Source organism: Cupriavidus sp., from assembly GCF_057315035.1.
In genome coordinates, this window is record NZ_DBHKYV010000001.1 from 511,587 (window position 1) to 568,185 (window position 56,599).

Below are 56,599 nucleotides of genomic sequence, written 5' to 3' on the forward strand. Positions count from 1 at the left end.
GACGATCCCCGAGGGCGTGCAGGGTGCGCATCCGCAGCCCAAGGCCGGATGGCAACTCGACGTGCAACGTGCGAAGCTGGCCAAACCCTATGCCTCGCACGGCAAGACTGTCGAGGACGATGTGCGCACGATCCGCTGGTACGGCGGTACGCTGGCCGACCAGCATTTCGATGAATTCCGCATGCTGATGAAACTGCCCGAGCAAGGCGGCAAGCTTTACTTCCCGGTGCTGCAGGAATGCGAGAACGGCAAGTCGGAATGGACGCAGATCCCGGCCGCGGGACAAAACCCGCGCGAGCTGAAGTCGCCCGCACCGGCGCTCGAGGTCATTCCGGCCGAAAGCTCGCACGCGGGACACGTCCACTAGGGTCCGGTCCGCCACGCGCGACACGCAGGCACAAAAAAAGCCGGACAGATGTCCGGCTTTTTGTTGGCCCCGCGGTGCGGTCCGTTACAGCACGTAGCGCGACAGGTCTTCGTTGCCAGCCAGGTCGCCAAGGCGTTCATCCACATAGGCGCCATCGATCGTCACGGTCTCGCCCGACGATTTCGTCGCGTGGAACGACAGGTCCTCGAGCAGCCGTTCCATCACCGTGTACAGGCGGCGCGCGCCGATGTTCTCGACCTTCTCGTTGACCGAGAACGCGATTTCGGCAAGGCGGCGAATCCCGTCGGGCGCGAACTGCAGTTCGACTTCTTCGGTCTTCAACAGCGCCTGGTACTGCTTGGTCAGGCTCGCATCGGTCTGGGTCAGGATGGCTTCGAAATCCTGCACCGACAGCGATTCCAGTTCCACGCGAATCGGGAAACGGCCCTGCAGTTCGGGGATCAGGTCGCTCGGCTTGGACAGGTGGAATGCGCCCGACGCAATGAACAGGATGTGGTCCGTCTTGATCATCCCGTACTTGGTATTGACCGTCGTGCCTTCCACCAGCGGCAACAGGTCACGCTGCACGCCCTGGCGCGATACCTCGCCACCACCCACGTCGCTGCGGCTGGCAATCTTGTCGATCTCGTCCAGGAACACGATACCGTTCTGTTCGACATTGGCAATGGCCTTGTGCTTGAGCTCTTCCTCGTTGAGCAGCTTGGCGGCCTCTTCGTCGATCAGCAGCTTGAACGCTTCCTTGACCTTCATCTTGCGGCGCGCCTTCTTGCCCTGGCCGAGCCCGGCGAACATCGTGCGGATCTGCTCGGTCATGTCCTCCATGCCCGGCGGCCCCATGATGTCCATGCTCGGCGCACCGGCAGCCACTTCGAGCTCGATTTCCTTGTCGTCGAGCTCACCTTCGCGCAGCTTCTTGCGGAACACCTGGCGCGTGTTCGAATCCTTGTCCTCGTGCTGCTGGAAACCGATATCGCGCGGCGGCGGCAGCAACACGTCGAGCAGGCGGTCCTCGGCCGCGTCTTCGGCCTTGGTGCGCACCTTCTTCATTTCCGATTCGCGCGTCTGCTTGACCGCCATCTCGGCCAGGTCGCGCACGATGGTGTCCACGTCGCGGCCGACGTAACCCACCTCGGTGAACTTGGTGGCTTCGATCTTGATGAACGGCGCATCGGCCAGCTTGGCCAGGCGGCGCGCGATCTCGGTCTTGCCCACGCCGGTGGGCCCGATCATCAAAATGTTCTTGGGCGTGATTTCCTGGCGCAGCGGATCGGCAACCTGCTGGCGGCGCCAGCGGTTGCGCAGCGCCACGGCCACGGCCTTCTTGGCCTTGTTCTGGCCGATGATGTGCTTGTCGAGTTCGGAAACGATTTCCGACGGGGTCATGGTTTGCGACATGGGGATCCGTTCAGCGCGTCAGTCGAGGGTTTCGATGACGAAGTTGGTATTCGTGTAGATGCAGAGCTCGCCGGCAATGGTCAACGCTTTCTCGACCACATCCTTCGGTGCCAGCTCCGTGTTCTCTATCAGCGCCTTGGCCGCCGACTGCGCATACGCGCCGCCCGAACCGATGGCCGCGATACCGCCTTCGGGGTCGAGCACGTCGCCGTTGCCGGTAATGACCAGCGTGGTGTCCTTGTCTGCCGTGATCAGCATCGCCTCCAGCCGACGCAGCGCGCGGTCCGAGCGCCAGTCCTTGGCCAGGTCCACCGCCGCGCGGGTCAGGTTGCCCTGGTACTTCTCAAGTTTCGCCTCGAAGCGGTCGAGCAGCGAGAATGCGTCGGCCGTGCTGCCGGCAAACCCGACCAGCACCTTGCCGTTGTAAATGCGCCGGACCTTGCGGGCCGTTCCCTTCATCACGATATTGCCGAGCGTGACCTGGCCGTCACCGCCCAGAGCGACCTGATTGCCGCGGCGGACGCTGACGATGGTGGTGCCGTGATACTGTTCCATGGTGCCTTTGCGTGAGAGGTGTCTGCCGCCTAGGTGGCGCCGCAGCGCGATCTTTCAAGAGGCTGCGATGCCGGCAACGATCTTCCAATATAGGAAACGGCTGATCCCACGGCACAAAAGCAAAAAGGCCACGCTGCTCGCGTGGCCTTTTCTGCATCTGCAGCAAATTCGATCAGTCGGCGTAGACACCCGCCTTCTTGATCACCGGCGTCCACTTGTTGATTTCCGCCGTCAGGAACGTGCGCAGCGAATCGGGCGTGGCGCGCTGCGCCGGCACCGCTTCGGCACCCAGTTCGGCCATCTTGGCGCGGAAGTTCGGATCCTGCACCGACTTCTGCAACGCGGCCGACAGCTTGTCGATCACCGGCTTGGGCGTGCCCTTGGGTGCGTACATGGCGTGCCAGATCTTGACTTCCACGCCCGGCATGCCCTGCTCGGCCGCGGTCGGAACGTCCTTGAACGCTTCCACGCGACGCGACTGCATCGCGGCGTAAGGCTTCAGCGCGCCGGCCTTGAGCTGGCCGGCAATATTGGTGGTCTGGTCGCACATCAGGTTCACCTGGCCGCCGAGGATGTCGGTCAGCGCCGGGGCGGTACCCTTGTACGGGACAGTGGTCAGTTCGGTCTGCAGCGCGCTCTGGAACAGCAGGCCGCACAGGTGCGAAGCCGAGCCGATACCGGCGTTGGCCAGCGACAGCTTGCTGGCGTTGGCCTTGATATACGGCACGAGGTCCTTGAACGTAGCGGGCGGCAGTTGCTTGTTGCCCACCAGGATCATCGGCACGTCGGCGATTTCACCGACCATCTCGAAGTCCTTCAGCGGATCGAAGCCCAGGTTGCGGTACAGCGCCGGGGCCGTGGACATGCCGATATGGTGAATCAGGATCGTATAGCCGTCGTTCTTGGCCTGCGCCACCTTCTTGGCCCCGATGGTGCCGCCGGCACCGCCCAGGTTCTCGATCACGATCGTCGCACCCAGGTGCTTCGACATGATCATCGTGAGTTCACGCGCCACCTTGTCGGTCGGGCCACCCGCCGCAAACGGCACCACCGCCTGCACCGGCTTGCTGCCAGGGAATTCCTGGGCCTGTGCCCCCGTGAAGGCACCCACGCCCGCAACCGCCAGCGCGGCTGCAATATGCAATGCAACTCGTTTCATGTACGTCTCTCCTGTTCCCTCTGGATTCCCGTTCCAACGCCGCGCGTGCCGCCGGAAGCGTCGCTCTTGCGCGCGCCCGATCGCGTTGATCCATATCGGAAAAACGCGGTGACCATCGGCACGATGTATGGGTGGTATGCAGCGTCAAGCCCCGCCGACAGGCGGAGCCGGAGGTGGATGTTAGCAATCGCGAACAACTGCGAGGTATAGGGGCTAACCCGCGAGAAAGCGGCCTATCCGAGGAAACCGAGCATCTCTTCAAGCAGCGCGTCGGGCGCCTCTTCGGGAAGGTAGTGGCCGCACGGCAGCGCGGCACCCGAGACGTCCTGGCCCACGTCCTGCCAGAGCTTCAGCGGCTCGAAACAGCGTGCCACCACGCCATGCTCGCCCCATAGCACGCGCACTGGCATGGCCAGCTTGCGGCCGGCCTCGCGATCGGCGCGATCATGATCGAGGTCGATCGTGGCGGCGGCACGATAGTCCTCGCACATCGCATGCACGCGTGCCGGCTCGCGCATCGCCGCCACATAGGCAGCCATGGCGTCGGGCACGAACGGGCTTGGTCCGGTACCCGCATGGCGCAGCCCCAGCAGCTTGTCGACCATGAAGTCGGGCTCCGCATTGATCAGTGTTTCCGGGAATGGCGCGGGCTGGATCAGGAAGAACCAGTGCCAGTACGCGGCGGCAAAGGCCATGTCGGTGGCCTCGTACATGTCCAGCGTGGGCGCGATATCGAGCAGCATCAGGCGGCTCACGGCCTCGGGGTGGTCAATACATAGCCGGTGTGCCACGCGGGCACCACGGTCATGCGCGCACAGCGCAAAACTGGCATGGCCGAGCTGGCGCATCACCTCGACCTGGTCCTGCGCCATCACGCGCTTGCTGTAGGTCTCGTGCCCCGCGCCAGCCGGCGGCGCGCTGCTGCTGCCATAGCCGCGCAAATCAGTGGCAATCACCGTGAAGCGGTCGGCCAGCGCGGGCGCCACCCTATGCCAGATCAGGTGGCTTTGCGGAAAGCCATGCAACAGCAGCAACGGCGGGCCCGAGCCGCCGCGCACGCCGCCGATCTCGACCTCGCCCACCTTCAGGCGAAACCATTCGAAGTTGGGAAACAGCAACGCGCTGGCGTCGTTCTGCATGGCATGGTCTCCGGGGTATTGTCTGCCTTTTGTCTGCCTTCCCTGCCGATCATAGGCGCTCCCGGCACGCCGCGCCCCGTGCAAAAACCCTGTTTGTGCAACTGAATTGCAACTCGCCGGGCCCTATGGTTAAATCGCTCGCATGACCCGCCCCACTACCGCTCCAGATACCGCGCAGGCCACGACCTTGCCGGGCGACGAGGCCCAGTCGCGCCTGCGCCAGCTTGGTGCGCGCGTGACGCAGCCGCGCGTGGCCATCCTCGCGTGCCTGATCGAAGCCAGGGAACCGTTGACGCACCAGGCCGTGATCGACCGGTTGCCGGCCGATGGCGACGTGGACCGCGTGACCGTGTACCGCGTGCTGGACTGGCTCGTGGACCAGGGCCTGGCGCAGAAGCGCGCCGGCAACGATCGCGTATTCCGCTTCACGCTGGTAGAGCATGAGGCGGCACGCGCCGAAGTCCATCGCCAGCACAGCCACTTTCACTGCACGCGCTGCGACCGCACGTTCTGCCTGGAAACGGCAGGCAAGTCGGTGGCGCCAAAGGTGCCCAGCGGATTCGCGGTGGAGCATGTGGAGCTGACCGTAAATGGCGTATGCGCGGAGTGCGGCAAGGCGCGCAGCGACGCAGAGCATTGAACACGCAGGCGATCTCTTTCCTCGGAGCAGAACAATATGTCCAAACTCATTCCGGTCACGATCCTGACCGGCTTCCTCGGCAGCGGCAAGACCACGCTGCTCAAGCGCATCCTCAATGAGCAGCACGGCATGAAGATCGCCGTGATCGAGAACGAATTCGGCGAAGAGAACATCGACAACGAGATCCTGGTGCAGGATGGCCGCGAGCAGATCGTGCAGATGAGCAACGGCTGCATCTGCTGCACGATCCGCGGCGACCTGGTGCAGGCGTTGTCGGACCTGATCACGCAACGCGACGAAGGCAAGCTCGATTTCGACCGCGTGGTGATCGAGACCACCGGCGTGGCCAATCCGGGCCCGGTGGCGCAGACGTTCTTCATGGACGAGGAAATTGCGTCGCGTTACCTGCTGGACGCCGTGATCACGCTGGTCGATGCCAAGCACGGCAACCTGCAGCTCGACAAGCAGGAAGAAGCGCAGCGCCAGGTGGGCTTTGCCGACGTGATCTTCATTACCAAGTCTGACCTGGTTGGCACGGCCGAGGTGGACGATCTGCGCCACCGGCTGCTGCACATGAATCCGCGTGCGCCGATCCACACCGCCAACTTCGGCGTGGCACCGATCGAAACGATCTTCGACCTGCGCGGCTTCAACCTCAACGAGAAGCTCGAGATCGATCCGGATTTCCTGCGCGCCGAGGAACATGAGCATGACCACGAGCACGATCATGAGCATGGCGAACATTGCGGCACCGATTGCGGGCACGACCATGACCATGATCACGGCCACGGCCATGCGCACGACCACCACCATCATCACCACCACACGGACCGCATCTCCTCGTTCGTCTTCCGCAGCGACAAGCCGTTCCACTATGGCAAGCTCGAGGAATTCCTGTCGGGCATCCTGTCGGTCTATGGGGAAAAGCTGCTGCGCTACAAGGGCGTGCTGTTCATGGACGGGGTGGACCGCAAGGTGGTATTCCAGGGCGTGCACCAGTTGATGGGCAGTGACGTCGGCGCCAAGTGGGGCGACGAAACCCCCGGCACCAAGATGGTATTCATTGGCGTGGACCTGCCGCGCGACGCCATTCTGAAAGGTCTGACCACCTGCCTGGCCTGATTTTCCTGCCAGGTGCGCCCGCCGCCGCTCCGGCGGCGGGTCCCCCCCTCCCCCTCCGACGCCGCGCTACCCTCCCCTTTGGGGGGGAATATCGGGAAAACTCCTGTCTCTTGTCCGGCTTTCTCCCATATCTCGGAAAAATTTGTTCAAGTACAATAGGCCGGATTTGATACGGGCTGCGCACCTCTGGGCGCTGTCCGTATCTGCAGGGCGGCGGGTCGTCGTCAGCATGAGGCGCAGGCCGCCAGCAGGCGCGGTCGCAGGGCTTTGTGCGGAGACCGCCCTCCGCCCGGGGTCCCCTCGAAAAGCGCCGGCACTCTTCGACGCGTTGAGAGAGGTGTCCCCATGACAGCCGCAACAAAGACCAAGGAAAGCCGCAGCAAGACAGGTAGCGCTGCGGCGGAGACGCTCAAGGCGCCGCCCGAAACGGCGACGCCAGCTCCCCGCGGCAGTACGGCGCACGCCGAAGCGGGCGAGGCCAAGGGAGGCACGCGAAGCAGCAAGACTGCAGCCAGCCAGAGTGAAACAGCCGCGCCGCGCAAGCGGACGGCGACTGCACCCGAGCGGACGAAGACACCGCCGGTCGCATCAACAAGAGAATCAGCAGGAACCATGAGCAGCAACAAAATTCTGACTGAAGCTGAAATCCTGAAGATGAGCGACAAGGATTACATGAACGAGGCGCAGCTCGCCTTCTTCAAGAATCGCCTTGAGCAGCTTCGCGACGAAATCCTCAAGAATGCGGACCAGACCACGGAACACCTGCGCGAGACGGTCATCGTGCCGGATCCGGCGGACCGCGCCACGATCGAGGAAGAACACGCGCTGGAACTGCGTACGCGTGATCGTGAGCGCAAACTGCTGAAGAAGGTGGAGCAGTCCCTGCAGCGCATCGAGTCCGGCGACTACGGCTGGTGCGAAGAGACTGGCGAACCGATCGGCGTTCCGCGTCTGCTGGCCCGTCCGACGGCCACGCTGTCGCTGGAAGCCCAGCAGCGCCGCGAACTGCGCCAGAAGCTGTTCGGGGACTGATCCGCGCGCAGTACCGATGCAGGCCAGACGGCCCGGCATTGCCGGGCCGTTTTTGCTTTTTTTTTGCGGGGTAGGCAACGGGTTGCGCCGAAGATGCCTTTGTAGCGTCACGGCTACGGCACTACCATTGCTCATGGAGACGGCCTGTCGCCGCCGCCCGCTTTCTGCTACAGTCGCAACTTTGTTGCAATAGACCACTTCCCTAACACCATGGCCGCTCGCCTGCCTGTCACCGTGCTGTCCGGATTCACCGGCGCCGGCAAGACCACCCTGCTGCACCAGCTGATGTCCCAGCCTGGCGTGCGCGTGGCCGTGATCGACAGTCGCGAGGACCTGCTTGCGGAAGTGGACCGCCTGGCCGATACCGGCCAGTACGACTTCGCCGTCATCGAGGCCGATCCGACCGACGAGCCGCTGGGTATCGCCGAAGGTTTTGCATTCGAGGACGAGCACGGCGAGCAGGCGCCAGGCGTGGCCCATCTGGACACACTGGTCACGGTGGTCGATGCCGGCCGCTTCCTGCAGGACTATCACGACGCCGATTTCCTGTCGGCGCGCGGCCTGGCGGCCCACGATGAAGACGACCGTACCGTGGTGGACGTGCTGATCGACCAGATCGAGGTCTGCGACGTCATCGTCGTCAACAAGATCGACCTCGTCGACGCCGGCCAGCTCGGTCGCCTGCATGTGATGCTGCGCGCGCTGAATCCGCGCGCCGCCATTATCGAAGCCAGCCACGGCAATGTACCTGCCGCGCGCGTGCTGGGCACGGGCCGCTTCGATATCGACGCCACGCCCAATGCGGCGGGCTGGCAAGCCGCCTTGCAAGGCGATGCCATTCCGGACGCTGCCGGCATAGCCACACTGGTCTACCGTCGTCGCCGACCGTTCCATCCGCAACGCTTCGCCGACCTGATCCATACCGAATGGATGCGCGAGCACGGCGACGTGCTGCGTTCGAAGGGCCTGTTCTGGCTGGCAAGCCGGATGGACATTGCCGGCGACTGGAGCCAGGCCGGTGGTGTCTGCCGACCCGGCGCCGCCGGAGCCTGGTGGGCCGCGATCGATGCCGACGAGTGGCCTGCCGAAGGCCTGGCACGTGCCGCGATCGAGGCCGACCTGCTCGAAGACGGACTGCCCGCCGAACATGGCGACCGGCGCCAGGAACTGGTGCTGATCGGCGCCGACCTCGACGTGCCCGCGCTGGAAGCGCAGCTCGACGCCTGCCTGCTGACCGACGAAGAAATGGCGGCCGGCCCCGACACATGGGCCAGCTACCCCGATCCGTTCCCGGATTGGAGCGACGCGTTCGACGAAGATCACGATCACGAACACGAGCACCATCGCCACGATCACAAGCATGATCATGGCGATGACCCGTGCGATTGCGGGCATGCGCACTGATTTCCCGCTCCTCTCACGCTGGCGCGCACGCGGCCTCGGCTTCTGGCCAGCGCTGTGGCTCGTGGCCTGCCTGCTGCTGGCGCAGCACGCGGGCCTGGTGCACCGCGTGGTGCACGGTGGCCTGCCGGGCGCGCCGACATCAGCGATCACGCTGGAGTCCGGCGACGCCACGCACAGCGAACCGTCCTTCCTGAAACTTGGCCTCCATTCGTGCGTGCTGTTCGATGGCGCGACGCTGGCCGACACGCACTTTGGCAGCTTCGCGTTGCCGAAGCTCGCCTTTGGCAAGCCGGTCAAACCGGCCAACCTGGCGTGGCGCTGGCCCGATTTGCCCGCGGCACGCCCGTTCCACTCCCGCGCCCCACCCGCCGCATTCGCATTCGCCTGATGGCCGGGTGCGTGGCGTCATGCCACGCGCTCGCGCCAGCCTGACCGGGCTCGTCGCTGCCAACGCCGCGCGCCCGCTTAACCGAATTCGAATCGCGAGCCATGTACTCGAACCCCATCCGTATTCCGGCGGTGCGCCGCACCCCGCTGGCGGCGCTTGCCGCATTGATCGCCGCAGGCCTCTCCTCACACGCCATGGCGCAGGACGCCGCCGCGCCGGCCGCACCGCCACCGTCACCGCAAACGCTCAAGGAAGTGGTGGTGACCGCCAACCCGCTGGGCAGCGATCTCAACGAAATGGTCGCGCCGGTCTCGACGCTCGGCGGCGATGCGCTGACCGTGCGCCAGGCCAGCACGATCGGCGAGACCCTCAATAGCCTGCCCGGTGTGTCGTCGTCGTACTTTGGCCCGAACTCTAGCCGTCCGATCATCCGCGGTCTCGACGGCGACCGCATCAAGATGCTGCAGAACGGCGGTTCGACGCTCGATGCATCGACGCTGTCCTACGACCACGCGGTACCAATCGACCCGCTCGTCGCCGAGAAGATCGAAGTGGTGCGTGGCCCGGCCGCGCTGATGTATGGCGGCAACGCGGTGGGTGGCGTGGTCAACGTGATCGACAACCGCATTCCACGCGACCCGATCACCGGCGTCAGCGGCGCGGCCGATGTCAGCGGCACGATCGGCGGCGACAAGGGCCGCAATGCCAGTGGCCTGCTGGAAGCCGGCAACGGCAAGTTTGCGGTGCACGCCGATGCCTTCGTTCGCCAGACCAGCGACCTGCGCATTCCCGGCTATGCACGCAGCGGCAACCTGCGCGCCACCCAACCGCTGCCCGAAGGCGAGAGCGAGGCGTACGGCAAGATTCCGAACACGAGCGCGCACCAGGAAGGCGGCTCGATGGGCGGCTCGTACACCTGGGCTGACGGCTTTGTCGGCGCCAACTACTCGACCTATCGCAACGACTACGGCACGCCGGCCGAGGAAGCTGCACGCATCAAGATGCGGCAGGACCGCTTTGCGCTGGAAGGCGAGGCACGCAACCTGGCCGGCACCACCAGCGGCATCATCGAGTCGGTCAAGGGCAAGTTCAGCTACACCGACTACGAGCACCGCGAGATCGAGGACGGCGTGACCGGCACCACCTTCAAGAACCATGGCTGGGATGCGCGGCTGGAAGCCACGCACGGCAAGATCGGCAACATGAGCGGGGTGATCGGCACGCAGTTCGGCCACACCGATTTCTCGGCGCTGGGCGAGGAAGCATTCGTGCCGAGCACCGCCACCGACAATGCCGCGTTCTTCGTCTTCGAGGAACTGCCGCTGATTGCCTCGGGCGACCTGAAGCTGAACCTCGGTGGCCGCCTCGACCACAGCAGCGTGAAAGCGAGCGCCAATGGCAACGACCGCTTCACCGATGCCAACCGCAGCTTCAACGCAGGCAGCGCCTCGGCCGGCTTGCTCTACAAGCTCAATCCGGTCTGGACGGTGACCTCGAACCTGTCCTACACCGAGCGCGCGCCCACCTTCTACGAGCTGTATGCCAACGGGCCGCACCTGGCCACCGGATCGTTCGAAGTCGGCGATCCAAACGCGAACAAGGAACGTGCCACGTCGATCGACCTCGGCATGCGCTTCAAGCAAGGCAACCATAGCGGCGGCGTGTCGGGCTACTACAGCCGCTTCCAGAATTACCTGGCGCTGATGAACACCGGCAGCTACCGCGACGCGGAAGGCAATGTGGTGACTGCCGGCAGCGCCGGCGCGCTGCCCGAACTGCAGTACATGGGCGTACCGGCCACGCTGTATGGCTTCGAGGCCGAAGGCAAGACACGCCTGCTGCAGAAGATGCTGACCACCAGCGATACGCTGGACTTCGAGGCACGCGCCGATTATGTCCACGGCGAGAACCGCAGCAACGGCGAACCGCTGCCGCGCCTGTCGCCGCTGCGGCTTGGTGGGTCGCTGGTCTATGGCGCGGGCCCATGGGGCGCGCGCATCAACGTGGACTGGAACGCGCGCCAGAGCCGCGTGCCATCGGGCGATACGCCGACCGATGCCTACACGATGCTGGGTGTGTCACTGACCTACAAGATGAAGCTGGCCGGCACGCAGACGCTGTTCTATGTGCGCGGCGACAACCTGACCAACACCGAGGCACGCAGCGCCACCTCGATCCTGCGCGACATCGCACCGCTGCCAGGCCGCAGTGTGAGAGTGGGGATGCGCACGCAGTTTTAACGAAGTCAGGTCTTGCTCCCCTCTCCCGCGCGCGGGAGAGGGGTTGGGGGAGAGGGCAAAGCGGTTCTGCTTGCCAATCTGTCGCAATTTGGACCGCTGGCCCTCTCCCCCGCCCCTCTCCCGCCATGCGGGAGAGGGGAGCAAACCGAGGGCATAACAACGGTCAGCGCAATGTCGAAAATGACTCGGGCACGAGCGAATACACGGCGGCCGCCACGGGCCGCCCGCGCAGGATCAAACGGTTCCGGGCGATGCATTCGAATTCGGCACCGATCTTCTCGGCGACGGCGCGGCTTGCGAGGTTGGTCTCGACTGCCACGATCTCCAGCCGCGTAAGCCCCAGTGCATGAAAGCCGTGACACGCCATCATTACCGCCGCCCCCGTAGCCAGCCCGCGATGCTGCTGGCTCTGGCGAATCCAGTAGCCGAGGTTGCCGAGATTGTCCTCGCGCCGGATCTGGTTGATGGCCACGCCGCCATAGAGCTCGCGGCCGTCGGGTGAAAACACGCCGATATCGTATGCAGTGCCCTCTTCCATCGTGGCCGCGCAACGGTCGAACCACTCCCGTGCGTCGTACACGCCGTAGTCCGCGCGGGCCCACGGCATCCACAAGCCAACGGTCGGAATCGATTCGCGCACGGCCATCACGAACTGCGCTTCGTCACTGGCACGAAACGGACGCAGCTGGAAGTCCTTGCCTCTCAGCGGCAGCATGATCAGTTGCGGTCGATGACCCTGTCGCCGTCGAATGACAGCGCCGAGGCCTTGGCCAGCGCCTGCAGCGTCTGGTCGAAGATCGTCTCCAACGCTTGCGCGTTCATGAAGCGCGCATGGATGCGTTGCATCAGCGGCGTGGCCCGCATCCATGCGAACAGCGCGTCGCGCTGCAACGCCTGCGCCTCCAGTAGCTTGAATTTCACGAGCACGCGTATCGCGTGCGTGGCGTTGCGCAGCGGGTCGCCTTGCAGATAGTCGAGCCGGCTCTTCGCACGCGTGACGGCGCCGTGCACATCGTCAAACACGCGCCCATGCCCCGGAATCACGGTGCGGACCTCGAGCGATTCGATCCGCTCCAGGATTGCGGCCTGCTCGGCAAAACCGCTGTCGCCATCGAGCTCGGGAAAGATCACGCCGAAGCCGTTCTCCCATAACGCGTCGCCGGAAATCAGGAGGCGCTGCGCCGGCGCGAACAGCATCACCGCATGCGGATCGTGGCCCGGCGCGGCGATCACCTGCCAGTCCATGCCGCCGAGCTGCAAGCGGTCGCCATCCTGCAATACATCGTCAAACGTAAAGCGCGTGCATTGCTGGCCCGTGGCGTCGAAAGTCAGCGCATCGGTATCCCATTGCGCTACGGCCGCGGCCTCCGCTGCAGGGATCGCGGTACGTGGTTGCCAGCGTGCCTGTAGCGCGGCGTTGCCGCCGCAATGGTCGGAATGCAGATGCGTGTTGATGACCCGGCGCAACGGCCGACCTTCGAGGGCCGCGTGCACCAGTGCCACGGTTTGCCCCGCATGCGTGACATAGCCGGTATCGACCAGCGTGGTGTCGTGCGTGGCATCGTCGACAAACAGCACGTTGTTGGCCGACAGCCAGCCACGTTCGAACACGCGCATCGTGGCGGGCAGCAACGGCGTGCTCATGCCGCGCTGCCTTGCGCGCAAAGCTGCGTCACGCGCGTGGGCAGCAGCGCCCAGACGCGTCGCCGCTCGGCATCGTCGGATTGCGACCAGCCCGCAATCTCCTGGATCGTGCGCAGGCAACCTTCGCAATAGCCGCTGGTCGCATCCATCTTGCAGACACTGCGGCAGGGCGACGGCACCGGCGACACGATCTGCGCCGCCGCAGCGCCCCGTACCAGGTCAGCCAACAGGCGTCGCCGTGCCGGTGTCATCATTGCACCTGGGCGACATCTGCCACGTCCGCACCGGTCATGGCCTGCAGCTGTTGCGGCGTGAGGTTGAACACCGCGTGCGGATGCCCGGCTGCTGCCCACACGCTGTCGTACCGGAACAAGTCCGCATCGAGCAGCATGACCGGCTTGACCGCATGGCCGATCGGGCATACACCTCCGATTGCATAGCCGGTTTTCTCGCGCACGAATTTCGCATCGGCCTTGCCCAGCTCGCCGACGCGCGCGGCCACCTTGGCCTCGTCCACGCGGTTGCTGCCGCTGGCGATCACCAGCACCGGCACATCGTCCTTGACGCGGCGGAAGATGATCGACTTGGCGATCTCGGCCACGCTGCAGCCCAGGCCAGCCGCCGCCTCGGCCGAGGTCCTGCCGGTGGCCGGCAGCATCACCACGGGACGATCATGGCCAATGCCGGCCAGCAGGTCGGCCACGCGTTGCGCGGCATCGGGAAGCGCGGGGGTCTCGCTCATTGAATCCATTCTCCGTGTTCAGACACAGGCCGCCGCATCGGTGGCGGCGGCCCATTTGGTCAGCAGCGCCTTGCCCACACGCGAGCTGTTGGCACGCCCGATGGCCTGCGAAATATAGTCACCTGCACGCACCACGGCATCGAGATCGATGCCGGTATGCAAGCCCATGCCGTGCAGCATGTAGAGCACGTCTTCGGTAGCCACGTTGCCTGTGGCACCCTTCGCGTACGGACAGCCACCCAGGCCGGCCACCGACGCGTGGAAGATGCCGATGCCCACCTCCAGGCTGGCCAGGATATTCGACAGGGCCTGCCCATAGGTGTCGTGGAAGTGGCCTGACAGGCGGTCCATCGCGAACTCCGCGGTCGCGGCACGCATCACTTCCTGCACCTTGACCGGCGTGCCCACGCCAATGGTGTCGGCAATATCGATCTCGTCACAACCCAGCTCGCGCATGCGGCGCACCACATCGACCACGGCGCTTACGGGCACCTCGCCCTGATACGGACAACCAAGCGAGCACGAGATGCTGCCGCGCAACCGGATGCCCGCTTCCTTGGCGGCAGCGGCCACCGGCTCGAAGCGCGCGATCGATTCGGCGATCGAGCAATTGATGTTCTTTTGCGAGAACGCCTCGCTCGCGGCGGCGAAGATCACCACCTCATCGGCACTGGCCGCCGCGGCGCCTTCGAAACCCTTCATGTTCGGTGTCAGTACCGAATACAGCGTGCCGGGCCGGCGCTCGATGCGTGCCATCACCTCTGCGCCATCGGCCATCTGCGGCACCCATTTGGGCGACACGAACGACGCGGCTTCGATGTTGACGAAGCCGGCATCGGTCAGCTTGTTGATCAGCGCGACCTTGACGTCGGTGGGCACCATCGCCTTCTCGTTCTGCAGGCCGTCCCGCGGGCCCACTTCGACGATCTTCACGTATTGGGGCATTGTCATGTCTGTCTCCTGTTTTTTTGTCCGACGCCCGGCCGCCCCGCGGATCAGTAGCCGCGCTGCAGGTCAACCACACCGGCAATCGGCTTGCCTTCCACCAGCAGGCGAATCTTGCCGGCGATCTGCGCGATGCTGTCCTCGCGCAGCGTCAGGGCCGAAATATGCGGCGTGATCGTGATGCGCGGCTCCTGCCAGAACGGGTGTTCCGCGGGCAGCGGTTCGGTGCGGAAAACATCGAGCGTCGCACCGGCAATCTGGCCGTCCTGCACGGCAGCAAGCAGGTCTTCCTCGACCACGTGCTGGCCGCGCGCCACGTTGATCACATATGCGCCCTTGGCCAGCTTGTAGAGCAGGCTGGTGTCGACGATATCCTCGGTCTCGGTGGTCAGCGGCAGTACATTGACGAGCACCCGCAGGCCATCGAGGAACTGCACCTGGCCGTCGTCGCCATGGAACGACTGCACGCCTTCGACCGTCTTGGCCGAGCGGCTCCAGCCACGCACCGGGAAACCGAAGCTGGCCAGCGATCGCGCAATTTGCGAACCCAGTGCACCGATACCCATCACGCCAATCGTGAAATCGGCGCGGCGATGCGGCTTCAGGAATTTCCACGTACCGGCCTTTTCCTGCACGTCATACGCGTCGAGCTTGCGGAAGTAGCGCAGCACCGCAGCCATCACGTACTCGCTCATCTGGGCAGCCATGCCCGCGTCATCGAGACGCACGATCGGCACGCCGGCTGGCAAGGCATCGGGATCGCTGTCACGCAGCCGCAGGATGCCGTCGACACCAGCGCCAAGATTGAAGACCGCCTTCAGGTCGGTGCGGCCGCGCAGCATTTCAAGCGGCGGGCGCCACACCACGGCGTAGTCCACGCTCTGGCCCTGGCTCTCTTCCCACGTCAGGCACTGCGCTTCCGGCATTACCTCGGCAAAGCCCTCGATCCACGGCGCATAGCGGCCATCCGGCACGTACAACTGCAACTTCATCTCGACTCCAATGTTCTTCGGGGGTGATGGAGGCATTTTGGCACATCAAGTACATCACGTCCGACTCCCCTCTCCCGCGTGCGGGAGAGGGGTTGGGGGAGAGGGCGTGAGGTTCAAATTGCGACATGTCCCGAATTGAACCGCTGGCCCTCTCCCCCGCCCCTCTCCCGCCATGCGGGAGAGGGGAGCCTAAACCGCCGATCAAACAGTCGCCTCCGCCTCCACCGCGAACGCCAGCAACTGCGCGCCTTCCGATACCTGTTCGCCCACGCCGAAAAGCACCTCGCTGACCACGCCGTCGGCGGGGGCGGCAATCGTGTGCTCCATCTTCATGGCTTCCATGACCAGCAGTGGCGTACCACGCGTCACCTTGCTGCCCGGCTCCACCATCACGGCGATTACCTTGCCAGGCATTGGCGCTGTCAGCTTGCCGCCCTCGCCTTCGGTCTCGTCCGCGTGCGACAGCGGATCGAGCCACTCCAGCACCGTATGGCGCCCGGCGTGGAACACATGGAAGGTATCGCCCTCCAGATGCACCTGTCCGTGCGTACGCCGCGTGCCGAGGTCCACGCGGATATCGTCGGCCTTGAAGGTATAAGCAAATGGCGCGGCCTGATCCGCATAGATCAGGGTGCTGCGACGCGTATCGTCCTTGAGCACCACCTCGAGCCGATGACCGGCGCCGTGGAAGTACAACGTACGACGGTCACGGCCGTTGAGTCGCCAGCCGCCGGCATGCGTCCATGGCGAATGGCAATCGGCTTCATCGATGCGGCGCTCGCGAATCTCGCGTTCCAGCAATGCGGCCACGGCCAGCGCAATGGCCTCGATCCCCACCGACTTCTGCGGCGGGAACAGCGTCACCTGGTTGCGTTCGATCAGGCCCGTATCGAGATCGGCGGTACGGAATGCATCGGACTTCACGAGCCGCTGCAGGAACGCGACATTGGTCGACAGGCCGACCACGTGATAGTTGGCCAGTGCCTGGCCCATGCGCAGCAGTGCCTCATCACGATCACGGCCCCAGACGATCAGCTTGGCGATCATCGGATCGTAGAAGGGGCTGATGGTGTCGCCTTCGCGCACGCCCGCATCGATACGCACGCCCGCCGGGCCATGAGCATCGCCGCCGCGCATGAACTGCACCGCCGGCGGCGTACGCAGGAAACGCAGCGTGCCAGTGGACGGCAGGAACTGCTTGTCGGGGTTTTCGGCGTAGATACGCGCTTCGAGCGCGTGGCCGTCGATACGCAGTTGTTCCTGCGTCAGCGGCAACGGTTCGCCCGCCGCCACGCGCAATTGCCATTCCACCAGGTCCTGGCCCGTGATCATTTCAGTGACCGGGTGTTCCACCTGCAGGCGCGTGTTCATCTCCATGAAGTAGAACGACCCGTCCTGGTTGGCAATGAACTCCACGGTGCCGGCACCCACATAGCCCACCGCGCGCGCGGCAGCCACCGCTGCCTCGCCCATCGCGCGGCGGCGTTCCGCGGTCATGCCCGGCGCCGGCGCCTCCTCCAGCACCTTCTGATGGCGGCGCTGCACCGAGCAGTCGCGCTCGAACAGGTAGACGCAGTTGCCGCGCGTATCGGCAAACACCTGGATTTCGATATGGCGGGGGCGCGTCAGGTACTTCTCGACCAGCACCTTGTCGTCGCCGAAGCTGGCCGACGCCTCGCGCTTGACCGACGCCAGCGCGGCCTCGAAGCCGTCGCCGGCTTCCACCACGCGCATGCCCTTGCCGCCACCGCCAGCACTGGCCTTGAGCAGCACCGGGTAGCCGATGCGATCGGCCTCGCGACGCAGCAGCGCGGCATCCTGGTCTTCGCCGTGATAGCCGGGCACCAGCGGCACCGCGGCCTTCTCCATCAGTTGCTTGGCCGCGCTCTTGCTGCCCATCGCATGGATCGCGGAAGCGGGCGGGCCAATAAAGACAAGGCCGGCCTCGGCGCACGCCTTCGCAAAATCCTCGTTCTCGGACAGGAAGCCGTAGCCGGGGTGGATGGCCTGGGCGCCGGTCTCCTTCGCCATCTCGATGATGTGGTCCGCGCGCAGATAACTGTCGCGCGCGGCCGGGCCGCCGATATGCACGGCCTCGTCGCAGAACGCAACGTGGCGTGCATCGGCATCGGCGTCCGAATAGACCGCCACCGTGCGAATGCCGAGGCGGCGGCACGTGGCCGCCACACGGCAGGCAATCTCGCCACGGTTGGCGATCAGGATCTTGTTGAACATGGCTCCTCCTCGTTTTAATACGGAAGGCGGCCAGCTACGTCAGACCGGCGGTTCCTGTCCGTTATCCCGCGAAACCTTCCGCGCGGATATCGAGACGTGCCAGCAGTGCGCGGTCGCGCTCCGCTTGCGGGTTACCGGTCGTCAGCAGCTTTTCGCCATAGAAAATGGAATTGGCACCGGCCATGAAGCACAGCGCCTGCAATGCTTCGTCCATGGCCTCGCGGCCAGCGGACAAGCGCACCATCGCGCGCGGCATCGTGATGCGTGCCACGGCAATCGTGCGAACGAACTCGAACGGGTCCAGCGCTTCGGTGCCCGCCAGCGGCGTGCCCTCTACCTGCACCAGGTTGTTGATGGGTACCGACTCGGGGTACGGGTCCATGTTGGCCAGTTGCGCAATCAGGCCGGCACGCGCCTCGCGCGCTTCGCCCATGCCTACGATGCCGCCGCAACAGACATTGATCCCTGCGTCACGCACATGGCCGATGGTGTCCAGGCGGTCCTGGTATGTGCGCGTGGTGATGATCTTGCCGTAGAACTCGGGCGAGGTATCGAGGTTGTGGTTGTAGTAGTCCAGGCCCGCGTCCTTCAGGCGCTGCGCCTGTTCGGCCTTGAGCATGCCCAGCGTCACGCAGGTTTCCAGGCCCATGGCCTTGACCTCGCGCACCATGTCGATCACCGGTTCCAGGTGACGGTCCTTGGGGCTGCGCCAGGCGGCGCCCATGCAGAAGCGCGTGGCACCGTTGGCCTTGGCGTTGCGTGCGGCGTCCAGCACGCTGTCGAGGTCCATCAGCTTTTCGGCCTTCACATCGGCGTCGTGATGCGCGCTTTGCGGGCAGTAGCCGCAGTCCTCTTCACAGCCACCGGTCTTGATCGACAGCAGTGTCGACAGTTGCACGGTGTTGGCATCGAAATTCTCGCGATGTACCTGCTGCGCACGGAACAGCAGGTCGTTGAACGGCAGCGCGTACAGTGCGGCCACGTCGTCCACGCGCCATGCATCGGTTTCCTTGGGAGCGGCAGCGGCGATATTGCGCGCGGACTGGCGCAGCGCATCCACGGAGATGTTGGCGACGGTATTGGTGTTGGTGTTGGCGGTTTGAGTCATGTTCGTATTACGTATTCGGTTTCTTCAGCGGGCGCGGGTCAGGCGTGACGTGGCGCAGCGGCGATGGTGTGGGACGCAACGGGCGGCATGCTGGCCAGCAGCGGTGCGAGATCCAGGTACTGGGCGGCCACGGCCGGCGCAACCTGCCAGGGCAGTTCGCCCAGCATCGGCGCGTCGAGCGCATCCTGCAGCGTGACAATGTTCTCGGTGGGCAGCAGCATGTCCGGATCGATCCGGTTGGCAATCCAGCCGGCCAGCTTCAGGCCGCGCGCGCGCACCGCTTCAGCGGTCAGCATCGCGTGGCTCAGGCAGCCGAGGCGCACGCCCACCACCATGATCACGGGCAGGTCCAGCATCACGGCCAGGTCGGCGGTATTCCAGCGCACGGCGCCCACGTCGAGCGGCACCACAAAGCCGCCCACCCCCTCTACCACCACGGCGTCGGCCTTGCGGCACAGCGCGTCGAATGCCTCACGGATCGGCCCACGCGTAATGCGCTCGCCTTCCAGCGCGGCCGCCAGATGCGGCGACGCCGGCGTGCGGAAGAAGAACGGGCACATCTCTTCTTGCGGCACGATCACCGAGCCTGCGGCACGCAACTGGTCGACATCGTCGTTCTGCCAGCGGTCGTCGAGCCATTCCCCGCCAGCAGCCACCGGCTTCATGCCGAGTGTGCTGTAGCCGGCGTCATGCAGCGCATGCAACAGCGTGGCCGTGGCGTGGGTCTTGCCCACGCCAGTGTCCGTTCCGGTGACGAAGCACGCGAAGCGATCGGGCTTGTTCTCGATCATGCGGCCTCCCGCTGCAGTTGCGGCATGGCGCGGGCAATGGCGTCGAGCAGGCACGCCACGTCCTGCGCGGTATGCGATGCAGACAGCGTGATGCGCAGCCGCGCGGTGCCTGCCGGCACCGTAGGCGGCCGGATCGCGCCCACACGGATGCCATCGGCTTCCAGCGCCGCGGACAGCGCCAGCGCAGCAGCGTTGTCGCCAATGATCAGCGGCTGGATCGCGGTATCGCTCGCGCCCAGCGTCCAGCCCGCCTGCGCGGCCAGTGCGCCGAGCCCTTCACGCAATTGCGCGATCAGGTCGGACAGGTGGGCGCGGCGGACGCGCCCCTCTTCACCGGCAATGATCTCCAGGCTTGTCAGCAGAGCATGCGCCACGGCCGGCGGTGCCGCCGTGGTGTAGATGTACGGACGCGCGGTATTCACCAGATGCTCGATGATCGTTTCATGCGCGGCCACGAAGGCGCCCGCCACACCGGCGGCCTTGCCCAGCGTGCCGATATAGACCAGCCGCTCCGACCTCAGCCCCAGGTGCTCCAGCACGCCGTGGCCGTTCTGGCCAAGCACGCCAAAGCCATGCGCATCATCGACGATGATCCAGGCATCGTGGCGCTCGGCCAGTGCCAGCAGTTCTGCCAGCGGTGCGATATCGCCGTCCATGCTGAACACGCTGTCGGTGACGATCAGCTTCAGCTCGCGATTGCTGGCCTGCAGCAGCGCGTCAAGCGCGGCGGTGTCGCCATGCGGATAACGTTGCACATCGGCCTTGGCCAACCGCGCGCCGTCGATCAGCGACGCATGATTGAGCGTTTCGCAGAACAGCGTTGCATCCGCGGTGCCAAGCGAAGTCAGCACGGCCAGGTTCGCCATATAGCCAGTGCAGAAGTACAGTGCGCCGGCTTGCGGGATATACGGTGCCAGCCACCGCGCGAGTTCATGCTCGAGCTGGGCATGGGCCAGCGAATGGCCGCTGACGAGGTGCGAGGCGCCACTGCCCGCGCCATAGCGATGCGCTCCGTCGGCCAATGCATGGGCGATCGACTTGTGATCGGCCAGACCCAGGTAGTCATTGCTGCAGAAGGTCAGCAGCGGCGTTGGGGTACTGTCGATGGCGCCGACCGACTGGTGCGGCGCACAGGCGGAATGGGCAATGCGGCGGCGGCGGGTCAGGGCTTGCGCTTCGCGTGCGACGGCGGCGCGGTTCAGGTGTTCAAGCAGCATGGCGTGCCTCCTGCGTCGGTTGGGCGGGTGCCAGTACTGCCTGCAGCGTGACCAGCAATTGCTCGCCGAGCCAGTTGGCCAGCGCGGCGTCGAAAACGTAGGGCGGCATCACGTACAGCGTATTGCCGATGGGCCGAACCAGCACGCCATGTTCGCGTGCTGCAAGGTGGAAGCGCGCGGCAAAGTCGGGGCCGGCGGCTTGCGGGTCGATGTCGGCGGCCCAGATCATGCCGCGCTGGCGCACGTTGCCCACACGTGGATCGGTGGCAATGCCTGCCATCGCATCGGCCAGCCATTGCGCACGCTCGCGGTTGCGGACCAGCACGTCGTCGGCCGCAAACAGGTCCAGCGTGGCCAGTGCCGCGCGGCACGCCAGCGGGTTGCCCGTGTACGAATGCGAATGCAGGAAGCTGCGGGCGATATCGTCGGCGACGAAGGCGCGCTGGATTTCCGGACGCGACAACACCAGCGACAGCGGCAGGTAGCCGCCGGTAATGCCCTTGGACAGGCACAGGAAGTCGGGCCATGCATGCGCAGGCACGGGTTCGCCGTCGCGTGCCTGCTCCCATGCGAAAAACGTACCGGTGCGGCCGCAACCGACGGCGATCTCGTCGGCAATCAGGTGCACACGATAGCGATCGCACAGTGCGCGCGCGCCTTCAAGGTACGACGGATCGTACATCGCCATGCCGGCCGCGCCCTGCACCAGCGGCTCGACGATCAACGCGGCAATCTGCCCGGCGCGATCGCGCAGCAGTGCTTCGAGATCCAGCAGCGCGCGCGCCGCCACGTCGGCAGCGGTCTCGCCACGGCGTGCCTGACGCGCATCGGGCGACATCACCACATGGGCGCGGCGCGTCAGTGGGTCGTAGGCATCGCGGAAGATTTCCACGTCGGTCACGGCCAGCGCGCCGACCGTTTCGCCGTGATAGCCATGACGCAGGCACACGAACTCGCGCTTGGCCGACAGGCCCGTGTTGCGCCAGTAGTGGAAGCTCATCTTGAGCGCGATCTCGACCGCCGACGCACCGTCGGACGCGTAGAACGCATGGCCCAGCGCGCCGCCGGTCAGCGCGGACAGCCGCTCGGCCAGTTCGACGGCCGGAGCATGCGTGCAACCCGCCAGCATCACGTGTTCGAGCGTGCCCAGCTGTGCGGTGAGCGCGGCATTGATGGCGGGGTTGGCGTGGCCAAACAGGTTGACCCACCAGGAACTGATGGCATCGAAATAGCGCTTGCCGTCGGTGTCGATCAGCCACGGCCCTGCGCCGCTGGCAATGGCCAGCGGGGGCTCGTTGGCACTCGCATCTGGGCGCAGGCGCGTGCACGGATGCCAGACGGCGCGCTGGCTGCGCGCCGCAAGCGTCGTGTCATCGCCTGCCGGATTGGGGACAGGATGTGTCAAGGGGACCCTCCTTTGATTGCCATGCCCGTCCATGCCAGGGCCGAGGCGCGCTGGTACTGCGGACGGATTGGGGAGGCTCATGTTAGGAAGGTCCTTGTTATCTTGGCAAATCAGGCCGGACTGATGCTTTGACTGCGGGTTGCGCGAATTTGCGCGAAGTTAGGGGTTATGGTGCTGCACGTGGCACTTTGGCGATGGTTACTTCCGCTAACTCGTTAATAAAAAAACTCGTCGCATTGGATGCGCTGGCCCTCTCCCCCGGCCCCTCTCCCGCATGCGGGAGCGGGGAGCGAACCGTGGGGAGCGAAACAATCGTTACTGCACTTTCCATGATGGCGGGCGCTTTTCCAGGAACGAGCGCACGCCTTCGCGCCCTTCGTCGGAGGCGCGGATTGCCGCGATCCGGTTGGCGGTATCGGCCAGCAAGTCGTTGTCGATGTCACGCCCGGCCACTTCCTGCACCAGCCGCTTGCTCTCGCGCACGGCGTTCGGGCTGTTGCCGACCAACGTGGCCGCGATCTCGGCCACCTTCTCGTCCAGCCCCTGCGGCGGCACCACCGCATGCACGAAACCCAGGCGCAGGGCTTCCGCCGCGTCGAAGCGTTCGGCCGTAATGAAGTACCGGCGCGCGGCCTGCTCTCCCATCGCGCGAATCACATAGGGACTGATCGTGGCCGGCAGCAGGCCCAGCTTCGCTTCGGACAGGCAGAAGTTGGCCGATGCCGATGCCACCGCGATATCGCATGCGGCCACCAGACCCACGCCACCGGCATAGGTGTCGCCTTGCACGCGCGCGATGACCGGCTTGGGGCACACCCAGATCGTGTGCAGCATCTGCGCCAGTGTCAGCGCGTCGGCGCGGTTCTCGTCGTCCGAGTAACCGGCCATCTTCTTCATCCAGTTCAGGTCGGCACCGGCGCAGAACGCCGGCCCGTTGCCGGTCAGCACGATCGCGCGCACGTCCGGGGTATCGCCAAGCGCCCGGAATGCTCCGGTCAGTTCCGCGATGACGGTTTCATTGAAGGCATTGCGCACATCGGGCCGGTTCAGCGTGACCGTTGCGATATGGCGTTCCGCCGTAACCGTAAGCGTGGTGAATTGCATGTCTCCTCCGTGATCGGATCGTTATCAGGATGCCTGGCCGGCGGTTTTGGTCCTGGCCGGAATTTCATCGAACGGCAACCCCAGACTGCGGAAGAACGCGCCGACTTCAGGCAACCACAGCGCCACGCCTGCGCGGTTGCTGAACAGCCGGTGCGAGTCGCCGTCGAATTCGCCAATGTCGACGAAGCGCGCGTCAGTCGCGGCGCCGCTGGCATTGGCCTTGTAGTTGTTGAACATCCGCTCGGGCAACGGCCACGGCCAGTAGCTGTCGTTGTCACCGTAGATCCACAGCGACGGATAGCGCGCGCCGCGCCCATAGTCCCCGAAGGCATCGATCAGGTTGTTCTCCCAGCCCAGGCAGTTGTCATTGCGCAGCCCTCCTGCGAAATTGACCACGCCGACCACGCCGGGATAACCGATCGTTGACAGCGCCATCGTCGACAACCCCCCATGCGACTGGCCAAGCACCACGATGCGCGTGGGGTCGATGTAAGGCTGCTGCACCAGGTAGTCCAGCGCCGCGATCACATCCTCGGCCTGCATCATGCCGTTGCCGCGCACATCGCAACTGCCACCCACGTACACGCCGCCCGATTTCGAGAAGCCCTGCCGCATCGGCAGTGCCACCGCATAACCGCGCCGCAGGAATTCGGCGGTCTGCGCCGCGAAGCGTGCACGCCCCTGGAATGCGGGCTTGCCCGGTGACTTGCCATGGTTGATCACCACCAGCGGGAACGGACCGTCGCCGGCCGGCCGGAAAATCGTGGTTTCAAGATCCACGGTAGCTGCCGCGCCAACCTTGGGCACCATCACGACCTGCTCGACCGATTGCGCCGGCAGCGTCGCCTGGGCGATCGCCGGGCCACACCAGGCTATGCAGGCCAGCGCGGCCACAACGCCGCAGACGGTGGAAACAACACGCGACATGACAACAACCAACCCTTCAACAAAAAAAACTACATGCGGAAAACGCCAAACTTCATGTCGCCGATCGGCGCATTGAGGCTGGCGGACAAACCAAGGCCCAGCACGGTACGCGTTTGCGCGGGGTCGATGACGCCATCGTCCCAGAGCCGCGCACTCGCATAGTATGGATGGCCCTGGCGTTCATACTGGTCGCGGATCGGCGACTTGAATGCTTCTTCCTCGTCGGCACTCCACTGGCCACCCTTGCCCTCGATGCCGTCGCGGCGCACCGTGGCCAGCACGCTGGCCGCCTGCTCGCCACCCATCACCGAGATTCGCGCGTTCGGCCACATCCACAGGAAACGCGGCGAATAGGCCCGGCCGCACATGCCGTAGTTGCCGGCGCCGAACGAGCCGCCAATGATCACCGTGAACTTCGGCACCTGGGCCGTCGCCACCGCCGTCACCATCTTGGCGCCATTGCGCGCGATGCCTTCGTTCTCGTACTTGCGGCCCACCATGAACCCGGTGATGTTCTGCAGGAACACCAGCGGAATCTTGCGCTGGCAGCACAGCTCAATAAAGTGCGCGCCCTTCAGCGCCGACTCCGAGAACAGGATGCCGTTGTTGGCAATGATGCCTACCGGGTAGCCCCAGATCCGCGCGAAGCCGCACACCAGCGTGGTGCCGTAGCGCGCCTTGAATTCGTCGAACTCGGAACCGTCGACAATGCGCGCGATCACCTCGCGCACGTCGTACGGCTTGCGCGTATCGGTGGGAATCACGCCATACAGTTCCTCCACCGGATACAGCGGCTCGGCAGGTTCGTGCAGGCGGATCTGGTCCGGCTTGCGGCGGTTCAAATGCTGGACGATGTTACGGGCCAGCGACAGCGCGTGATGGTCGTTTTGCGCAAAGTAGTCGGCCACGCCGGACAGCCGCGTATGCACATCGGCGCCGCCCAGGTCTTCGGCGCTGACTTCCTCGCCGGTCGCCGCCTTCACCAGCGGCGGACCACCCAGGAAGATCGTGCCCTGGTTCTTGACGATGATCGACTCGTCGCTCATCGCCGGCACATAGGCACCACCGGCGGTACACGAACCCATCACCACGGCGATCTGCGGAATGCCGCGTGCCGACAGGTTGGCCTGGTTGTAGAAGATGCGGCCGAAGTGGTCGCGATCGGGAAACACATCGTCCTGGTTCGGCAGGTTCGCGCCACCCGAATCGACCAGGTAAATGCATGGCAGATTGTTCTGCTCGGCGATCTCCTGCGCGCGCACATGCTTCTTGACCGTCAACGGGTAGTAGGTGCCGCCCTTGACCGTGGCGTCGTTGCAGACGATCACGCACTCCTGCCCGGCCACGCGGCCGATGCCGGTGATGATGCCCGCGCCGGGGGCCGCATCGTCATACATGTCGTATGCGGCCAGTTGCGACAGTTCCAGGAAAGGCGTGCCCGGATCCAGCAGTTGCTGCACGCGCTCGCGCGGCAGCAGCTTGCCGCGCGACAGGTGCTTGTTGCGCGCCTCCTCGCCGCCGCCTTCGGCCAGTTTCGCGATCTTCTGCCTGAGGTCGTCCACCAGCGCCTGCATCGTCTCCGCATTGGCCTTGAACGATTCCGAGCGAGCATTCAGTTTGGTTTCCAGCGTGGGCATGTCTCTTCCTGTTGTGTCCTCGTTGCGCCTGCCTTGCCTTGCTAACCTGCGACGCCTGCCTGCGTCATTCCGCTTCCTTCAACTCGCCGTCGACGTACAGCCAGCGTGCCGTAGTGGCCGGCTCTCGCGGCTCGAATACAAAGCGGCTCAGTTCTTCCATCCGGTGTGCGCGGCCGCCCACCTTGTAGCGCGCCACGAAGGCCACCGTGGCATGCGTGTCATCCTGCTGCGCGTGCGACTTCACCGTCAATCCCAGCCAGCGCGTGTCCCGGTCGACCGACAGGTCCTGCGGGCAGGTCGACACATGCCATGTCTGGCGCAGCCAGCCTTCATCTCCCAGCACGTACGCGCTGTAGCGCGAGCGCATCAGCGCTTCGGCGGTGCCCGGCATGGCCTCGCCGCGGTGAAAGCGGCCACAGCACGAGGCATAGGCCCCGTTGCCGCACGGACACGCTTGCGCGGTCGAGCCGGATGAACGCTTTTTCGTCATGCGATCAGCTCCGGCAATTCACGCATGTCGGTAAAGATCGTGCGTACGCCAACCGCACGCAGCTCGTCGGTGTCGTTGCGCGCCGCATAGCCGAACACGGTCATGCCCGCGGCTACACCGGCCGTGGCGCCGGTCGGGCTGTCCTCGACCACCGCGCAGCGCGACGGGTCCACGCCCATCGTGCGCGCCGCCAGCAGGTAGACGTCGGGCGCGGGCTTGCTGTGCTCGACCTCGGTCGCCGTAAAGATGTGCTCACGCGCATCGTCGTCGGTGAACAGGTCGATCAGGTCGGTATGCTTGAGCTGCAGCTTGACCTTGATGCGGTCCGCACCGGAAGCCACGCAAACTGGCAGGCCACGCGCCTTGATTGCCTCGATCGCCTCGCGGATATGCGGCACCGCTTCCAGTTCCTCGATCAGCGCGGCATCGCGCCGTACGAACCATTCGGACAGGAAGTTGCGCGGCAACGGCTTGCCGAGACGCGCCTCGATATTGCCAAGCTCGTCGCGCACCGCGCGGCCGAGGAACCATTTCTGCGATTCCTCGAGCGAGATGTCGATGCCAAGCTCGTTGAGCACGCGGTTCAGCACGCGATGGACGATCGGCTCGCTGTCGACGAGTACCCCATCGCAGTCGAAAATCACGCAATCGAAACGTGCGGCCTGGTTTGCTGCGGTCATGCGGGTTTCTTTTCCTTGTTGATGTCATTGCCGCCGACGGCGCGCAGTTCAGTCTGCCGCCGGCCCTTCAGGTGAGCCTCGACCTGCGCGAAGCGGTCGAAGCCCCAGAACGGTTCGCCATCGATGATGACGAACGGTGAGCCGAATACACCCTTGGCCATCGCCACGTCGATCTCGGCCTTGAGCTGGTCCTTGATCTGGTAGCTCGTGGCCCCTTCGTTCATCGCGATCGGATCGATGCCGAGCGCCTCGGCCAGCTTGGCCAGTTCAGCCGGCTCGGCGATATTGATGTCATCGACGAACAGCGCGCGATACACGGCCTTGGCGAATGCCGTGGCCACATCGGCACCGCGGTGGTTCTGCAACCAGAGCACCGCGCGCGCGGCATGCTGCGTAGGCAGCGGAAAATGCGTCGGGCGCTTGTACTCGATGTCGTGGAACTCTGCGGTACGTTCGAAATCGCGCCAGCAGTATTCCCCCTTGAGCGGAATCGACGGCAGCGGCGACGAGCCCGTGGTCTTGAAGACCACGCCGAGCAGGATCGGATGCCACATCACGCCACGCCCGTACTTCTGGGCGATATCGTCGATGCGCGTACTGGCGAAGTATCCGTAGGGCGAGGAGAAATCGAAGTAGAAGTCGATGGGGGCGGTCATCGCAGAAAGCTCCGGTTCGGATGCGGGACAACGGTTGCGGAAAGGACGTCTGGAAATCTATCCAAGTGCGCGGGCGATCAGGATCTTCTGGATATCGCTGGTGCCTTCGTAGATCTGGCACACGCGCACATCACGATAGATCCGTTCGACCGGGAAATCGTTCACATAACCATAGCCACCGAACACCTGGATGGCATCCGAGCATACCTGCTCGGCCATCTCGCTGGCGAACAGCTTGGCCATTGCCGCTTCCTTCAGGCATGGCCGGCCGGCATCCTTGAGCGCTGCCGCGTGCCAGACCATCTGGCGTGCCACGTCGATCCGCGTCGCCATGTCGGCCAGCCGGAACTGCACGGCCTGGTGCTGGAACAGCGGCTGGCCAAAGCTCTCGCGTTCCTTGGCATAAGCCAGCGCGGCATCGAACGCGGCACGTGCCATGCCGATGCTCTGCGACGCGATGCCGATACGGCCGCCTTCCAGCCCCGACAGCGCCATCTTGTAGCCGGCACCCTCTTCGCCCAGCAGGCAGTCGGCCGGAATGCGGCAATCCTCGAACACGATCTGCGCGGTGTCCGACGAATGCTGGCCAAGCTTGTCCTCCAGGCGTGCGACGATATAACCCGGGGTCGAGGTCGGCACCAGGAATGCGCTGATACCGCGCTTGCCGGCCGCCTTGTCGGTGACCGCCATCACGATCGCCACATCGGCATGCTTGCCACTGGTGATGAACTGCTTCACGCCGTTGAGCACGTAGTGGTCGCCATCGCGCGTAGCCGTGGTGCGCAGCGCCGAGGCATCGGAACCCACATGCGGCTCGGTCAGGCAGAACGCGCCAAGCATCTCGCCGCGCGCCAGCGGCACCAGCCATTTCTGCTGCTGCGCTTCGTTGGCGAACGCCATCAGCATGCTGCATACCGGGCAGTTGTTGACGCTGATGACGGTCGACGTTCCGCCATCGCCGGCCGCGATTTCCTCAAGAATCAGCGCCAGCGACAGATAGTCGAGCCCCGCGCCACCCAGTTCCTCGGGCACCGCCACGCCGTACGCGCCGAGGCGCGCCAGTTCCTTGTGCACATCCTTGGGAAACGTCTTGTCGCGATCCCATTGCGCCGCCTGCGGCGCGATGACGTCTTGCGCAAACTGGCGCACGGCGTCGCGGATCATTTCCTGCTCGGGGGTCAGCAGCATGGCGTCAGGTCTTTACCAGGGGATGGGCGTGCCATCGTAGTTGTGGAAGCTGCCGTTGTCGTTGCGTGTCAGGCCAGCCAGGGTGCGGCGCATGCCGGTCACGCTCTGCTGCGGCGTGAGATCGGCCTTCGGGCCGCCCATATCGGTCTGCACCCAGCCCGGATGCAGTGCCACGCAGATCGCATGATGCGCGTCGAGCGAAACCGCCTTGAGTGCAGCGTTGGCCGCAGCCTTGCTCACGCGATACATCCAGCTACGGTTGCTGTCCATCGTGCCGATGCTGCCCATGCGCGACGACAGCACGGCCAGCACACCGCCCCGGCCGTGATTGCCGGCTTCGACGAATGGCAGCACCAGCGGTAACGCCATCATCGGTCCCAGCACGTTGGTATGCATCACGGCGTCGAAATCCTGCTGCGTGATCGGCTGCGCGCCTTCTGAGCGCGGACCGATCACGCCTGCGTTGTAGATTGCCACGTCGAAGGTCTCGCCATCGAGCTTCCAGCCCAGCCCCGCTACCGCGCCGGCATCGGTCAGGTCGACCTGGTGCGCTTCGGCACCGAGCGCCTTGAGCGCGGCCACGCCTTCGTCGCTACGCGCGGCGGCAATCACGCGCCAGCCATCGGCGCGATACTGCCGGACGAATTCGAGGCCAAGGCCGCGCGAGGCACCGAGGACGAGAGCTGTTGGCATGGCAAGGTTCCTTTTTGTTGTTGCCGTTCTTGCTGGTTGTTTCTTGTTGTCAGACGATTTCGATACCGACCGCGGTGGCTTCGCCGCCGCCAATGCACAGGCTGGCCACGCCGCGCTTGCCGCCGGTCTTGCGTAGTGCGCCAATCAACGTGGCCATGATGCGCGCGCCCGAGGCACCGATAGGGTGACCCAGCGCACACGCACCGCCATGAATGTTGACCTTCTCGTGCGGAATCTTGAGATCGTGCATCGCCGCCATCGGCACCACCGCAAATGCTTCGTTGATCTCGAACAGGTCGACGCTATCGCTGTTCCAGTCGAGCTTGCGGTAGAGCTTGGCGATCGCATCCACCGGTGCGGTGGCAAACCAGCCCGGCGCCTGGGCGTGCGAGGTATGGCCCAGCATGCGCGCCACCGGCATCAGGCCCAGCGCCCTGGCTTTGGATTCGCGCATCATCACCAGCGCGGCCGCGCCGTCATTGATCGACGACGACGATGCGGCGGTGATGGTGCCGTCCTTCGCAAACGCGGGCTTCAGCGACGGGATCTTGTCGACCTTGATGCGGCGCGGGCCCTCATCGGTATCGATGACCGTGTCGCCGCCCTTGCCCGACACCGTGACCGGCGCAATCTCCCAGCGGAAATCGCCGGCCTCGGTGGCGCGTTGCGCGCGGCGTACCGATTCCATCGCGAACGCGTCCTGCTGTTCGCGCGTGAACTGGTACTTGGCCGCGCAGTCCTCGCCAAACGTGCCCATGGAGCGGCCCTTGTCGTAGGCATCTTCCAGGCCGTCCAGCATCATGTGGTCATAGATCATGCCGTGGCCGATGCGATAACCGCCGCGTCCTTTCGGAATCAGGTACGGCGCATTGGTCATGCTTTCCATGCCGCCGGCCACCGCGATCTCGAACGAGCCTGCCAGCAACCCGTCATACACGCTCATCGCGGCGCGCATGCCCGAGCCGCACATCTTGTTGACCGTGGTACAGGCCACGTCGATCGGCAGGCCGGCGCCCAGCGCGGCCTGCCGTGCCGGTGCCTGGCCCTGCCCTGCCGGCAGCACGCAGCCGAACACCACTTCCTGCACCTGCTCCGGCTTGAGACCGGCACGCTCGACCGCCGCGCGGATTGCCGTGGCGCCAAGCTGCGGCGCCGTCAGACTGCTCAGTTCGCTTTGAAACGCCCCCATCGGGGTACGTGCCACGGAAACGATAACGATCGGATCTTGTTGCATGTCTGGGTCTCCTGTGAAGCAGGCTTGGGCTTCAGTGGTGGTATTCAGCGAATCGAGGCCTGGGGCGGATCGCCATACTGGCGCAGCGCCGCGGCAATCTGCTCCTGCAGTTCGTCGTTGTTGCTGGCCGCCATGCCGAGGTCGCGCAGCAGGCCGTCGGACACGCCGTAGACCCAGCCATGCACGGTCACGGCCTGGCCACGCGCCCAGGCGTCCTGCAGCACCGTGGTCTGGCAAACATTGTTGACCTGTTCGATCACGTTCAGCTCGCACAGTCGCGTATGCGCATCGTCCTCGCGCAGCACGGTACCGAGGTAGGCCGAATGCTTGTCGGCCACGTCCTGCACGTGACGCAGCCAGTTGTCGGCCAGGCCCACGCGCTGGCGCTTGAGCGCCACCTTCACGCCGCCGCAGCCATAGTGGCCGACCACGGTGATATGGCGCACCTTGAGCACGTCCACCGCGAATTGCAGCACCGACAGCGCGTTCAGGTCGCTATGCGAGATCACGTTGGCGATATTGCGGTGGACGAAGACCTCGCCCGGCGCCAGGCCCAGGATCTGGTTAGCGGGCACGCGCGAATCGGAGCAACCGATCCACAGGTATTCCGGTGCCTGCTGGTTGGCCAGGCGCGTAAAGAATGCGGGGTCTTCCGCGTTGACGCGGTCTACCCATTCGCGGTTGTTGCGGAACAGCTGGGCAATGGCATCACTCATGCTGCCCTCCTTGAGTCATTGGTTGAACCGGGGCCTGCGTCTGCACCGTAGCGGTGGCTGAAGCGATCTTGAGTCTGATAGGCAAAAAAGTCATGAACATGGCCGGCCAGCAGCCGGTCTTTGTGGTGCTGCCACATGGCGGCGTCAAAGAAATCGGGATGGTGCCGCAAGAATGCGGCGCGCACGCGTGGATCCCCGAGCAGGAACGTGCGATACGTCTCCGGGAAGATGTCGTGCGGACGTACGGTGTACCACACCTCGCCCGACATTTCCTCTTCCTCATTGCGCGGCTCGGGTACGCGCCGGATATTGCAATCGGTCAGGTATTCGATCTCGTCGTAGTCGTAGAACACCACGCGACCGTGGCGCGTGACGCCAAAATTCTTGTAGAGCATGTCACCCGGGAAAATATTCGCGGCGATCAGCTCCTTGATGGCATTGCCATACTCGAGGATGCCGTGGTCCACCTGCTCGTCGGTGCCTTCCTGCAGCCAGATGTTCAGTGGCGTCATGCGGCGCTCGATATAGACATGGCGGACCACGATCTCGTCCATGCCGTCCTTGCCGCGCTGGTATTCGACCATCGACGGCGCATGCTGTTCCAGCTCGCGCACCAGTGCCTCGTCGAAACGCGACAACGGGAACGCCACGTCCGAGTATTCGAGCGTATCGGCCATGCGTCCCACGCGGTCATGCTGCTTGACGAGCTGGTACTTCGACTCCACCAGTTCGCGCGTGGTTTCCTTGGGCGGCGGAAACGCGTCGCGAATCACCTTGAACACGTACGGGAACGACGGCAGCGTGAACACCAGCATCACCAGGCCCTTGATGCCGGGCGCGCTGATGAACCGGTCCGACGAATGCTGCAGGTGATGCAGGAAATCGCGGTAGAACAGGTTCTTGCCCTGCTTCTGCAAACCCAGCGACGCGTAGATCTCGGCGCGCGCCTTGCGCGGCAGCAGGTCGCGCAGGAAGGTGACATAGGCCGACGGAATCTCCATATCGACCATGAAGTACGCATGCGCGAACGAGAACAGGATCAGCAGTTGCTCGGGACGCAGCAGCACGGTGTCGAGCACGAGCTTGCCTGACGCACCATGGATGACCGGGATCACCATCGGCCAGGTCTGGTCGCCATTCAGCACGCGGCCGATGATGAACGCCGACTTGTTGCGGAAGAACAGCGACGACAGCGTGTGCACCTGGAAATTGGGCGCAATGCGGAATTCGCCGGCGTGCTCGGTAATGGCCCGCAGTACAAAACCGATATCGCGCTTCAGGTCCTCGAACGGCACGTCCAGCTGGAAGTTGTGGACGATCCGCTCGAAGCACGCCGCCATGCCTTGCCGGCTGCCCGGATAGTAGGCGCGGTAGGTGGGCCGCATCGGCGATTCCTCGTTCTCGATGTACTCGGTCGAGATCGCCGGGCGCACGAAGATGAAATCGTTGTTGAAGTACGAACGGTGCAGGATCCGCGTGCAGACCGAATTGAAAAACGTCTCGGCCAGTTCGGGCTGGTGATGGTTGGTCAGCAGGCCGATGTAATGCAGCTTGATCTGCTGCCAGATGCCGTCGTCGATATGTTCGGCGTCATATTCGTCCTGTAGCAGCACCACGGTTTCATGCACGCGCTCGTTGTAGAACGCGATGCGGTCGCGCTGCAGCTTCTGCAGGCCATGCCAGTCCCCGGCCTCGAAGCGTGTCTTCGCGGCCAGGCTGGCTTCGCGGAACAGCCGGTAATGCTTGTCGAACCCATCCAGCATGGTGCGAGCCACATCGTAGGCAATCTGCGAGGAGAGCAGCTTGGGGAAGTGGGACATGACTCGAAGGTTCTGGACGGGCGGGCGGCTGCAATCAGGATTGTAAGGGTGTTCGGTACTTACCAGCGGGTAGTACCGAACATCTCCGGCGTCAGTTCTGTACTTACATGGTCTCGGCAAACAGTTCGCGGCCAATCAGCATGCGGCGGATCTCCGAGGTGCCGGCGCCAATCTCGTACAGCTTGGCGTCGCGCCACAGGCGTCCGGCCGGATACTCGTTGATATAGCCGTTGCCGCCCAGGATCTGCACCGACTCCCCGGCCATCCAGGTTGCCTTCTCGGCGGTGTAGAGAATCACGGCCGCGCAATCCTTGCGCACCTGGCGCACATGGTCGGTACCCAGCGCATCCAGGTTCTTGCCAACCGTGTACAGGTAGCTGCGCGCAGCCTGCAACGTGGTGTACATATCGGCCACCTTGCCCTGGATCAGCTGGAATTCGCCAATGCTCTGGCCAAACTGCTTGCGGTCGTGGATGTAGGGAGTCACCACGTCCATGCAGGCCTGCATGATGCCGACCGGGCCACCCGACAGCACCGCGCGCTCATAGTCGAGCCCGCTCATCAGTACCTTGGCGCCGCCATTCTCGGCACCGAGGATGTTCTCGACCGGGACTTCCACGTCCTGGAACACCAGTTCGCCGGTGTGCGAGCCGCGCATGCCGAGCTTGTCGAGCTTCTGCGCCACCGAAAAGCCCTTCATGCCTTTTTCGACGATAAAGGCCGTCATGCCGCGCGCGCCCAGGTCGGGCTCGGTCTTGGCATACACCACCAGAACATCGCAATCGGGGCCGTTGGTGATCCACATCTTGGTGCCGTTCAGCACATAGCGGTCACCCTTGAAGTCGGCGCGCAGCTTCATGCTGACCACGTCCGATCCGGCGTTCGGCTCGCTCATGGCCAGCGCGCCAATCCACTCGCCCGACACCAGCTTCGGCAGGTATTTGGCCTTCTGCGCTGCCGAGCCGTTGCGGTGCAGCTGGTTCACGCACAGGTTCGAATGGGCGCCGTATGACAGGCCGACCGATGCCGACGCACGACTGATTTCCTCCATCGCCACCATATGGGCCAGGTAGCCCATATTGGCACCGCCGTATTCCTCGGCCACCGTGATGCCCAGCACGCCGAGGTCGCCCATCTTCTTCCATGCGTCCATCGGGAACTGGTCGGTACGGTCGATTTCTCCGGCGCGCGGCGCCAGCTCGGCCTGCGCCCAGTTGCGCACCGATTCGCGCAGCATCTCGATGTCTTCGCCAAGGTCGAATTTCAGGCCGGGAAGCTCAGTCATGGTCGTGTCTCCTGTGTCGGCCGCCTCGGTTGGCGGGCGGCGCGCGGTTCGGTATCGATCTGTCCAGCTATTGTATTGACGTTTACGTAAACGTCAATTGGGTCTGATACGGTGCGGCCTTGTCGATGATTCAGGCCATATGGGTCTTGCTTCCACCATGATGCGTCGCCAACAGCATCTTGCAATGGCGCTCATGCTGGTCGATTTCCGCCAATTGCGCCTGCAGGTCTTCCAGCTGCCGTTCAAGGGCGCCGCGATGCTCCGACAACAGGTGTAGAAAGCGTTCGAGTTGCGGTGCGGTATCGCGCGGCGATTCGTAAAGATCCAGAATCTCGCGGATTTCACTGAGAGTAAGCCCTAACCTTTTACCGCGCAGCGTGAGCTTCAGGCGTGTCCGCTCACGGCCGTTGTAGACGCGCTTGCGGCCGCTGGGCCCTTCGCGGTCGGGCGACAGCAAACCCTGGTCTTCATAGAAGCGGATCGCGCGCGGCGTAATCTCGAATTCGCGCGCAAGATCGGTAATCGTGTAGGTGGCGGAAGTTGGCTGGGCCGACATGGGCGTCCCCGAAAAAAGTGAACGGTCGTTCGTGCATTCGTTGCGCAATCAACTTTTTCGTCTAAGATGACGAACGTGACCCGCAAATTGACGTTAACGTTAGCGTCAACTGGGCCGCCTGACAATCGACAATAAAGAGCGCCACCAGAGGCGCCGGCTTTCCAACGAGACAAACCCCATGAACGCACTCGAACATCAACTCCAGTATCCGTTTGGCGAAGACATGCCGGACCCGGGCAACCGCAAGGAAGTGGCGCCGGGCGTGTACTGGCTGCGCATGCCGCTGCCCTTTGCGCTGGACCATATCAACCTGTGGCTGCTGCGCGACCGCATCGATGGCCGCGACGGCTGGACCATTGTCGATTGCGGCATCACCAACGACACGATCAAGGCCCATTGGGAAACCATCTTCGCCAGGGAACTGGAAGGGCTGCCCGTGCTGCGCGTGCTGGTCACCCATTGCCACCCCGACCACGTCGGGCTGGCCCACTGGCTCTGCAAGCATTGGGACGTACGGCTCTGGATGAGCCTGGGCGACTATATGTCGGCACGCGTGATGGCGGGCGGCTCGGGCGTGGGATCGAATGCCGGCGGCGACTTCGCGGCCAGCCACTTTGCGCGCCACGGTCTGACCGACCCCGACAACCTTGAAAAGCTGCGCGCGCGCAAGAGCTACTACCCGTCGCTGGTACCGGACCTGCCTACGCAATATCGCCGCCTGATGGATGGCGACACGGTGGCCATCGGCGCCGACCCGGCATCGGCTTCGTGGCGCGTGATCACGGGGTACGGCCATGCGCCCGAGCATGTGGCGCTCTACAACGCCGCCACCAACGTTCTGATCTCTGGCGACATGGTGTTGCCGCGCATTTCGACCAATGTCAGCGTGTTCGACATGGAGCCCGAGGCCAACCCGCTGCAGCTCTATCTTGATTCACTCGGCAAATACGAGCCGCTGCCCGACGACGTGCTGGTGCTGCCTTCGCACGGCCGGCCGTTCCGGAATATGCATACCCGGATTCGCCAGTTGCGCGAGCACCATGTCGACCGCCTAGCCGAGACGCTGGCAGCCTGCGCCGAAAAGCCCTGCAACGCGTTCGACATCGTCGGCGTGATCTTCCGCCGCCAGTTCGATATCCACCAGCTGACGTTCGCGATTGGCGAGGCATTGGCGCACCTGCATGCGCTATGGCATCGCGGGGAACTGGTGCGACATTGTGGCGACGATGGGGTGATCCGGTTTACGAAGGCACCGTAGTCCTTCACGCGCCGGCCCTCTCCCCCGCCCCTCTCCCGCCATGCGGGAGAGGGGAGACCACAATCGGTCAAATTCCGGCCGTCGCCAGTTCTCTCAGATACCGCACCCCGGCCACCGCGCGGCTGCCGTACCACGACAGCATCTCGCCATCCACCAGCAACACCGGCTTGCCGATCTGGCGTTCCAGCGCATCGGCGTGATCCTCGGTAAAGCGGTACGGTTCGGTGGAAAGCAGCACGGCATCGAGCTCGCGTACCAGCGCATCGCTCCACCGAAACGATGGGTAGCGCTCTCCCTGCGCATTCGGACGGCTGCAGTCGCCATCGACACAGGCTTCCAGCACATCGTCCGGCCACGTCGTCCAGTTCACCAAGGCGAGCATCTGGCTGATATAGGTGGCGCGCGAAACCGTCATCCACGGGTCCTGCCAGATCGCGTACAGCACGCGACGCGTGGGCCAGCGTTGCGAACGTAGCGCATCGAGCGCGCTGCGCAGATCATTGGCAAGTCTTTCCGCTTCGGCCTGCCGGCCGAAGATGCCGCCAAGCAGTTCATAGAGCGCGAAGTTGTCATCGGGCCGGCATGGATGCGTGACGATCACGTGCGGAACGAAGCTGCGTATCTGATCAACGGCCTCACGGCGGTTTTCGTCGATATTGACGATCACGTGGGTCGGCGCCAGCGCATGCAATTTCTCCAGGTTCACGTCCTTGGTGCCACCCACCTTCGCCACGGCCCGCACCGCTGGCTCGGGATGAATGCAGAAGCCGGTGCGTGCGACCATGCGATCGGCCAGGTTCAGGTCGAACAACAACTCGGTAATCGAAGGCACCAGCGAAGCAATACGCACCGTGCCGGATGCAACGTCGTGTTCCTGTCCGAGCGCGTCGGTCCACATCACGCGCTCCGCGAACGGCGCGGCTTGCGCGGTGCGCGCCGGAACAATGCGTCGTAAAGCCAGCGCGGCAGTACGTGCAGCACTGATGCCACCATGCCCATCTGCCATGGAATCACCGCAAAGCGCGTACCTGCCGCAATCTTGCGCACCGCCTTGCGCGCGAACACGTCGGCGTCCATCAGGAATGGCATCTTGTACGGATTGTGCTCGGTCATCGGCGTGCGGATATAGCCCGGAGTAATCGTGACCACGCGAATCCGCTCGCGCGACTGTTCGAGCCGCAGGCTTTCCAGCAATTTGATCACCGCAGACTTCGACGCGCTATACGCGCCGCCGCCGGGCAGGCCACGAATCCCGGCCACGCTGGCAATGCCGACCAGCGTGCCACGCCAGCCATCGCGCCCGGGTGCCTGCCGGCGCATCGGGTCCAGGAACGGCTGGAACGTGGTCAACGTGCCATACCAGTTGGTGTCCATGACCGCGCGGAACACTTCAAGGTCCTCGCGCTCGCTGGCCACCGTGCCTACCGAGATGCCCGCATTGGCGACCACTACGTCCGGACACCCGACATGGGCCAGGAAATCGGCTGCGGCGGCGCCCATCGCATCGGCATCACGCACATCGACGGCATAGATGCGCACGGTAGCGGGATTCGGCAGGCTATCGGCAAAGGCGCGCAAGGCGTCCTCGCGCCGTCCAACGAGGCCCAGCACGGCGCCCTGTTCCGCATACGCACGAGCCAGCGCCTGGCCAATGCCGCTCGACGCGCCGGTAAGAAAGATTTTTTGAGGTTGCATGGCCGTGAATATACCCCCGGTTCGCTCCCCTCTCCCGCCCGCGGGAGAGGGGCTGGGGGAGAGGGCCGGCGCGTCAAAATGCCGCAGGCTCCAAAGCAAAACAGCCCGGCGCATCCCTGCACCGGGCTGTTCAAGCATCAGCTTGCAACAATCAAAGCTTCTTGCCGCGCACGCCTTCGACCAGGAAGTCCATCGCCTGGATCGCGCCACCCTTGGTGCCGGCGATCGACGGGGACGTTTCATACTTGCCCTGCACCACCACGGTCGGCACGCCGTCGATCTTGTAGGCGTCGGCGATCTTGTTCGCGCGTTGCGAATTGGTGGTTACCGAGAACGAGTTGTAGGTATCGAGCCACTGCTTGCGGTCGATGCCGTTGGCGGCCATGAAATCGGCAATTTCATTCGTATCGACCATGCGCTTGCGCTGCTTGTGGATCGCGTCGAACACCTTGGTGTGCATGGCATCGAGCTTGCCCAGCGTTTCCAGCGCATAGAAGATCTTCGTATGCGGCAGCAGGTCCTCGCGGAACGCCACCGGCACGCGCTTGAATACCACGTCCTTGCCCTGCTTCTTGACCCACGCTTCCAGTTCGGGCTCGAAGTCATAGCAGTGCGGGCAGCCGTACCAGAAGAACTCGGTAACTTCGATCTTGCCGGCCGGCACCGGCTGCGGGGCTTTCAGAACCGTGTAGTCCTTGCCTTCCGTCGGCGCGGCCATGGCGGCGGGCGCGGACATCAGCAGGCCGCTCACGGCGGCAGCGGTGGCAATCAGTGCGGCAATTTTCTTCATGTTCGAAGGGCCTTACGGGTTGAACGAGCAGAACAAGCGGGTGGAATGCGTCTATGACCAGCCCGGCGGCGCTTGGTTCACGCCAGCGCCGCCAGCAGGTTTCAAAGTATTACTGCTTGGTGAAGCGGATGACCGAGGCGTCGAAGCCCGCCGACTGCAGGCGGTCGCGCGCGCGGTTCATGTCTTCGATGCGGTTGAACGGCCCCAGTCGAACGCGATACATCTTGACGCCGTTGACATCGCGATCGGTCACCTTGGCCTCGAAACCCTGCATGGCCAGGTTGGCCTTCTGGCGGTCGGCATCATCCTGCGACCGGAACGCGCCCACCTGCAGCAGGTATCCGACCTTGTTGGCATCGGCCTGGGCAATTTCCGCGATCGGATCGGCAACCGGCTTCTCGGCCGGCCGCGTAGCCGGCTTTTCAGCGGACTTGTCAGCCGGCTTTTCGGCCGGCTTTTCTGTCGGCCTGGCACCCGTGATGCCGCCGGAGCCGTTACCCGTATCCGCCGGGCGGCTGGTGGCCACCGGCGGCTGCGCCGGCGCGGCAGGCTGCTCGGGCTGTCCCACCGGCTTGGGCGGGGTCTTGCTCCAGAGCGGCTTGTTGGGATCGCTCGGTTCGGCGTTGGGCTGGGCCTGCTGGGTCGGGTTCGGCAGCGTGCTGGCGACGTTGCCGGGCTCGCTCGGGCGCGGCGCCGTACTGCCATTACCGCCCTTCTGCTGGAACGGCGCCGGCGACTTGGTGATGTAGAGCGCGACAACCACGGCGATCGCCAGGCCGACGATCAGCCCGAGCACAAGGCCCAGGAACGTGCCGCCACGCTGCGTCTGGCTATGGCGAACAGTGCGCGGGACGCGCTTGGCATTCTGTTGCATGAAGTCCTCTTCAGTGATGCCGGGGATTATAGAGCCAGTCCCGGCACGCAAAGTCAGGCGGCAGGCGATTCCTGGTCCGTGGTGCGGTCCATCCGTTGCGGTGCCGAGACGCCAATCACGGCCAGGCCGTTCTTGAGCACCTGGCGCGTGGCGGCCAGCAGCGCCAGCCGGGCGCGCTTGACGGCGTCGTCGTCCACGAGCACCCGGTCGGCGTTGTAGAACGCATGGAAGTCGCCAGCCAGGTCGCGCAGGTAGAACGCCACCGCATGCGGGGCCAGTTCGCCAGCGGCGGCAGCCAGCATGTCGGGGAACTCCGCCAGGCGGCGGCCCAGCGCAATCGCCTGCGGGCTCACGTCGGCTGCGGTCACGGCCGCCAGGTCCACGCTGGCCAGTTCTGGCAGGCGCGCCTGCCAGTCCGCGCCGCCCCATGCCTCGAAGATCGAGCAGATGCGTGCATGGGCGTATTGCACGTAGTACACCGGGTTCTCGTCGTTCTGCTTCAGCGCCAGGTCCACGTCGAACACGAACTCGGTGTCGGCCTTGCGCGACAGCAGGAAGAAGCGCACCGCGTCGCGGCCGCGCGTGAAGTGCGCGGGCCAGTCGGCCACGTTGGCGTCCAGGCAGGCGCGGATGGTTTCATCGCCGCCATTGCTCCATTCGATCAGGTCGCGCACGGTCACGTACGAGCCGGCCCGCTTGGAGATCTTCACCTCCTCGCCGTTCTTCATCACCGTGACCATCTTGTGCAGCACGTAGTCGGGATAGCCCTTCGGGATGCCGATATCGAGCCCCTGCAGGCCGGCGCGCACGCGCGCAATGGTGCCGTGGTGGTCGCTGCCCTGCACGTTGATGACCTTGGCGAAGCCGCGCTCCCACTTGGTGGTGTGGTAGGCCACGTCAGGCACGAAATACGTGTACGTGCCGTCCGACTTCTTCATGACGCGGTCCTTGTCGTCGCCGTCGTCGGTGGTGCGCAGCCACAGCGCGCCTTCGCTCTCGTAGGTCTTGCCCTTGCCGATCAGCGACTGCACCGCGCCTTCCACACGGCCGTCGCTGTACAGCGACGACTCCAGGTAGTAGCGATCGAACTTGACGCCGAACGCCTGCAGGTCGATGTCCTGCTCGTTGCGCAGGTAGGTCACGGCAAACTTGCGGATCGATTCCAGGTCGTCGATGCTGCCCGATGCGGTCACCGGCTCGCCATCGGAAGCCGCCACGGTCTTGCCAGCCAGGAAGTCGGCGGCGATATCGGCAATGTAGTCGCCGTTGTAAGCGGACTCGGGCCAGCCCGCATCACCGGGCTTCAGGCCGCGCGCGCGGGCCTGCACCGAAATGGCCAACGTGTGGATCTGCACGCCGGCGTCGTTGTAGTAGAACTCGCGATGCACGGCCCAGCCCTGCCACGCCAGCAGGTTTGCCAGGGCGTCGCCCAGCGCCGCCTGGCGGCCGTGGCCCACGTGCAGCGGCCCGGTCGGATTGGCCGACACGAACTCCACCAGCACCTGCCCGTGCTCGCCAGCCGGGCGCGCGCCAAAGCGGTCGCCGTCGGCCAGCACCGCGCGCAGGACTTCCGCGCGCGCCGCGGGGCTCAGGCGCAGGTTGATGAAGCCCGGGCCGGCAATCTCCAGCGCGGCCACCAGCGCCGAGGCACGCGGGTCGGCCTGGACGGCGTCCACCACCTTCTGCGCCAGTTCGCGCGGGTTGGTCTTCAGGGCCTTGGCCACCTGCATGGCGATGTTGCAGGCCAGGTCGCCGTGAGCGGCCGCCTTGGGGCGCTCGAACGTGACCTCGGGCAGGTTGGCGTCGGCCGGGGCAAGCGCGCGCACGGCGTCAGTGAACGCGGCGGCAAGTTGGATGGTCTGAACAGGCAGCATGGATATCTGGGCCTTGAGCTTGAGGCTGGAATGCTTCCGGCATCGTCGGGAGGCTTCAAGTGAAGTGAAGGCTGCGCCGCGTGACCGGTCGTGGAAATCGGGAAACGCGGAATTTTATCAGGTGCTATGCTGACATCATGCGACTGCCTGTGTGCATCGCGCGCCAGTGCCGCAACTCGTGAAAGGAAACATCATGCTGATCACCTTCAAATCCCACGCGGCGCAAGACCTCATCATGATGAAGGACCTTGCCATCACGCTGCTTGGCATTATCGGCAAGCATCTGGGCGAACGCGGGGTGATCACGTCCGAGGAAATGCCGGCTGCGATCCGCAAGCTCGAAGCCGCCGTCCAGGACGCGAAGAAGGTCCATCCGGCCGACACCACCGTACACCCGGGCAAGGAAGACGAGCGGGAAGAGGAGCCACTGCATCTTGGGCAGCGCGCCTACCCGTTCCTGGACATGCTGCGCCTGTCGCAGAAGGAAGGCACCGATGTGATGTGGGGCGTCTGACGCCGCCCCCAAAAAAAGAACCCGGACACCGCGAGGTGCCCGGGTATCCCGGATCAGGGATATGTCCGGAAAGGGGGTTGCTGCAGGGGTAAAGGCAACTCCGTTCGGCGCTGCCCTCTGAACAGGGGGATTGTCTGGTCTGGCCAGTCCCGGTCAATCGCCGTTGCGGCGGCCGGCCAGCAACAGGCCGACGAATGCACCGACCAGCGCCGCCAGCCCCACGGCCTTCAGCGGCGATTCCACCACGCGCTGCCGGCCGTGGTCGACTGCCACGTCCACCTGGTCACGTGCCCACTCCATACCGTCACGGCCGCGTTCGCGCATGCGATCGGACAGCTCATGGGCCCGCGCACGCAGGCGGCGCCCCGCAGCCATGCTTTCGGCCGAGCCTTCATGGGCCAGTACATCGATGGTTTGCTGAAGCTGGGCGATCAACGCCTTGACTTCGTCCGAAGCGGGCGCAACGGCCTCGCGGGTATCGCGGGCGGAATGCCGGATCTGGCGTACAGCCGCGTCGGCACTGTCTTGCAGATGATTGATTTCCTTGCGGATCTTGGGGTTCTGCGTGAGCATGGGTACTCCTTGAGTTCCGAGGGAGGGTTTTCGGCCCGCCGCCCGCCGGGGAGCCCGGCGGACAACGCTGCTGCGCGGCTTCAGGATTCAGGCTTCAGACCTTCAAGCCCAAGCGTCCTCAGCGTCGGCGCACCAGGCCCATGATGAATGTCACCAGGGCTACGACCAGGAAGATGAAGAACAGGATCTTGGCGATTTCCACCGCGCCGGCCGCAATACCACCGAAGCCGAAGATCGCCGCCACCAGGGCGACAACAAAAAAGACGAGTGCGTAGTACAGCATGACCGGTCTCCCGAGGTTAGCGAACGCATCCGGTTCGGGGTGCGTTCGGCTTGCGCCACGGTGCGCAAGCTCATAGCCTCATCGTAGGGTTCCACCCTCGGACCGCACACCGAAACCAGACCGATTCACGTGTCAGCCGAGTCCTACATTGCGCCGCGCACCGCGCCGGATGTGGCGCGGCACCGTCGCCGGTACGATTGACCACACGAAAGCGATGTGATTCCATGGCCGCTCGCCTGCCCGCGCGCGCGGTGCCTCAACCGGTAACTCCCGATGGCCAAGCATTCCCTACTCCTGAGAAACACCCTGCTGCTCGCGGGCGGCATCGTGCTGACGCTGGCCGTGCTGATTGCCTCGGAAACCGGCAACCTGCGCCTGCGCGAGGGCTACACCGAAGCCATCCGTTCGCAGCAGCTGCAAAGCGACCTCGGCGCGCTGATGGCCGAACTGGTCAATGCCGAGGCCGGTCAGCGCGGCTTCCTGCTGACCGGCAAGGACAGCTATCTCGATCCGTACTACAAGGCACTGCCCCATATCACCGAACTGATGGCCCGTATCCGCCAGCATTACGCGCAGGATCCCGAGGGCCTGCGGCAGTTTGGCGAGGCGTCGCAGTTCGTCACGCGCAAGCTCAACGAGATGGCGCTGACGCTGGTGTACGGCAAGCGCGACGTCGACGTGGCGCTGGACATGATCCGCACCGACTTCGGCAAACAGACCATGGAAAGCGCGCGGCGTGGCCTCGAGCAGTTGCAGTCGCGCGAATCGGGCACGGTCACGCATAACCTGGAAGCGGCCGAACATGACCTGCAGCTGTCGCGGTATGGCATCGGCCTGCTGACCGCCATCAACATCATGCTGCTGGTGGCGGTGGGGCTCGGTCATCAGCGGCGCATGACCATGGCCGAAGCGGCGCGCGAACAGTTGGAAGAAGAAAGCGCCCGGCTGGATCGCAAGGTGCGCGCCCGCACGCGCCAGCTTTCGGCGCTGGCGGCGCACCTGCAGCGCGTGACCGAGGAAGAGAAGACGCGGTTGTCGCGCGAACTGCATGACGAGCTCGGCGCGATCCTGACCGCCATCAAGCTCGACCTGCACTGGGTGAAGATGCGCGTACAGGCCACGCATCCTGAAGCGCGCGACAAGATCACGCGCGTGATGCAACACGCCGACCAGGCCATCCAGATCAAGCGCCGCCTGATCGAGGACCTGCGTCCCACCGTGCTGCTGAACCTGGGGCTGCGCGAAGCCATCGTGCAGCACGTGGAAGACGTGGGCGCCCGCAACCAGTGGGAAACCCGCCTGGACCTGCCCGAATCGCTGCCACCATTGCGCGACAGCGCGGCAATCGCGCTATACCGGATCGTGCAGGAATCCCTGAACAACGCCAGCAAGTACGCCGAGGCGACGCATATCCAGGTTTGCCTGGCATGCACGGACCAGGAACTGACGCTGACCGTGCGCGACGATGGCCGCGGCCTGCCGCCCGATTTCGATGCCGGCAGCATTGCCGGCCATCATGGTCTGCTGGGAATGGAACAACGCGTGCTGGCACTGGGCGGCACGATGCATATCGATTCGGCACCCGGCAAGGGCGTGTCGATCCGTATCGAGGTACCGCTGACCACCACGGTGCTGGCGCCGCCGGAAGAGGCGACGGAGATCTGAGCGACGTCGGTTTTCGCCAGTCTTACGACGCCGATGTCGCGTAATCCTCGATGACGCGGAACACCTGCTCCAGCTCAAGCGACTTGTCGAAGAAATAGTCGGCGCCAGCGTCCGTGCACTGGCGCCGGTACATCGATACCTGCGCGTGGTTGGTGTAGACGATGCGCAGACCAGGCACCGAGTGCTTCTGCATTTCGCGCAGCACGTTGATGCCATTGCCCTGGCGCAATTGCAGGTCGACGATCACCACGTCGTAGTGACCACGGCCTGCCAGGCCCACCGCCATGCTCTCCGTGTCCGCCCAGTCCACGCTTTCCACGAACGGGAACGCGGTCAGGTATTCGAGCAGCATGCCACGCAACACCTCCGAGTCCTCGATCAGGAGGACTCGCAGCGAACGGTTGGGAGAGGCCGTGGCTTGCTCCGGCATGGCGCGTCGTGGTTAAAGTCGGGCGAAAGGTTGGACGAAGGGCAATCTGGACATGATCGATCGATGGCTGCCCTATTCCACCAGGCCATTCTTGATGGCGTAATAGGTCAGGTCCGCGTTGGTCTTCATGCCCATCTTCTCAAGGATGCGGGACCGATACGTGCTGACGGTCTTCACACTCAGGAACAGTTCGTCGGCAATTACCGAGACCGACTGTCCGCGCGACAGCTTGCAGAAGATCTGGAACTCGCGCTCGGACAGCATCTGGTGCACGGGCTGCTCGGTCGGCTTGTCGAGCCCGCCGATCAGCAGGTCCGCCACGACGGGGCTCACATAGCGGCGTCCCTGTGCGACGGTACGGATGGCCTTGACCAGGTCGTCCGGTGCGGATTCCTTCGTGAGATAGCCCGACGCACCGGCACGGATCAGGTTGATCGCGTACTGGTCTTCCGGGTAGGTCGACAGGATCAGCACCGGCAGATTGGGCAGTCGCTGTCGAATCAGCTTGAGCACATCGATGCCGTTGCGGTCCGGCATGGAAATATCGAGTACGAGTACATCGAACTCATTGTCGCGCAACTGCGCCATCACTTCGTCGCCGCTGGCGGCTTCGCCCGTCACCTTGATGTCGGGTTCCTCTGAAATGAACTGGCGCAGACCGGCGCGTACGATCTCATGATCGTCGGCGATCAAGACGCGGATCATCGGTGTCTCCACGGTGAGGGGGCGGCCCGCGTGCCAAGCACGATCCGGGCCGGTTTCCTGCATTGTAGTGCCGGCGCGACGCCGAATATGTCGGTGTCAGGCTGACATGACGCGCCACCGCGACAGCCGGAAACGTCTGATGGAGGGGTAGCAGCCAGCGACCGCGCGGGAGAATTTGCTGCACCGCGGCATCCGTGCACCTGCGGAGAAGGATGCAAACGGAAAACGGGCGCCAATGGCGCCCGTCGGTCAATTCCCGGTGGCGGAAGCGAGGCGGTCTGGAGGGGCCCGCCCGGCGTCCCGCATACCAGTCAGCGGTTACTGGATCTTCGTACCGGCATCGGCACCGGCCCCGGCATTGGCGCCCAGCTCTTTGCTGTCGCCCTTCTTCGACTTCGACTTGGCGTGGCTGCCATGCTTGCTCTTCGAGGTACCGGCCTTGGCACCTGCATCCGCATTCGCGCCCAGGTCGGCCTTGGCACCGGTATCAGCCGCGGCTCCAGGTGTCACTGCTCCACCCGATGCCGAACCACCTGCATTCACACCGGCATTGATGCCGGTCGACGCCGCAGGCGTGCTTACCGCTGCGCCGACGCCGGTTTGCGTGCCAACCGTGGCACCGGTTCCTTGCGCCATCGCCAGCGACGAGGCAGCAGCAATCGACAGGGCGGACAGGGAGATCAGCAGCTTCTTCATGGGAGAGACTCCTTTACTGGAATGCTCCGCAGCGAAACATTCGCTTGCGGCATCCACGCGGTGTTACGTGAACTGAGGCCCAGTCTAGGGAGCAGAACGCCGCCGGTCTGTGAGCACTTGTAATGGCCTGTAAGCAGTAGTGAAGACATTGCGGACAAAGTCGGTCAATCCCCGATACGTACCGCACGATAACGTGAAAGCCTGCAATCCCTTGCAGATCAAAGGTCCGCGCCGGAAAACAAAAAGCCGGGACACCGCTGGCTTGCAGTGTCCCGGCCATTGCAACTGCTTACAGCTGCCGATAACGGATTACAGGTTCGGCGCCAGTGCGCGTTCCAGCGTGAGCCGGTCTTCGCCGCGTCGCGACACCATGTCATCGAGCTGGTCCTGGCCAATCTTGCCGACGCTGAAGTACGTGGAGTCCGGATGCGACAGGTAGAAGCCGCTCACTGACGCCGCCGGCGTCATTGCCAGTGACTCGGTGATGCCCATGCCGATGTCGGCTGCATCGAGGAGCTCGAACATTGGCGCCTTGACCGTGTGCTCGGGGCACGCCGGATAGCCGGGTGCCGGACGGATGCCGCGGTACGCTTCGTCGATCAGCTGATCGTTGTTCAGCGTCTCCGCCGCGTCATACCCCCACAGGTCCTTGCGCACGCGCTCGTGCAGGCATTCGGCGAAAGCCTCGGCCAGACGGTCGGCCAGCGCCTTGAGCATGATCGCGCTGTAGTCGTCGTGATCGGCTTCGAACTGTGCTTCCTTCTTGTCCACGCCAATCCCGGCCGTGACCGCGAACAGGCCGATATAGTCGGCCACGCCGCTGGACTTCGGTGCAACGAAGTCAGCCAGGCAACGATTCGGTCGACGCACGCCGTCCACCACCGGACGCTCGCTCTGCTGGCGCAGGTTGTGCCAGGTCAGCGCAACCTTGCTGCGCGATTCGTCGGTGTAGATCTCGATGTCATCGTCATTGACCGTATTGGCCGGCAGCAGCGCCATCACGCCATTGGCCGTCAGCCAGCGCCCCTGGATCAGGCGCGCGAGCATGCTCTTGCCATCGGAAAACACGCGGCGCGCCGATTCGCCGACGATCTCGTCGTTGAGGATATCGGGGAATTTGCCGGCGAGGTCCCACGTCTGGAAGAACGGACCCCAGTCGATGTAGTTGGCCAGCTCGGACAGGTCGTAGTTGCGGAACACCCGGCGGCCGATGAACTTGGGCTTTGGCGGCACATAGCCGCTCCAGTCGACCGGCGTCTTGTTGGCACGCGCGTTGGCCAGCGTCACCATCGGCGTGGCCTTCTTGTTGGCGTGCTGCGTGCGGATGCGCTCGTAGTCGGACTTCAGTTCGTCCAGGTACTTCGCCGCGCCGTCGTCGGACAGCAGGCTCGACGCCACGCTGACCGAGCGGGAGGCATCGGGCACGTAGACCACCGGGCCTTCGTAGTTCGGCGCGATCTTGACCGCGGTATGCACGCGCGAGGTGGTGGCGCCGCCGATCAGCAGCGGAATCTTCTTGATGCGGAAATAGTCGTCGCGCTGCATTTCGGACGCGACATAGGCCATTTCCTCGAGTGACGGCGTGATCAGGCCCGACAGTCCCACGATGTCCGCGCCCTCGACCTTGGCGCGCGCCAGGATCTCGTTGCACGGGACCATCACGCCCATGTTCACCACTTCATAGTTGTTGCACTGGAGCACCACCGACACGATGTTCTTGCCGATATCGTGCACATCGCCCTTCACGGTGGCGATCACGATCTTGCCGCGTGCGCGCACATCGCCGCCAGCTTCCGCCAGCAGGCGCTTTTCTTCCTCGATGTACGGCAGCAGATGCGCCACCGCCTGCTTCATCACGCGCGCGCTCTTCACCACCTGCGGCAGGAACATCTTGCCGGCACCGAACAGGTCGCCCACCACGTTCATGCCATCCATCAGCGGGCCTTCGATCACCTCGATCGGGCGTCCGCCGCGCGCCGCCACTTCCTGGCGCACTTCCTCGGTATCCTCGACGATAAACGTGGTGATGCCGTGCACCAGCGCATGGGCCAGACGCTGCGCCACCGGCACCGGTTGCTCGGGCGTGCCACGCCAGGCCAGGTTCTCTTCCTTCTTTGCGCTACCGCCCTTGAAGCGGTCCGCGATCTCCAGCAACCGATCGGTGGCGTCGTCGCGGCGGTTCAGCACCACGTCTTCGACACGTTCGCGCAATTCGGGATCGAGCTGGTCGTACACGCCAAGCTGGCCCGCATTGACGATACCCATGTCCATGCCCGCCTCGATCGCGTGGTACAGGAACACGGTGTGGATCGCCTCGCGCACCAGGTCATTGCCGCGGAACGAGAACGATACGTTCGACACGCCGCCGCTTACCTTCGCGTACGGCAGGTTCTGCTTGATCCAGCGCGTGGCTTCGATGAAGTCCACCGCGTAGTTGTTGTGCTCCTCGATACCGGTGGCCACCGCAAAGATGTTCGGATCGAAGATGATGTCTTCCGGCGGGAATCCCACCTCGTTCACGAGCACCTCGTAGCTGCGCTTGCAGATCTCGGTCTTGCGCGCGAACGTGTCGGCCTGGCCCTGTTCGTCGAACGCCATCACCACCGTGGCGGCACCGTAGCGACGGATCAGCGCCGCGTGGTGCAGGAACTGTTCCTTGCCTTCCTTGAGCGAGATCGAGTTCACCACCGGCTTGCCTTGCACGCACTTCAGGCCGGCTTCGATCACGTCCCACTTCGACGAGTCGATCATGATCGGCACGCGCGCGATATCGGGCTCCGATGCAATCAGGTTCAGGAAGCGCACCATCGCCGCCTGCGAATCGAGCATCGCCTCGTCCATGTTGATGTCGATGATCTGCGCGCCGTTCTCCACTTGCTGGCGCGCCACGGCCAGCGCCTCGTCGAACTGGCCGTTCAGGATCATGCGGGCGAAGGCCTTGGAGCCGGTGACGTTGGTCCGCTCGCCAACGTTGACGAACAGCGTGTCGTCATCGATCGTGAACGGCTCCAGGCCGGACAGGCGCATCGGACGCGGGGGCAGGTTTTGCTGGCTCATGATTTCTGTTCTCTTTGCGTGCGATGGATCAGGCGGCCTGTTCGGCTGCGTCACGGTATTGGCCCGGCCACGTGCGCGGCGCCTTGTCGGCAACACGCTTTGCAATCGCGGCGATATGGTCCGGCGTGGTGCCGCAGCAACCGCCGACCAGGTTCACCAGCCCCGAGGCTGCGAACTCTTCCACCAGCGATGAAGTGACTTCAGGTGTTTCGTCGAAGCCGGTGTCGCTCATCGGGTTCGGCAGGCCGGCGTTCGGATAGCACGACACGGCGGCGTCGCAGATCTTGGCCAGTTCGGCGACGTACGGGCGCATCAGCGTGGCACCCAGTGCGCAGTTCAGGCCGAACGTGACCGGGCGCGCGTGGCGCAGGCTGTTCCAGAAGGCCTCGACGGTCTGGCCCGACAGGATGCGGCCCGAGGCGTCGGTCACGGTGCCCGAGATCATTACTGGCACGCGTTCGCCGGTGTCTTCGAACAACTGGTCGATCGCGAACAGCGCGGCCTTGGCGTTGAGCGTGTCGAAGATCGTTTCGACCAGGAACACATCCGCCCCGCCTTCGAGCAACGCCTTGCCCTGCTCATAGTACGAATCGCGCAATTCCTCGAACGTGACATTGCGCGCGCCGGGGTCGTTGACGTCGGGGCTGATGCTGGCGGTCTTGGGCGTGGGGCCGAATGCGCCGGCCACGAAACGCGGCTTGTCCGGCGTGCTGTACTTGTCGCAGGCAGCCTTGGCGAGCCTGGCGGCCTCGACGTTCATTTCGTACGCCAGGTCCGCCATCTTGTAGTCCTCCTGGGCCACGCGCGTGGCACCGAAGGTGTTCGTCTCGATCAGGTCGGCACCGGCGGCCAGGTATTGCTCGTGGATTTCGCTGATAACCTGCGGACGCGTCAGCAACAGCAGCTCGTTGTTGCCCTTCACGTCGATTACGTGCTCGGCGAAACGCGTGCCGCGGTATTCGGCCTCGCCAAGCTTGTAGCGCTGGATCATCGTGCCCATCGCGCCGTCAAGGATCAGGATGCGTTCGCGCAGCAGCGCGGGCAGGCTGGCGGCCCGGGTATAGGGGCGAGGGGCGGATTGAACTGCGCTCATGATGGGGCTTCTCTGGATGTCGCGCCCGGCCAAACGGTCGGGGGCGCGCAATTTGGGCAAGAACGGGATTTTATCAGGTAGGACAAGGGCTTGCGGGCGCGGGCCAAGGTAGGCAACGATGCCCGTGCCGGTTGTCAGCACGGTGCCCGCCGCCTACACTGAGAGACGTATTCGCCACCAAAGCCACTTCGCATGCAACACCTGAGCCCTAACGACGCCCGCGCGCTGCTCGACGCCGAGCCCGACGCACTGTTTATCGACTGCCGCAGCGAAATGGAGTACCTGTTTGTCGGTCATCCGAAAGGTGCGCACAACGTGCCCTGGAATGATGGCCCCGACTGGGAAGTCAACCCGCATTTCGTGCAGGGGGTGAAGAAACTGGCCGGGCATGTGTCGGCGCGGCCCGTGCTGCTGATCTGCCGCAGCGGCAACCGGTCTTCCGCGGCGGCGCGTGCGCTGGAAGGCGCTGGCTTTACCACGGTGTACAACGTGCTGCATGGCTTCGAAGGCGATCTCGATTCCCAGCGCCATCGCAATACCGTGAATGGCTGGCGACATGATGGTTTGCCGTGGGAGCAGTACTGACTGCCTGCAGGTCCGCCACGACGCAAAAGAAAACGCCCGCCCTGCAGCTCGCAGGGCGGGCGTTTTGCCTTCAGTTCCTTCAGGCCCGATAGCGCCGTGATACTCAGTGCATCACCAGCGGATTGTTCATCACGGTATCGAACTTGCCGAGAAACTCGTCGACTTCCTCCACGGATGGCTCGCTCTCGATCAGACGCGTCACATCGGCGCGGAAGGTCTCGGCCATATGACCGCCGAGGAAAATTTCGCGTTTCAGGTTCTTGTCGACGATTTCGTAGCCGCCCGAGGCAAGGGTCGCATGCTCGACATCTGCTCCAAACTCGACAATGCAGTAATTGTCGCTGTTGTAGATCATTTGCATCGCACTACCTCCTGGCGTATGGTTGGCATCGATTTCCGCGCATTGCTGCGGTTTCCGGCACAAAGTCCCCGAAATCGATGCGATTTCCTCTCCAAGCTGAGGGTAGTCGTCCGTAATTCAAGTTGTACTACCGGACGAACCTTGCGTGCCTTTGCTTCCCTCGTATCTTTGGGCATCGGCGCTTCACGCAAGTTTCTTGAGCACCGGGCCTTCCCGAACATTACTGTGTTGCGATCTTCGCAATGCTGTTACGGAATATCACATTGCCCGCCACATGCCGCATGCCCCAGGAACGCATCGAAGATCGCATGGAAGCGTTCCGGTTGTTCGATAAACGACAGGTGCGCGGCATCAGGTAACACCTCAAGCTTCGCACCCGGAATTTTTTCCGCAATGGATTGGGCCATCGACAATGGCGAGCCCTCGTCGTTGGCCCCGGTCACCACCAGGGTCGGACAGCGAATCCGGCCAATTGCCTCGGCCAGATCGAACGCGACGATTGCCTGCGCCACCCCGACATACCCCTGCACGGGCGTGCCGCGCAGCATCCGGCTGATCCTGTCCACGACGTCGGGATGGCGGTCGCGAAACGGCTGCGTCAGCCAGCGCTCCATCGTTGCCGAAATCATGCCCGCCATGCCATGCGCTTCCGCCTGGCCGATCCGGTTGGCCCACATCGGGTGGGCTTCCATTGGCGTACGGTCGATCGTGTCCACCAGGGTCAGCGACAGCAATCGCTCCGCATGCCTGACGCCCAGAGTCTGGGCGACCATCCCGCCCACCGACACCCCACAGAAGTGCGCTTGACCGATATCCAGTGCGTCCATCAGCGCGACCACATCGTCGGCAAGCCGCGCCATCGTATAGGCGCCAACCGGTGCATCGCTGCCGCCATGCCCACGCAGATCAAAACGCAGCACGCGGTAGCGCGTTGACAAGTGCCTGGCGGTGTCATCCCACAGTGTCAGATTCGCACCTAGCGCGTGGGCCAGGACCACCCACGGCCCTTCCCTTCCATCGATGCGGACCTGCAGATGGACATCGCCAGCCTTGATTCGCTGCACCTGTGTGTCAGGCATGTTTCAGTCCCCGTGCTGTCACGGCTGATGTGCCGACTTACGTCACTCGCATCACCGCGCCTCACTACTACGATAGACGAGATCGATCTGCGTGCCATCAGGCTCTGTCTGACGCAGCCGCGCCGGCATCCAGTCCAGCGATGGCGCAAGCCAGATTTCCACGCGGCGCTTGTCGTTGGAGTGGCGCGGCAGACGCATGAAATGCCGCGCGCGCACCAGTCCGGTGCCAATGTCGATGTCTTCCTCGCCCACGTACTGAACCTGCATTGCCTCCACTTCCCGAGTATCGGAGACATTGAAGCTCTCGGTCACACCGGGCGTGGCGTAGCGTTGTGGATCGCCGCGCGCCCGGCCCACCAGTTGCAGGAAGACGCTGAAGCGATCCTGGAAATTTGCCGGAATCGGCACCTGTCCACCACGCGTTTCAAACACCACCGTGTTGGCGCCGTAGTCAAAACGCGCCACTTCGACCTTGCTGCGGCGTGCTTCCTCATAGCGGGTTGGCGACAAACCGCGCTCACCGATATCGCCAGTACTTTGAAACGCAAAGCGGAACCACAGCACGCGCGTTTCCACGGCCAGGCGATAGTGCTTGCCGTCCTGCTCCCAGCGAATGATGCCGTCGGGGTTTTGCACGCCGTTGACGAAACTGGCGTAGCGCATGGTGACCGAAGCCGGTGCGGCATAGCGTGGTGCAGGCGGTGCAGGTGGTGCAGGTGGTGCAGGCGGTCCCGGCGCCGGTTCCGGCGCGGCGGATGCAGCGGTGCCCGGGCCACCTTCACCGGCATTGGCGGTGGTATCGCCACCCGGTGAATTGGCCAGTGCGGGTGCCGTGGGCACCGGCGCGGTTTCCTGAACGGGCGTTTGAGACGGCTGCGCCGGACGAACCGACGGACGTTGCACGGGACGCGGGGCTGGTGGCGGCGGCGCCGGAGGTGCCGGCGGCAGCAGGATCGCCTCGATCACCGGCGCTTGCGGCACGGCCGGCATCGGTGGGATCGGCATGCGCACCAGGCCCAACAGCACCAGTACATGCACGATCGCCACCAGTGCGATCACCGCGAGCCAGCGGCGCAAGCGCCGCGTGCGGCTATGAGGGTTGGCCGGCCTGTCCGGCCGTTTGGCTGTCGCCAAGATAACCGAGTTCCGAAGAGATCTGTCGTGCGATATCGCGCACGCGGGCATCGACCGCGCCGCCCCATTCTGCATCGAATACGCTCTGTGCGCCGAGCACGATCAGCGCCATCGACAGGTGTCCGTTGGCATCGAATACCGGTGTCGAGGTGGCGTTGATACCAGGCAATACGCCGCCACGCGTGCGCGCGGCGCCGTGCCTGCGCACTTCGGCACAGATCGCGTCGTACTCGGCAAGCGACGCCGGCATGTCGGGCAAGCCAGCATCCCCGCGCGTGGCCAGTTCGCGTTCGATCAACGCCAGGGTCTGGCGCCGCGACAGGTACGCGCCGTAAAGCCGTCCGGTGGCCGAGTTCAGCATCGGCATCACATCGCCCAGACGCAGGCTCACGCTCACCGGATGGCTCGACTCTTCCCAATGCACGATGGTGGGTCCGTGATTGCCCCAGACGGCGATGCCGGCGGTCTGGTCGATTTCGTCGCGCAGTTGTGACAGGATCGGCCGCGCCTTGCGCACCGGATCGAGCCGGTTCAGCCCGGCCAGCCCCAGTTGCAGCGCAAAGGGGCCAAGGTCGTAGCGCTGGCTCACCACGTCCTGCGTGACCGCCCCCAGCCGCTGGAAACTGACCAGGTAGCGATGGGCCTTGGCCGGGCTCATGTCGGCCGCCGCGGCCAGGTCACGCAACATCATCGCGCGCGGCGATGCGGCCAGCGCCTGCAGCAGCCGGAATCCGACCTCGATGGACTGGATGCCCGCGCGCTTCGCATCGTCGCGGCCATCGTCACGGCCATCGCCACCAGTGTCGTCGTCGTCCACAACCGTCATGCGTCAATGGGAAAGGAGCAAGTGATGCCGACCATTCTATACAAGCCGGTTCAGGACCCACTTGCGGGCTCCGGTAGACTACCGCCCATCCAATCCCGCCAATGTTCGATTTCGTATGAAACTCGCCACCTTGAAGGACGGTTCGCGTGACGGCCAGCTCGTCGTTGTCTCGCGCGACCTGAAGACCGCGCACTACGCCACCGATATCGCCGGCAAGCTGCAGGCCGCGCTCGACGACTGGCAGTTCCACGCGCCACAACTGCAAGACCTCTACGATGCGTTGAACGCGGGACGCGCGCGTCATCCGTTCCCGTTCCAGCCCAAGGACTGCATGGCGCCGCTGCCACGCGCCTACCAGTGGGCCGACGGCTCGGCCTACGTCAACCATGTGGAACTGGTACGCAAGGCACGCGGCGCAGAGATGCCGCCGGAGTTCTGGACCGATCCGCTGATGTACCAGGGCGGTTCCGACGATTTCATCGGGCCGCATGACGATATCGTCTGCGCCAGCGAAGCATTCGGCATCGACTTCGAGGCCGAGGTGGCCGTGATCACCGGCGACGTGCGCATGGGCGCCACGCCAGAGCAGGCCGGCGATGCCATCCGCCTGGTGATGCTGGCCAACGATGTGTCGCTGCGCAACCTGATCCCGGCCGAACTGGGCAAGGGCTTCGGGTTCTTCCAGAGCAAGCCGGCTACCGCGTTCTCGCCCGTGGCGGTCACGCCGGACGAACTCGGCGAAGCCTGGCGCGAGCGCAAGGTGCACCGGCCAATGGTGGTGCACTGGAACAGCAAGAAGGTCGGCAGCCCCGATTGCGGTACCGACATGGTGTTCGACTTCGGCCAGTTGATCGCCCATATCTGCAAGACGCGCAATGTACGTGCCGGCAGCATTGTCGGCTCGGGCACGATCTCGAACGTCGATCGCTCCAAGGGGTATTGCTGCATTGCCGAGAAGCGCATGATCGAGACCATCGACCGCGGCCAGCCGGAAACCGCATTCATGAAGTTCGGCGATGCCGTGCGCATCGACATGTTCGATGCCCAGGGGCAGTCGATCTTCGGCGCGATCGACCAGCTGGTGGCCGCGCGGTAGGCCGGCCCGGATCGGGCCAACCCCGACTTGCGGCCTGCGCGGCAATCGCGCCATAATTCCCCGACCGATTGGTCGGGGAATTTTTTTGCCTCCCGTTTCCGTTCCTGCCCGACCAGCCCGATCCCATACGGAAGCATCCCGGAAGCCGCTCCATGACCACCGACGCCAACACGCTCTCCCCTCGCCTGGCACGCTACCAGGCACTTACGCTGCGCCGCCACGGGCCCGTGCTCGAAGTCATCATGGGCGCGGCGCAGTCCGCCAACCAGAAACTGGCCACCGCCGATGCCGGCATGCACCGCGAACTGGCCGAGATCTGGCGCGACATTTCGGCCGATCCCGAGATCCGCGTGGCCATCATCCGCGGCGAAGGCAAGGGCTTCTCGGCCGGCGGCGACCTGGCGCTGGTCGAGGACATGGCCAACGACTTCGAAACCCGCACCCGCGTCTGGCATGAGGCGCGCGACCTGGTCTACAACGTCAT

General features: G+C 64.4%; 57 protein-coding genes (2 of these 57 only partly in view). 13 read left to right on the top strand and 44 right to left on the bottom strand.

The window, feature by feature from the left end:
* Positions 1–367, top strand: partial view of a DUF1775 domain-containing protein gene (locus ACO550_RS02435; RefSeq protein WP_315593380.1) — the 3' portion only. 164 nt of this gene lie to the left of the window's left edge; only the last 367 of its 531 coding nucleotides appear in the window; its start codon lies off the left edge, out of view; its stop codon occupies positions 365–367.
* 84 nt (positions 368–451) lie between these two features.
* Here ACO550_RS02435 and hslU read toward each other — a convergent pair whose 3' ends face one another.
* The 4 genes from hslU to ACO550_RS02455 all read right to left on the bottom strand — a co-directional run bounded on the left by hslU (position 452) and on the right by ACO550_RS02455 (position 4,636).
* Positions 452–1,783: an ATP-dependent protease ATPase subunit HslU gene (gene hslU, locus ACO550_RS02440; protein ID WP_315593381.1), complete on the bottom strand. Its 1,332-nt coding sequence runs from the start codon at positions 1,781–1,783 to the stop codon at positions 452–454.
* Between the two features lie 18 nt (positions 1,784–1,801).
* Positions 1,802–2,338 (bottom strand): ATP-dependent protease subunit HslV, encoded by a 537-nt coding sequence (gene hslV, locus ACO550_RS02445; protein WP_315593382.1) that lies wholly within the window; start codon positions 2,336–2,338, stop codon positions 1,802–1,804.
* A 172-nt stretch (positions 2,339–2,510) separates the two neighbouring features.
* Complete coding sequence (locus ACO550_RS02450; RefSeq protein WP_315593383.1) at positions 2,511–3,497, bottom strand: tripartite tricarboxylate transporter substrate-binding protein; 987 nt, start codon at positions 3,495–3,497, stop codon at positions 2,511–2,513.
* A gap of 233 nt (positions 3,498–3,730) precedes the next feature.
* Positions 3,731–4,636 (bottom strand): alpha/beta fold hydrolase, encoded by a 906-nt coding sequence (locus ACO550_RS02455; protein WP_315593384.1) that lies wholly within the window; start codon positions 4,634–4,636, stop codon positions 3,731–3,733.
* A gap of 142 nt (positions 4,637–4,778) precedes the next feature.
* Between ACO550_RS02455 and ACO550_RS02460 the strand changes: the two genes are divergently transcribed.
* The 6 genes from ACO550_RS02460 (at position 4,779) to ACO550_RS02485 (ending at position 11,462) form a co-directional block, all read left to right on the top strand.
* Positions 4,779–5,276 carry a transcriptional repressor gene (locus ACO550_RS02460; protein WP_315593385.1) on the top strand — a complete coding sequence of 166 codons (498 nt, stop codon included), beginning with the start codon at positions 4,779–4,781 and terminating at the stop codon, positions 5,274–5,276.
* A 36-nt stretch (positions 5,277–5,312) separates the two neighbouring features.
* Entirely contained in the window at positions 5,313–6,398 is a 1,086-nt protein-coding gene (locus tag ACO550_RS02465) for a GTP-binding protein (RefSeq protein WP_315593386.1), read from the top strand.
* Between the two features lie 612 nt (positions 6,399–7,010).
* On the top strand, positions 7,011–7,430 hold the full coding sequence (gene dksA / locus ACO550_RS02470; RefSeq protein WP_485994074.1) for an RNA polymerase-binding protein DksA: 420 nt from the start codon (positions 7,011–7,013) through the stop codon (positions 7,428–7,430).
* A gap of 210 nt (positions 7,431–7,640) precedes the next feature.
* Positions 7,641–8,834 (top strand): GTP-binding protein, encoded by a 1,194-nt coding sequence (locus ACO550_RS02475; protein WP_315593388.1) that lies wholly within the window; start codon positions 7,641–7,643, stop codon positions 8,832–8,834.
* Positions 8,797–9,222 carry a hypothetical protein gene (locus ACO550_RS02480; RefSeq protein WP_315593389.1) on the top strand — a complete coding sequence of 142 codons (426 nt, stop codon included), beginning with the start codon at positions 8,797–8,799 and terminating at the stop codon, positions 9,220–9,222. The genes ACO550_RS02475 and ACO550_RS02480 overlap by 38 nt, the downstream gene beginning before the upstream one ends.
* 101 nt (positions 9,223–9,323) lie before the next feature.
* The gene (locus tag ACO550_RS02485; protein WP_315593390.1) at positions 9,324–11,462 is read left to right on the top strand and encodes a TonB-dependent receptor; all 2,139 of its coding nucleotides are present in this window, start codon (positions 9,324–9,326) and stop codon (positions 11,460–11,462) included.
* Between the two features lie 163 nt (positions 11,463–11,625).
* On the opposite strand, the gene ACO550_RS02490 is transcribed toward ACO550_RS02485, so the two are convergent.
* From ACO550_RS02490 to ACO550_RS02605, 24 genes are all read right to left on the bottom strand, one after another.
* Entirely contained in the window at positions 11,626–12,177 is a 552-nt protein-coding gene (locus ACO550_RS02490) for a GNAT family N-acetyltransferase (RefSeq protein WP_315593391.1), read from the bottom strand.
* Positions 12,178–12,179: 2 nt separating this feature from the next.
* Complete coding sequence (locus ACO550_RS02495; protein ID WP_315593392.1) at positions 12,180–13,106, bottom strand: MBL fold metallo-hydrolase; 927 nt, start codon at positions 13,104–13,106, stop codon at positions 12,180–12,182.
* Entirely contained in the window at positions 13,103–13,357 is a 255-nt protein-coding gene (locus tag ACO550_RS02500; protein WP_315593455.1) for a DUF1289 domain-containing protein, read from the bottom strand. Before ACO550_RS02500 ends, ACO550_RS02495 begins: the two co-directional genes overlap by 4 nt.
* On the bottom strand, positions 13,357–13,848 hold the full coding sequence (locus tag ACO550_RS02505; protein ID WP_315593393.1) for a YbaK/EbsC family protein: 492 nt from the start codon (positions 13,846–13,848) through the stop codon (positions 13,357–13,359). Before ACO550_RS02505 ends, ACO550_RS02500 begins: the two co-directional genes overlap by 1 nt.
* 18 nt (positions 13,849–13,866) lie before the next feature.
* Positions 13,867–14,799, bottom strand: a complete 933-nt coding sequence (locus tag ACO550_RS02510; protein WP_315593394.1) for a hydroxymethylglutaryl-CoA lyase — start codon at positions 14,797–14,799, stop codon at positions 13,867–13,869.
* A 44-nt stretch (positions 14,800–14,843) separates the two neighbouring features.
* Complete coding sequence (locus ACO550_RS02515; protein ID WP_315593395.1) at positions 14,844–15,785, bottom strand: NAD(P)-dependent oxidoreductase; 942 nt, start codon at positions 15,783–15,785, stop codon at positions 14,844–14,846.
* A gap of 201 nt (positions 15,786–15,986) precedes the next feature.
* Positions 15,987–18,020, bottom strand: coding sequence for an acetyl-CoA carboxylase biotin carboxylase subunit (locus ACO550_RS02520; protein WP_315593396.1), 2,034 nt, complete (start codon positions 18,018–18,020; stop codon positions 15,987–15,989).
* Between the two features lie 61 nt (positions 18,021–18,081).
* Positions 18,082–19,128, bottom strand: a complete 1,047-nt coding sequence (gene bioB, locus ACO550_RS02525) for a biotin synthase BioB (RefSeq protein WP_315593397.1) — start codon at positions 19,126–19,128, stop codon at positions 18,082–18,084.
* A gap of 38 nt (positions 19,129–19,166) precedes the next feature.
* The gene (bioD, locus tag ACO550_RS02530) at positions 19,167–19,919 is read right to left on the bottom strand and encodes a dethiobiotin synthase (protein ID WP_315593398.1); all 753 of its coding nucleotides are present in this window, start codon (positions 19,917–19,919) and stop codon (positions 19,167–19,169) included.
* Positions 19,916–21,136: an 8-amino-7-oxononanoate synthase gene (gene bioF, locus ACO550_RS02535; RefSeq protein WP_315593399.1), complete on the bottom strand. Its 1,221-nt coding sequence runs from the start codon at positions 21,134–21,136 to the stop codon at positions 19,916–19,918. The genes bioD and bioF overlap by 4 nt, the downstream gene beginning before the upstream one ends.
* A complete protein-coding gene (gene bioA, locus ACO550_RS02540; RefSeq protein WP_485994079.1) occupies positions 21,126–22,541 on the bottom strand; it encodes an adenosylmethionine--8-amino-7-oxononanoate transaminase in 1,416 nt (471 codons plus the stop codon). Before bioA ends, bioF begins: the two co-directional genes overlap by 11 nt.
* A 315-nt stretch (positions 22,542–22,856) precedes the next feature.
* Positions 22,857–23,645 (bottom strand): enoyl-CoA hydratase-related protein, encoded by a 789-nt coding sequence (locus ACO550_RS02545; RefSeq protein ID WP_315593401.1) that lies wholly within the window; start codon positions 23,643–23,645, stop codon positions 22,857–22,859.
* Positions 23,646–23,669: 24 nt separating this feature from the next.
* The gene (locus ACO550_RS02550) at positions 23,670–24,572 is read right to left on the bottom strand and encodes a dienelactone hydrolase family protein (RefSeq protein WP_315593402.1); all 903 of its coding nucleotides are present in this window, start codon (positions 24,570–24,572) and stop codon (positions 23,670–23,672) included.
* Between the two features lie 29 nt (positions 24,573–24,601).
* A complete protein-coding gene (locus tag ACO550_RS02555; RefSeq protein ID WP_315593403.1) occupies positions 24,602–26,209 on the bottom strand; it encodes a carboxyl transferase domain-containing protein in 1,608 nt (535 codons plus the stop codon).
* Between the two features lie 64 nt (positions 26,210–26,273).
* Entirely contained in the window at positions 26,274–26,699 is a 426-nt protein-coding gene (locus ACO550_RS02560; RefSeq protein WP_315593404.1) for a YchJ family metal-binding protein, read from the bottom strand.
* Positions 26,696–27,379 carry an HAD family phosphatase gene (locus tag ACO550_RS02565; protein WP_315593405.1) on the bottom strand — a complete coding sequence of 228 codons (684 nt, stop codon included), beginning with the start codon at positions 27,377–27,379 and terminating at the stop codon, positions 26,696–26,698. The genes ACO550_RS02560 and ACO550_RS02565 overlap by 4 nt, the downstream gene beginning before the upstream one ends.
* A complete protein-coding gene (locus ACO550_RS02570; protein ID WP_315593406.1) occupies positions 27,376–28,035 on the bottom strand; it encodes a DsbA family protein in 660 nt (219 codons plus the stop codon). The genes ACO550_RS02565 and ACO550_RS02570 overlap by 4 nt, the downstream gene beginning before the upstream one ends.
* Positions 28,036–28,092: 57 nt before the next feature.
* On the bottom strand, positions 28,093–29,223 hold the full coding sequence (locus ACO550_RS02575; RefSeq protein WP_315593407.1) for an acyl-CoA dehydrogenase family protein: 1,131 nt from the start codon (positions 29,221–29,223) through the stop codon (positions 28,093–28,095).
* A 12-nt stretch (positions 29,224–29,235) separates the two neighbouring features.
* The gene (locus tag ACO550_RS02580; protein ID WP_315593408.1) at positions 29,236–29,916 is read right to left on the bottom strand and encodes an SDR family oxidoreductase; all 681 of its coding nucleotides are present in this window, start codon (positions 29,914–29,916) and stop codon (positions 29,236–29,238) included.
* A gap of 49 nt (positions 29,917–29,965) precedes the next feature.
* Positions 29,966–31,150, bottom strand: coding sequence for an acetyl-CoA C-acetyltransferase (locus tag ACO550_RS02585; protein ID WP_315593409.1), 1,185 nt, complete (start codon positions 31,148–31,150; stop codon positions 29,966–29,968).
* A 44-nt stretch (positions 31,151–31,194) separates the two neighbouring features.
* Positions 31,195–31,866, bottom strand: coding sequence for a carbonate dehydratase (gene can / locus ACO550_RS02590; protein WP_315593410.1), 672 nt, complete (start codon positions 31,864–31,866; stop codon positions 31,195–31,197).
* Positions 31,863–33,686, bottom strand: a complete 1,824-nt coding sequence (gene aceK, locus ACO550_RS02595) for a bifunctional isocitrate dehydrogenase kinase/phosphatase (RefSeq protein ID WP_315593411.1) — start codon at positions 33,684–33,686, stop codon at positions 31,863–31,865. Before aceK ends, can begins: the two co-directional genes overlap by 4 nt.
* A gap of 103 nt (positions 33,687–33,789) precedes the next feature.
* On the bottom strand, positions 33,790–34,971 hold the full coding sequence (locus ACO550_RS02600; protein ID WP_315593412.1) for an acyl-CoA dehydrogenase family protein: 1,182 nt from the start codon (positions 34,969–34,971) through the stop codon (positions 33,790–33,792).
* Between the two features lie 130 nt (positions 34,972–35,101).
* Positions 35,102–35,527, bottom strand: a complete 426-nt coding sequence (locus ACO550_RS02605; protein WP_315593413.1) for a MerR family DNA-binding transcriptional regulator — start codon at positions 35,525–35,527, stop codon at positions 35,102–35,104.
* Positions 35,528–35,705: 178 nt separating this feature from the next.
* Here ACO550_RS02605 and ACO550_RS02610 point away from each other — a divergent pair, with 178 nt between their 5' ends.
* Positions 35,706–36,785 carry an MBL fold metallo-hydrolase gene (locus ACO550_RS02610; RefSeq protein WP_315593414.1) on the top strand — a complete coding sequence of 360 codons (1,080 nt, stop codon included), beginning with the start codon at positions 35,706–35,708 and terminating at the stop codon, positions 36,783–36,785.
* A gap of 67 nt (positions 36,786–36,852) precedes the next feature.
* On the opposite strand, the gene ACO550_RS02615 is transcribed toward ACO550_RS02610, so the two are convergent.
* The 5 genes from ACO550_RS02615 to argS form a co-directional block, all read right to left on the bottom strand.
* Entirely contained in the window at positions 36,853–37,683 is an 831-nt protein-coding gene (locus tag ACO550_RS02615; protein WP_315593415.1) for a helical backbone metal receptor, read from the bottom strand.
* Entirely contained in the window at positions 37,683–38,480 is a 798-nt protein-coding gene (locus ACO550_RS02620) for an SDR family oxidoreductase (protein WP_315593416.1), read from the bottom strand. The genes ACO550_RS02615 and ACO550_RS02620 overlap by 1 nt, the downstream gene beginning before the upstream one ends.
* A gap of 151 nt (positions 38,481–38,631) precedes the next feature.
* A complete protein-coding gene (locus tag ACO550_RS02625; RefSeq protein ID WP_315593417.1) occupies positions 38,632–39,270 on the bottom strand; it encodes a DsbA family protein in 639 nt (212 codons plus the stop codon).
* A 109-nt stretch (positions 39,271–39,379) separates the two neighbouring features.
* On the bottom strand, positions 39,380–40,144 hold the full coding sequence (locus ACO550_RS02630; RefSeq protein ID WP_315593418.1) for an SPOR domain-containing protein: 765 nt from the start codon (positions 40,142–40,144) through the stop codon (positions 39,380–39,382).
* Positions 40,145–40,197: 53 nt separating this feature from the next.
* Positions 40,198–42,018 carry an arginine--tRNA ligase gene (gene argS / locus ACO550_RS02635; RefSeq protein WP_315593419.1) on the bottom strand — a complete coding sequence of 607 codons (1,821 nt, stop codon included), beginning with the start codon at positions 42,016–42,018 and terminating at the stop codon, positions 40,198–40,200.
* 193 nt (positions 42,019–42,211) lie between these two features.
* On the opposite strand from argS, the gene ACO550_RS02640 reads away from it, so the two are divergent.
* Positions 42,212–42,532 carry a DUF1840 family protein gene (locus ACO550_RS02640; RefSeq protein WP_315593420.1) on the top strand — a complete coding sequence of 107 codons (321 nt, stop codon included), beginning with the start codon at positions 42,212–42,214 and terminating at the stop codon, positions 42,530–42,532.
* Positions 42,533–42,685: 153 nt separating this feature from the next.
* Here ACO550_RS02640 and ACO550_RS02645 read toward each other — a convergent pair whose 3' ends face one another.
* Positions 42,686–43,105: a DUF883 family protein gene (locus ACO550_RS02645; RefSeq protein ID WP_315593421.1), complete on the bottom strand. Its 420-nt coding sequence runs from the start codon at positions 43,103–43,105 to the stop codon at positions 42,686–42,688.
* Between the two features lie 118 nt (positions 43,106–43,223).
* Positions 43,224–43,388: a DUF1328 family protein gene (locus ACO550_RS02650; protein ID WP_315593422.1), complete on the bottom strand. Its 165-nt coding sequence runs from the start codon at positions 43,386–43,388 to the stop codon at positions 43,224–43,226.
* A 273-nt stretch (positions 43,389–43,661) separates the two neighbouring features.
* Between ACO550_RS02650 and ACO550_RS02655 the strand changes: the two genes are divergently transcribed.
* Positions 43,662–45,053 (top strand): CHASE3 domain-containing protein, encoded by a 1,392-nt coding sequence (locus ACO550_RS02655; protein WP_315593423.1) that lies wholly within the window; start codon positions 43,662–43,664, stop codon positions 45,051–45,053.
* Positions 45,054–45,075: 22 nt separating this feature from the next.
* Here the strand turns inward: ACO550_RS02655 and ACO550_RS02660 are convergent, their stop codons facing one another.
* The 5 genes from ACO550_RS02660 to ACO550_RS02680 all read right to left on the bottom strand — a co-directional run bounded on the left by ACO550_RS02660 (position 45,076) and on the right by ACO550_RS02680 (position 51,034).
* Positions 45,076–45,483, bottom strand: a complete 408-nt coding sequence (locus tag ACO550_RS02660) for a response regulator (RefSeq protein ID WP_315593424.1) — start codon at positions 45,481–45,483, stop codon at positions 45,076–45,078.
* Between the two features lie 72 nt (positions 45,484–45,555).
* Complete coding sequence (locus tag ACO550_RS02665) at positions 45,556–46,188, bottom strand: response regulator (RefSeq protein ID WP_315593425.1); 633 nt, start codon at positions 46,186–46,188, stop codon at positions 45,556–45,558.
* 318 nt (positions 46,189–46,506) lie between these two features.
* A complete protein-coding gene (locus tag ACO550_RS02670; protein WP_315593426.1) occupies positions 46,507–46,884 on the bottom strand; it encodes a hypothetical protein in 378 nt (125 codons plus the stop codon).
* Between the two features lie 309 nt (positions 46,885–47,193).
* The gene (gene metH / locus ACO550_RS02675) at positions 47,194–49,941 is read right to left on the bottom strand and encodes a methionine synthase (RefSeq protein ID WP_315593427.1); all 2,748 of its coding nucleotides are present in this window, start codon (positions 49,939–49,941) and stop codon (positions 47,194–47,196) included.
* A gap of 28 nt (positions 49,942–49,969) precedes the next feature.
* A complete protein-coding gene (locus ACO550_RS02680; protein WP_315593428.1) occupies positions 49,970–51,034 on the bottom strand; it encodes a homocysteine S-methyltransferase family protein in 1,065 nt (354 codons plus the stop codon).
* Positions 51,035–51,226: 192 nt separating this feature from the next.
* Between ACO550_RS02680 and ACO550_RS02685 the strand changes: the two genes are divergently transcribed.
* Positions 51,227–51,619, top strand: coding sequence for a rhodanese-like domain-containing protein (locus ACO550_RS02685; protein ID WP_315593429.1), 393 nt, complete (start codon positions 51,227–51,229; stop codon positions 51,617–51,619).
* Between the two features lie 103 nt (positions 51,620–51,722).
* Here ACO550_RS02685 and ACO550_RS02690 read toward each other — a convergent pair whose 3' ends face one another.
* The 4 genes from ACO550_RS02690 to ACO550_RS02705 all read right to left on the bottom strand — a co-directional run bounded on the left by ACO550_RS02690 (position 51,723) and on the right by ACO550_RS02705 (position 55,019).
* The gene (locus ACO550_RS02690) at positions 51,723–51,980 is read right to left on the bottom strand and encodes a BTH_I0359 family protein (RefSeq protein ID WP_061956410.1); all 258 of its coding nucleotides are present in this window, start codon (positions 51,978–51,980) and stop codon (positions 51,723–51,725) included.
* A gap of 248 nt (positions 51,981–52,228) precedes the next feature.
* The gene (gene pcaD, locus ACO550_RS02695; protein ID WP_315593430.1) at positions 52,229–53,059 is read right to left on the bottom strand and encodes a 3-oxoadipate enol-lactonase; all 831 of its coding nucleotides are present in this window, start codon (positions 53,057–53,059) and stop codon (positions 52,229–52,231) included.
* Positions 53,060–53,110: 51 nt separating this feature from the next.
* Positions 53,111–54,193, bottom strand: coding sequence for a DUF3108 domain-containing protein (locus ACO550_RS02700; protein ID WP_315593431.1), 1,083 nt, complete (start codon positions 54,191–54,193; stop codon positions 53,111–53,113).
* Positions 54,150–55,019 (bottom strand): IclR family transcriptional regulator domain-containing protein, encoded by an 870-nt coding sequence (locus ACO550_RS02705; RefSeq protein WP_315593432.1) that lies wholly within the window; start codon positions 55,017–55,019, stop codon positions 54,150–54,152. The genes ACO550_RS02700 and ACO550_RS02705 overlap by 44 nt, the downstream gene beginning before the upstream one ends.
* A 115-nt stretch (positions 55,020–55,134) precedes the next feature.
* Between ACO550_RS02705 and ACO550_RS02710 the strand changes: the two genes are divergently transcribed.
* Positions 55,135–56,115, top strand: coding sequence for a fumarylacetoacetate hydrolase family protein (locus tag ACO550_RS02710; protein WP_315593433.1), 981 nt, complete (start codon positions 55,135–55,137; stop codon positions 56,113–56,115).
* A gap of 152 nt (positions 56,116–56,267) precedes the next feature.
* Positions 56,268–56,599 carry the start of an enoyl-CoA hydratase/isomerase family protein gene (locus tag ACO550_RS02715; RefSeq protein ID WP_315593434.1) on the top strand. The gene runs 493 nt beyond the window's last position, so the window shows 332 of its 825 coding nt (coding positions 1–332); its start codon is at positions 56,268–56,270; its stop codon lies beyond the right edge, outside the window.

Coding starts and splice junctions, on each gene's coding strand:
- ACO550_RS02480 (WP_315593389.1), top strand. CDS start 8,797: ATGGCGATGACCCGTGCGATTGCGGGCATGCGCACTGATTTCCCGCTC.
- ACO550_RS02550 (WP_315593402.1), bottom strand. CDS start 24,572: ATGTCGCGTGTTGTTTCCACCGTCTGCGGCGTTGTGGCCGCGCTGGCC.
- ACO550_RS02465 (WP_315593386.1), top strand. CDS start 5,313: ATGTCCAAACTCATTCCGGTCACGATCCTGACCGGCTTCCTCGGCAGC.
- ACO550_RS02490 (WP_315593391.1), bottom strand. CDS start 12,177: ATGCTGCCGCTGAGAGGCAAGGACTTCCAGCTGCGTCCGTTTCGTGCC.
- ACO550_RS02455 (WP_315593384.1), bottom strand. CDS start 4,636: ATGCAGAACGACGCCAGCGCGTTGCTGTTTCCCAACTTCGAATGGTTT.
- ACO550_RS02680 (WP_315593428.1), bottom strand. CDS start 51,034: ATGAGCGCAGTTCAATCCGCCCCTCGCCCCTATACCCGGGCCGCCAGC.
- ACO550_RS02485 (WP_315593390.1), top strand. CDS start 9,324: ATGTACTCGAACCCCATCCGTATTCCGGCGGTGCGCCGCACCCCGCTG.
- ACO550_RS02570 (WP_315593406.1), bottom strand. CDS start 28,035: ATGACCGCCCCCATCGACTTCTACTTCGATTTCTCCTCGCCCTACGGA.
- ACO550_RS02600 (WP_315593412.1), bottom strand. CDS start 34,971: ATGACTGAGCTTCCCGGCCTGAAATTCGACCTTGGCGAAGACATCGAG.
- bioD (WP_315593398.1), bottom strand. CDS start 19,919: ATGATCGAGAACAAGCCCGATCGCTTCGCGTGCTTCGTCACCGGAACG.
- ACO550_RS02650 (WP_315593422.1), bottom strand. CDS start 43,388: ATGCTGTACTACGCACTCGTCTTTTTTGTTGTCGCCCTGGTGGCGGCG.
- bioF (WP_315593399.1), bottom strand. CDS start 21,136: ATGCTGCTTGAACACCTGAACCGCGCCGCCGTCGCACGCGAAGCGCAA.
- ACO550_RS02665 (WP_315593425.1), bottom strand. CDS start 46,188: ATGATCCGCGTCTTGATCGCCGACGATCATGAGATCGTACGCGCCGGT.
- aceK (WP_315593411.1), bottom strand. CDS start 33,686: ATGTCCCACTTCCCCAAGCTGCTCTCCTCGCAGATTGCCTACGATGTG.
- ACO550_RS02690 (WP_061956410.1), bottom strand. CDS start 51,980: ATGCAAATGATCTACAACAGCGACAATTACTGCATTGTCGAGTTTGGA.
- ACO550_RS02710 (WP_315593433.1), top strand. CDS start 55,135: ATGAAACTCGCCACCTTGAAGGACGGTTCGCGTGACGGCCAGCTCGTC.
- ACO550_RS02625 (WP_315593417.1), bottom strand. CDS start 39,270: ATGAAGAAAATTGCCGCACTGATTGCCACCGCTGCCGCCGTGAGCGGC.
- ACO550_RS02515 (WP_315593395.1), bottom strand. CDS start 15,785: ATGAAGTTGCAGTTGTACGTGCCGGATGGCCGCTATGCGCCGTGGATC.
- ACO550_RS02565 (WP_315593405.1), bottom strand. CDS start 27,379: ATGACCGCAGCAAACCAGGCCGCACGTTTCGATTGCGTGATTTTCGAC.
- ACO550_RS02500 (WP_315593455.1), bottom strand. CDS start 13,357: ATGACACCGGCACGGCGACGCCTGTTGGCTGACCTGGTACGGGGCGCT.
- ACO550_RS02460 (WP_315593385.1), top strand. CDS start 4,779: ATGACCCGCCCCACTACCGCTCCAGATACCGCGCAGGCCACGACCTTG.
- ACO550_RS02630 (WP_315593418.1), bottom strand. CDS start 40,144: ATGCAACAGAATGCCAAGCGCGTCCCGCGCACTGTTCGCCATAGCCAG.
- ACO550_RS02640 (WP_315593420.1), top strand. CDS start 42,212: ATGCTGATCACCTTCAAATCCCACGCGGCGCAAGACCTCATCATGATG.
- ACO550_RS02555 (WP_315593403.1), bottom strand. CDS start 26,209: ATGCCCACGCTGGAAACCAAACTGAATGCTCGCTCGGAATCGTTCAAG.
- ACO550_RS02585 (WP_315593409.1), bottom strand. CDS start 31,150: ATGCAACAAGATCCGATCGTTATCGTTTCCGTGGCACGTACCCCGATG.
- ACO550_RS02705 (WP_315593432.1), bottom strand. CDS start 55,019: ATGACGGTTGTGGACGACGACGACACTGGTGGCGATGGCCGTGACGAT.
- metH (WP_315593427.1), bottom strand. CDS start 49,941: ATGAGCCAGCAAAACCTGCCCCCGCGTCCGATGCGCCTGTCCGGCCTG.
- ACO550_RS02660 (WP_315593424.1), bottom strand. CDS start 45,483: ATGCCGGAGCAAGCCACGGCCTCTCCCAACCGTTCGCTGCGAGTCCTC.
- ACO550_RS02610 (WP_315593414.1), top strand. CDS start 35,706: ATGAACGCACTCGAACATCAACTCCAGTATCCGTTTGGCGAAGACATG.
- argS (WP_315593419.1), bottom strand. CDS start 42,018: ATGCTGCCTGTTCAGACCATCCAACTTGCCGCCGCGTTCACTGACGCC.
- ACO550_RS02580 (WP_315593408.1), bottom strand. CDS start 29,916: ATGCCAACAGCTCTCGTCCTCGGTGCCTCGCGCGGCCTTGGCCTCGAA.
- ACO550_RS02575 (WP_315593407.1), bottom strand. CDS start 29,223: ATGCTGCTGACCCCCGAGCAGGAAATGATCCGCGACGCCGTGCGCCAG.
- ACO550_RS02655 (WP_315593423.1), top strand. CDS start 43,662: ATGGCCAAGCATTCCCTACTCCTGAGAAACACCCTGCTGCTCGCGGGC.
- ACO550_RS02510 (WP_315593394.1), bottom strand. CDS start 14,799: ATGACAATGCCCCAATACGTGAAGATCGTCGAAGTGGGCCCGCGGGAC.
- bioB (WP_315593397.1), bottom strand. CDS start 19,128: ATGACTCAAACCGCCAACACCAACACCAATACCGTCGCCAACATCTCC.
- dksA (WP_485994074.1), top strand. CDS start 7,011: ATGAGCAGCAACAAAATTCTGACTGAAGCTGAAATCCTGAAGATGAGC.
- ACO550_RS02545 (WP_315593401.1), bottom strand. CDS start 23,645: ATGCAATTCACCACGCTTACGGTTACGGCGGAACGCCATATCGCAACG.
- ACO550_RS02615 (WP_315593415.1), bottom strand. CDS start 37,683: ATGTGGACCGACGCGCTCGGACAGGAACACGACGTTGCATCCGGCACG.
- ACO550_RS02560 (WP_315593404.1), bottom strand. CDS start 26,699: ATGACGAAAAAGCGTTCATCCGGCTCGACCGCGCAAGCGTGTCCGTGC.
- ACO550_RS02450 (WP_315593383.1), bottom strand. CDS start 3,497: ATGAAACGAGTTGCATTGCATATTGCAGCCGCGCTGGCGGTTGCGGGC.
- ACO550_RS02495 (WP_315593392.1), bottom strand. CDS start 13,106: ATGAGCACGCCGTTGCTGCCCGCCACGATGCGCGTGTTCGAACGTGGC.
- hslU (WP_315593381.1), bottom strand. CDS start 1,783: ATGTCGCAAACCATGACCCCGTCGGAAATCGTTTCCGAACTCGACAAG.
- hslV (WP_315593382.1), bottom strand. CDS start 2,338: ATGGAACAGTATCACGGCACCACCATCGTCAGCGTCCGCCGCGGCAAT.
- ACO550_RS02605 (WP_315593413.1), bottom strand. CDS start 35,527: ATGTCGGCCCAGCCAACTTCCGCCACCTACACGATTACCGATCTTGCG.
- ACO550_RS02685 (WP_315593429.1), top strand. CDS start 51,227: ATGCAACACCTGAGCCCTAACGACGCCCGCGCGCTGCTCGACGCCGAG.
- ACO550_RS02520 (WP_315593396.1), bottom strand. CDS start 18,020: ATGTTCAACAAGATCCTGATCGCCAACCGTGGCGAGATTGCCTGCCGT.
- ACO550_RS02505 (WP_315593393.1), bottom strand. CDS start 13,848: ATGAGCGAGACCCCCGCGCTTCCCGATGCCGCGCAACGCGTGGCCGAC.
- ACO550_RS02620 (WP_315593416.1), bottom strand. CDS start 38,480: ATGCAACCTCAAAAAATCTTTCTTACCGGCGCGTCGAGCGGCATTGGC.
- ACO550_RS02670 (WP_315593426.1), bottom strand. CDS start 46,884: ATGAAGAAGCTGCTGATCTCCCTGTCCGCCCTGTCGATTGCTGCTGCC.
- ACO550_RS02645 (WP_315593421.1), bottom strand. CDS start 43,105: ATGCTCACGCAGAACCCCAAGATCCGCAAGGAAATCAATCATCTGCAA.
- pcaD (WP_315593430.1), bottom strand. CDS start 53,059: ATGCCTGACACACAGGTGCAGCGAATCAAGGCTGGCGATGTCCATCTG.
- ACO550_RS02475 (WP_315593388.1), top strand. CDS start 7,641: ATGGCCGCTCGCCTGCCTGTCACCGTGCTGTCCGGATTCACCGGCGCC.
- can (WP_315593410.1), bottom strand. CDS start 31,866: ATGAGTGATGCCATTGCCCAGCTGTTCCGCAACAACCGCGAATGGGTA.